Annotated in this window: 49 protein-coding genes, 1 tRNA gene and 2 riboswitches (2 of these 52 only partly in view); of the genes, 10 read left to right on the top strand and 40 right to left on the bottom strand. The window is 45.6% G+C overall.

Features of this window, described 5'->3' with window-relative positions; translation table 11 throughout:
- On the bottom strand, nt 1-338 hold the start of the coding sequence (gene pdxS / locus DESPCE1_RS0104740; protein ID WP_014792910.1) for a pyridoxal 5'-phosphate synthase lyase subunit PdxS. 538 nt of this gene lie to the left of the window's left edge; 338 of the gene's 876 nt are visible here — the first part of the coding sequence; the start codon lies at nt 336-338; the stop codon falls past the left edge of the window.
- Between the two features lie 114 nt (nt 339-452).
- Between pdxS and DESPCE1_RS0104735 the strand changes: the two genes are divergently transcribed.
- The 3 genes from DESPCE1_RS0104735 to DESPCE1_RS0104725 all read left to right on the top strand — a co-directional run bounded on the left by DESPCE1_RS0104735 (nt 453) and on the right by DESPCE1_RS0104725 (nt 7,449).
- On the top strand, nt 453-1,877 hold the full coding sequence (locus DESPCE1_RS0104735) for a PLP-dependent aminotransferase family protein (RefSeq protein WP_014792909.1): 1,425 nt from the start codon (nt 453-455) through the stop codon (nt 1,875-1,877).
- Nucleotides 1,878-2,063: 186 nt separating this feature from the next.
- A complete protein-coding gene (locus tag DESPCE1_RS0104730; protein WP_019849666.1) occupies nt 2,064-3,308 on the top strand; it encodes a KamA family radical SAM protein in 1,245 nt (414 codons plus the stop codon).
- Nucleotides 3,301-7,449 carry a YheC/YheD family protein gene (locus DESPCE1_RS0104725; protein ID WP_019849665.1) on the top strand — a complete coding sequence of 1,383 codons (4,149 nt, stop codon included), beginning with the start codon at nt 3,301-3,303 and terminating at the stop codon, nt 7,447-7,449. The genes DESPCE1_RS0104730 and DESPCE1_RS0104725 overlap by 8 nt, the downstream gene beginning before the upstream one ends.
- 233 nt (nt 7,450-7,682) lie before the next feature.
- Here DESPCE1_RS0104725 and speE read toward each other — a convergent pair whose 3' ends face one another.
- The 5 genes from speE to DESPCE1_RS0104695 all read right to left on the bottom strand — a co-directional run bounded on the left by speE (nt 7,683) and on the right by DESPCE1_RS0104695 (nt 9,958).
- Nucleotides 7,683-8,549 carry a polyamine aminopropyltransferase gene (gene speE, locus DESPCE1_RS0104720; RefSeq protein WP_019849664.1) on the bottom strand — a complete coding sequence of 289 codons (867 nt, stop codon included), beginning with the start codon at nt 8,547-8,549 and terminating at the stop codon, nt 7,683-7,685.
- Between the two features lie 93 nt (nt 8,550-8,642).
- Complete coding sequence (locus DESPCE1_RS0104715; protein WP_019849663.1) at nt 8,643-8,957, bottom strand: multidrug efflux SMR transporter; 315 nt, start codon at nt 8,955-8,957, stop codon at nt 8,643-8,645.
- Nucleotides 8,957-9,298 (bottom strand): multidrug efflux SMR transporter, encoded by a 342-nt coding sequence (locus DESPCE1_RS0104710; RefSeq protein WP_019849662.1) that lies wholly within the window; start codon nt 9,296-9,298, stop codon nt 8,957-8,959. The genes DESPCE1_RS0104715 and DESPCE1_RS0104710 overlap by 1 nt, the downstream gene beginning before the upstream one ends.
- A gap of 64 nt (nt 9,299-9,362) precedes the next feature.
- A riboswitch (guanidine-I (ykkC/yxkD leader) is annotated at nt 9,363-9,461 on the bottom strand.
- Nucleotides 9,462-9,497: 36 nt separating this feature from the next.
- Nucleotides 9,498-9,573: transfer RNA gene (locus DESPCE1_RS0104705), tRNA-Lys, on the bottom strand.
- A gap of 94 nt (nt 9,574-9,667) precedes the next feature.
- Nucleotides 9,668-9,958 (bottom strand): hypothetical protein, encoded by a 291-nt coding sequence (locus DESPCE1_RS0104695; protein WP_014792903.1) that lies wholly within the window; start codon nt 9,956-9,958, stop codon nt 9,668-9,670.
- Nucleotides 9,959-10,149: 191 nt separating this feature from the next.
- Here DESPCE1_RS0104695 and DESPCE1_RS0104690 point away from each other — a divergent pair, with 191 nt between their 5' ends.
- A complete protein-coding gene (locus tag DESPCE1_RS0104690; protein ID WP_014792902.1) occupies nt 10,150-10,347 on the top strand; it encodes a DUF1858 domain-containing protein in 198 nt (65 codons plus the stop codon).
- 247 nt (nt 10,348-10,594) lie between these two features.
- Entirely contained in the window at nt 10,595-11,770 is a 1,176-nt protein-coding gene (locus DESPCE1_RS0104685) for a S1C family serine protease (RefSeq protein ID WP_019849661.1), read from the top strand.
- A 54-nt stretch (nt 11,771-11,824) separates the two neighbouring features.
- On the opposite strand, the gene DESPCE1_RS0104680 is transcribed toward DESPCE1_RS0104685, so the two are convergent.
- The 13 genes from DESPCE1_RS0104680 to DESPCE1_RS0104620 all read right to left on the bottom strand — a co-directional run bounded on the left by DESPCE1_RS0104680 (nt 11,825) and on the right by DESPCE1_RS0104620 (nt 22,698).
- The gene (locus tag DESPCE1_RS0104680; RefSeq protein ID WP_014792900.1) at nt 11,825-12,163 is read right to left on the bottom strand and encodes a P-II family nitrogen regulator; all 339 of its coding nucleotides are present in this window, start codon (nt 12,161-12,163) and stop codon (nt 11,825-11,827) included.
- An 80-nt stretch (nt 12,164-12,243) separates the two neighbouring features.
- Nucleotides 12,244-13,569: an ammonium transporter gene (locus tag DESPCE1_RS0104675; RefSeq protein ID WP_019849660.1), complete on the bottom strand. Its 1,326-nt coding sequence runs from the start codon at nt 13,567-13,569 to the stop codon at nt 12,244-12,246.
- A 314-nt stretch (nt 13,570-13,883) separates the two neighbouring features.
- Nucleotides 13,884-14,531, bottom strand: coding sequence for an amino acid ABC transporter permease (locus tag DESPCE1_RS0104670; protein ID WP_019849659.1), 648 nt, complete (start codon nt 14,529-14,531; stop codon nt 13,884-13,886).
- Nucleotides 14,531-15,202, bottom strand: coding sequence for an amino acid ABC transporter permease (locus DESPCE1_RS0104665; protein WP_019849658.1), 672 nt, complete (start codon nt 15,200-15,202; stop codon nt 14,531-14,533). The genes DESPCE1_RS0104670 and DESPCE1_RS0104665 overlap by 1 nt, the downstream gene beginning before the upstream one ends.
- Nucleotides 15,203-15,204: 2 nt before the next feature.
- Nucleotides 15,205-16,014, bottom strand: coding sequence for a transporter substrate-binding domain-containing protein (locus DESPCE1_RS0104660; protein WP_014792896.1), 810 nt, complete (start codon nt 16,012-16,014; stop codon nt 15,205-15,207).
- A gap of 40 nt (nt 16,015-16,054) precedes the next feature.
- Nucleotides 16,055-16,780, bottom strand: a complete 726-nt coding sequence (locus DESPCE1_RS0104655; RefSeq protein ID WP_014792895.1) for an amino acid ABC transporter ATP-binding protein — start codon at nt 16,778-16,780, stop codon at nt 16,055-16,057.
- Between the two features lie 351 nt (nt 16,781-17,131).
- The gene (locus DESPCE1_RS0104650; protein ID WP_019849657.1) at nt 17,132-17,344 is read right to left on the bottom strand and encodes a hypothetical protein; all 213 of its coding nucleotides are present in this window, start codon (nt 17,342-17,344) and stop codon (nt 17,132-17,134) included.
- Nucleotides 17,320-17,595 carry a hypothetical protein gene (locus DESPCE1_RS0104645; RefSeq protein ID WP_019849656.1) on the bottom strand — a complete coding sequence of 92 codons (276 nt, stop codon included), beginning with the start codon at nt 17,593-17,595 and terminating at the stop codon, nt 17,320-17,322. The genes DESPCE1_RS0104650 and DESPCE1_RS0104645 overlap by 25 nt, the downstream gene beginning before the upstream one ends.
- Nucleotides 17,596-17,598: 3 nt before the next feature.
- Nucleotides 17,599-17,877: a hypothetical protein gene (locus tag DESPCE1_RS0104640; protein ID WP_019849655.1), complete on the bottom strand. Its 279-nt coding sequence runs from the start codon at nt 17,875-17,877 to the stop codon at nt 17,599-17,601.
- Between the two features lie 279 nt (nt 17,878-18,156).
- Nucleotides 18,157-19,305: an aminotransferase class V-fold PLP-dependent enzyme gene (locus DESPCE1_RS0104635; protein ID WP_019849654.1), complete on the bottom strand. Its 1,149-nt coding sequence runs from the start codon at nt 19,303-19,305 to the stop codon at nt 18,157-18,159.
- Between the two features lie 181 nt (nt 19,306-19,486).
- On the bottom strand, nt 19,487-21,217 hold the full coding sequence (locus tag DESPCE1_RS0104630; RefSeq protein WP_019849653.1) for a CotH kinase family protein: 1,731 nt from the start codon (nt 21,215-21,217) through the stop codon (nt 19,487-19,489).
- A 34-nt stretch (nt 21,218-21,251) separates the two neighbouring features.
- Nucleotides 21,252-21,947 carry a DUF4956 domain-containing protein gene (locus DESPCE1_RS0104625; RefSeq protein WP_019849652.1) on the bottom strand — a complete coding sequence of 232 codons (696 nt, stop codon included), beginning with the start codon at nt 21,945-21,947 and terminating at the stop codon, nt 21,252-21,254.
- 73 nt (nt 21,948-22,020) lie between these two features.
- The gene (locus tag DESPCE1_RS0104620; protein WP_019849651.1) at nt 22,021-22,698 is read right to left on the bottom strand and encodes a polyphosphate polymerase domain-containing protein; all 678 of its coding nucleotides are present in this window, start codon (nt 22,696-22,698) and stop codon (nt 22,021-22,023) included.
- A gap of 226 nt (nt 22,699-22,924) precedes the next feature.
- On the opposite strand from DESPCE1_RS0104620, the gene DESPCE1_RS0104615 reads away from it, so the two are divergent.
- Nucleotides 22,925-24,094 (top strand): DegT/DnrJ/EryC1/StrS aminotransferase family protein, encoded by a 1,170-nt coding sequence (locus DESPCE1_RS0104615; RefSeq protein WP_014792887.1) that lies wholly within the window; start codon nt 22,925-22,927, stop codon nt 24,092-24,094.
- 50 nt (nt 24,095-24,144) lie between these two features.
- On the opposite strand, the gene sfsA is transcribed toward DESPCE1_RS0104615, so the two are convergent.
- On the bottom strand, nt 24,145-24,837 hold the full coding sequence (gene sfsA / locus DESPCE1_RS0104610) for a DNA/RNA nuclease SfsA (RefSeq protein WP_019849650.1): 693 nt from the start codon (nt 24,835-24,837) through the stop codon (nt 24,145-24,147).
- Nucleotides 24,838-24,987: 150 nt separating this feature from the next.
- Between sfsA and DESPCE1_RS0104605 the strand changes: the two genes are divergently transcribed.
- Both DESPCE1_RS0104605 and DESPCE1_RS0104600 read left to right on the top strand, forming a co-directional pair.
- Nucleotides 24,988-25,527 (top strand): helix-turn-helix domain-containing protein, encoded by a 540-nt coding sequence (locus DESPCE1_RS0104605; RefSeq protein ID WP_014792885.1) that lies wholly within the window; start codon nt 24,988-24,990, stop codon nt 25,525-25,527.
- Between the two features lie 14 nt (nt 25,528-25,541).
- On the top strand, nt 25,542-26,087 hold the full coding sequence (locus DESPCE1_RS0104600) for a helix-turn-helix domain-containing protein (protein WP_019849649.1): 546 nt from the start codon (nt 25,542-25,544) through the stop codon (nt 26,085-26,087).
- Nucleotides 26,088-26,204: 117 nt separating this feature from the next.
- Here the strand turns inward: DESPCE1_RS0104600 and fdhD are convergent, their stop codons facing one another.
- From fdhD to DESPCE1_RS0104585, 3 genes are all read right to left on the bottom strand, one after another.
- The gene (gene fdhD, locus DESPCE1_RS0104595; RefSeq protein WP_014792883.1) at nt 26,205-27,005 is read right to left on the bottom strand and encodes a formate dehydrogenase accessory sulfurtransferase FdhD; all 801 of its coding nucleotides are present in this window, start codon (nt 27,003-27,005) and stop codon (nt 26,205-26,207) included.
- Between the two features lie 145 nt (nt 27,006-27,150).
- A complete protein-coding gene (gene amrB, locus DESPCE1_RS0104590; protein WP_019849648.1) occupies nt 27,151-28,074 on the bottom strand; it encodes an AmmeMemoRadiSam system protein B in 924 nt (307 codons plus the stop codon).
- 50 nt (nt 28,075-28,124) lie between these two features.
- Nucleotides 28,125-33,029: an Ig-like domain-containing alpha-2-macroglobulin family protein gene (locus tag DESPCE1_RS0104585; protein WP_019849647.1), complete on the bottom strand. Its 4,905-nt coding sequence runs from the start codon at nt 33,027-33,029 to the stop codon at nt 28,125-28,127.
- A gap of 197 nt (nt 33,030-33,226) precedes the next feature.
- Between DESPCE1_RS0104585 and DESPCE1_RS0104580 the strand changes: the two genes are divergently transcribed.
- Nucleotides 33,227-33,676, top strand: coding sequence for a CBS domain-containing protein (locus DESPCE1_RS0104580; protein ID WP_019849646.1), 450 nt, complete (start codon nt 33,227-33,229; stop codon nt 33,674-33,676).
- A 791-nt stretch (nt 33,677-34,467) separates the two neighbouring features.
- Here the strand turns inward: DESPCE1_RS0104580 and DESPCE1_RS0104575 are convergent.
- Nucleotides 34,468-35,439 carry an MBL fold metallo-hydrolase gene (locus DESPCE1_RS0104575; protein ID WP_019849645.1) on the bottom strand — a complete coding sequence of 324 codons (972 nt, stop codon included), beginning with the start codon at nt 35,437-35,439 and terminating at the stop codon, nt 34,468-34,470.
- Between the two features lie 208 nt (nt 35,440-35,647).
- Nucleotides 35,648-35,733, top strand: a riboswitch (cyclic di-GMP riboswitch).
- 130 nt (nt 35,734-35,863) lie between these two features.
- On the opposite strand from DESPCE1_RS0104575, the gene DESPCE1_RS0104570 reads away from it, so the two are divergent.
- A complete protein-coding gene (locus DESPCE1_RS0104570; RefSeq protein ID WP_014792878.1) occupies nt 35,864-36,925 on the top strand; it encodes an HD-GYP domain-containing protein in 1,062 nt (353 codons plus the stop codon).
- 99 nt (nt 36,926-37,024) lie between these two features.
- Here DESPCE1_RS0104570 and nrfD read toward each other — a convergent pair whose 3' ends face one another.
- The 16 genes from nrfD to DESPCE1_RS0104490 form a co-directional block, all read right to left on the bottom strand.
- A complete protein-coding gene (gene nrfD, locus DESPCE1_RS0104565; RefSeq protein ID WP_242835363.1) occupies nt 37,025-38,323 on the bottom strand; it encodes an NrfD/PsrC family molybdoenzyme membrane anchor subunit in 1,299 nt (432 codons plus the stop codon).
- A gap of 66 nt (nt 38,324-38,389) precedes the next feature.
- Nucleotides 38,390-39,076, bottom strand: a complete 687-nt coding sequence (locus DESPCE1_RS0104560) for a 4Fe-4S dicluster domain-containing protein (RefSeq protein WP_014792876.1) — start codon at nt 39,074-39,076, stop codon at nt 38,390-38,392.
- Nucleotides 39,076-41,658 carry a molybdopterin-dependent oxidoreductase gene (locus DESPCE1_RS0104555; RefSeq protein ID WP_028305460.1) on the bottom strand — a complete coding sequence of 861 codons (2,583 nt, stop codon included), beginning with the start codon at nt 41,656-41,658 and terminating at the stop codon, nt 39,076-39,078. Before DESPCE1_RS0104555 ends, DESPCE1_RS0104560 begins: the two co-directional genes overlap by 1 nt.
- A gap of 330 nt (nt 41,659-41,988) precedes the next feature.
- The gene (locus tag DESPCE1_RS0104550) at nt 41,989-42,276 is read right to left on the bottom strand and encodes a 4Fe-4S dicluster domain-containing protein (RefSeq protein ID WP_019849642.1); all 288 of its coding nucleotides are present in this window, start codon (nt 42,274-42,276) and stop codon (nt 41,989-41,991) included.
- Entirely contained in the window at nt 42,273-43,565 is a 1,293-nt protein-coding gene (locus DESPCE1_RS0104545; protein WP_014792873.1) for an FAD-dependent oxidoreductase, read from the bottom strand. The genes DESPCE1_RS0104550 and DESPCE1_RS0104545 overlap by 4 nt, the downstream gene beginning before the upstream one ends.
- Nucleotides 43,566-43,628: 63 nt before the next feature.
- Nucleotides 43,629-44,867: an L-carnitine CoA-transferase gene (gene caiB / locus DESPCE1_RS0104540; protein WP_172637583.1), complete on the bottom strand. Its 1,239-nt coding sequence runs from the start codon at nt 44,865-44,867 to the stop codon at nt 43,629-43,631.
- A gap of 45 nt (nt 44,868-44,912) precedes the next feature.
- Complete coding sequence (locus tag DESPCE1_RS0104535) at nt 44,913-46,481, bottom strand: class I adenylate-forming enzyme family protein (protein ID WP_019849640.1); 1,569 nt, start codon at nt 46,479-46,481, stop codon at nt 44,913-44,915.
- A 59-nt stretch (nt 46,482-46,540) separates the two neighbouring features.
- Nucleotides 46,541-47,320, bottom strand: coding sequence for a TIGR03084 family metal-binding protein (locus DESPCE1_RS0104530; protein ID WP_019849639.1), 780 nt, complete (start codon nt 47,318-47,320; stop codon nt 46,541-46,543).
- A 31-nt stretch (nt 47,321-47,351) separates the two neighbouring features.
- The gene (locus tag DESPCE1_RS0104525; protein ID WP_019849638.1) at nt 47,352-49,409 is read right to left on the bottom strand and encodes an FAD-dependent oxidoreductase; all 2,058 of its coding nucleotides are present in this window, start codon (nt 49,407-49,409) and stop codon (nt 47,352-47,354) included.
- Nucleotides 49,410-49,574: 165 nt separating this feature from the next.
- A complete protein-coding gene (locus DESPCE1_RS0104520; protein ID WP_014792868.1) occupies nt 49,575-50,816 on the bottom strand; it encodes a CynX/NimT family MFS transporter in 1,242 nt (413 codons plus the stop codon).
- Between the two features lie 162 nt (nt 50,817-50,978).
- Nucleotides 50,979-52,130, bottom strand: coding sequence for an acyl-CoA dehydrogenase (locus DESPCE1_RS0104515; RefSeq protein ID WP_014792867.1), 1,152 nt, complete (start codon nt 52,128-52,130; stop codon nt 50,979-50,981).
- Nucleotides 52,131-52,169: 39 nt separating this feature from the next.
- Nucleotides 52,170-53,117, bottom strand: a complete 948-nt coding sequence (locus DESPCE1_RS0104510; protein ID WP_019849637.1) for an electron transfer flavoprotein subunit alpha/FixB family protein — start codon at nt 53,115-53,117, stop codon at nt 52,170-52,172.
- Nucleotides 53,118-53,131: 14 nt separating this feature from the next.
- Entirely contained in the window at nt 53,132-53,902 is a 771-nt protein-coding gene (locus DESPCE1_RS0104505) for an electron transfer flavoprotein (RefSeq protein ID WP_019849636.1), read from the bottom strand.
- Nucleotides 53,903-53,949: 47 nt separating this feature from the next.
- A complete protein-coding gene (locus tag DESPCE1_RS0104500) occupies nt 53,950-55,164 on the bottom strand; it encodes a CoA transferase (RefSeq protein ID WP_019849635.1) in 1,215 nt (404 codons plus the stop codon).
- A 314-nt stretch (nt 55,165-55,478) separates the two neighbouring features.
- Nucleotides 55,479-57,056 carry an MFS transporter gene (locus tag DESPCE1_RS0104495; protein ID WP_019849634.1) on the bottom strand — a complete coding sequence of 526 codons (1,578 nt, stop codon included), beginning with the start codon at nt 57,054-57,056 and terminating at the stop codon, nt 55,479-55,481.
- A gap of 31 nt (nt 57,057-57,087) precedes the next feature.
- Nucleotides 57,088-57,671, bottom strand: the 3' portion of a protein-coding gene (locus DESPCE1_RS0104490; RefSeq protein ID WP_014792862.1) for an enoyl-CoA hydratase/isomerase family protein. 184 nt of this gene lie beyond the right edge of the window; 584 of the gene's 768 nt are visible here — the last part of the coding sequence; its start codon lies beyond the right edge, outside the window; it ends in the stop codon at nt 57,088-57,090.

The following is a 57,671-nucleotide window of genomic DNA, read 5'->3' as shown; positions in this document are numbered from 1 at the left end:
TATACATCATCTGCCGGGGAAAGAACTTCACTCTCATCAATATAATCGATTTCAATAGCCTCCAGAATCTGGGCCTCCACAAAATGACCAATACGGCATTTAGCCATCACGGGAATCGAGACAGCCTCCATGATTCCTTTAATCATTTTGGGATCGCTCATGCGGGAAACTCCGCCGACGGCCCGTATATCCGCCGGAATCCTCTCCAAGGCCATCACCGCACAGGCACCGGCAGCCTCCGCAATTTTAGCTTGCTCCGGGGTGGTCACATCCATAATCACGCCGCCCTTTAACATCTGAGCCAATTCTTTGTTCAATTCATATCGTTTATGATCCATTGAAAACCCTCGCTTTACAACTAAGATATCTTTGAGTATACTCAAAACTGGATATATTAAAATGTCCAATTTGAAAATAATTTATATAACCAATTCTATAGGGAGGGGCCAATTATGCTTACCTATTCCTTTGAAACGATAGGGTCAGAAAGCATGTATGAATATCTCTATCACTGTATCAAAACCGATATTCTGCAGAAGAAATTAAAGCCTGATGAAAAACTTCCCTCGAAACGTGTTTTTGCTAAGAATCTGGGGGTAAGTGTGATCACCGTGGAAAATGCCTACGCCCAGCTTGCAGCCGAGGGCTATATTTATACCCAGCCCAAACGGGGCTATTTCGTCGCTAATCTGGAAAAACAAACCCTCCAACCTACTCTGGAAAAATCACGGGACGGCCTCCAACCCAAAAAAGAGCCGGCCTATTATGCCGACTTCGTCAAAAATTCCGTAGCCCCGGACTCTTTCCCCTTTTCTGTCTGGGCGAAGCTGCTGCGGGATGTGATGGATACGGAGAACCAGACTTCCCTGCTTTCCGATACTTCTGTGGGCGGGGTCATGGAACTTAGGCAAGCCCTTGCCGAGCATCTTTACCAATTCCGAGGTCTATCGGTGGAGCCGGAGCAGATTATCGTCGGCGCCGGAACCCAGTATCTTTACAGCGTCATTATTCAACTCCTGGGCAGAAACCGTACCTACGGCGTGGAGGATCCCGGCTATACCCGGCTCTCTAAAATCTATGAAAGCAATGATGTGAAATGCTGTCATATCCTCATGGATGACTTCGGGGTCATCCCGGAATCCTTAAAAAGCTGCGGAACCGATATTCTTCACATTACTCCCTCTCATCACTTCCCCACCGGAATCGTCATGCCTGTCAGCCGGCGCTATGAGCTCTTAAGCTGGGCAGCCCAGGAAAAAGAACGCTATATCATTGAAGATGACTATGACTGTGAGTTTCGCCTCTTTGGCAAGCCCATCCCTACCCTGCAAAGTATCGACGTCATGGAAAAGGTCATCTACATCAACACCTTTTCCAAGAGCCTTGCCCCTACCTTCCGGATTAGCTACATGGTTCTCCCCAAACATCTGGTGAACCTTTTTTATCGTCAGTTAGGCTTTTATTCCTGTACCGTCTCCACCTTTGAGCAGTTCACCCTGGCAAGATTTATTTCGGAAGGCTATTTTGAAAAGCATATTAACCGCATGCGAACCTATTATCGCAAGCAGCGGGATGCCATCTTGAAAACCCTCCGTCAAAGTGAGCTAAACCCTTATATCACCATTCAGGAAGAGGACTCAGGACTGCACTTTTTGATGGAAGTCAATACCGATGTAGAAGATGCCAAACTAATTGCCGCAGCCAAAGATGTCGGAATCCGCATTTCCTGTGTCTCTCAGTATTATCATGGCAAGCCTGGTGATCAGACTCATAAAATCATCATCAATTACTCCGGATTGGAAACAGAAAAAATTGAAACAGCGATTGAACGGCTAAGTGAAAGCATTGTGAATGTAGTTCAACAGGATAAAAGCTAAGCATTTTTTGCTTAGCTTTTTTAATGAAAATTTTTCTCCCGTTTCCATGCCCAAAGGTGCTATGAGCTTTTTCAGGGACTTAATGGATTTTAAAAATTCTCTAGTGGGTTAACTAACCTCTCCATCATTCCTTTCATAACATATGTATTAAGCTAGCACGCCAAATCAGGGAAAAGGAGATTAAAGATGAATGAACAAAAGAATGATCAAGGGGCCGAACACGTTCAGAGATTGACGGAGTATATTAAACCTTATATCGAAAAAAAGAAACAATGGCAACCTGACCTCTCTCACTTGGATTTAAAAGCTACACTCTTAAAAAATCTAGGAGGGACTGAAAAGGATTGGACTTCGTGGCAATGGCAGATGGCTCATCGACTGACCACTATAGATCTTATCGCCGATCTTTTTAATCTTACAGAAGTCGAGAAAAAGGAAATAGAATCCGTTACTCTCCATCATCGCATGGCCCTTTCTCCCTTTCTTGCTGCCCATTTAGCATCAATGGAATCACCCTTAGCCAAACAGTTTCTCCCTTCTGTTCTTGAGCTTAAGCATTTTTGCGACGGAGAGCCGGATCCTATGAATGAAGGACACATGTCTCCTGTTCCCCATATCACACGACGTTATCCTGACAGAGTTATCCTAAAAGTTACTAATGTTTGCGGTTCCTACTGTAGATTTTGCCAAAGAAGGCGCGACCATGGCTCCACAGATCATCATATTCCCAAAAAAGAACTTGAGCCTGCCTTTGAATATATCGCCCAACATGAGGAGATTCGGGATGTCTTAATAACAGGCGGTGACCCTTTAACTTTAACCAATGAACATCTTGAATTTATATTTGAGAAATTGCGTCAGATATCTCACGTGGAGCTCATTCGTATTGGAACCCGTATGCCTGTCGTTATCCCTCAACGGGTAGATTCCGGATTGACTGAGCTAATCAAAAAATATGCACCCATTTATATTAACCTTCATGTTAACCACTACATGGAAATTAGTCCGGAAATGAAGAGTGCCTGCCATGAACTTCTAATGTCTGGAGCTGTACTGGGAAGTCAAAGCGTTTTGCTCCGAGGAATCAATGACTCTGATGATGTTCTAAGGTATCTTTTCCAATCCCTATTGGCTATAGGAATTAGGCCATATTATCTATTTCATGCCAAAGACATTTCAGGGACGGCCCACTTTCGAACCTCTGTTGCTAAAGGAGTGCAGCATATCAAGTCCCTTCGCGGATTTACCTCCGGACTGGCTATTCCGAGTTATGTGGTCAATATGCCCGGAGGTTTAGGAAAAGTTCCGTTATTACCTCAAACGTATCTTAGTAGCCTGGAGGATGATCCTATTCTTTTTCAAACCTGGGAAAATAAAACTGTCTCCTACCCTAATAAAACACTAAGTTCGGAGGTAATCACTGATGACTGACACTTCAGAAACTATCCTTATGTCAAAGGACTCGAGTGGGCGTTGGACTTTTACTGCCTCCCTAAAAAGTGAGCCAATGCTTACAATTCATCATGGTGTGAAATCCTGTAAAATGAAAATAAAAACCATAGGTCAAACCCATCACACCTATATCCTTGACCAGAAAATGTTCGAAGAGCTTAACGTGCCAATAACGTTAATGGAGTATCGTATTAAACAAGTCCATCCTGGAGAATGGATCCTGGGACCGTTTGTGGGGATTTTTACAAGCGAAAACCTACTGCAAAAACTTTTGTCCCAAGAGGATATCACTGTTTATGATGATTACTCGAAAATCCTGGAACGCAATCAGGGTTTGGCCGTTTTTTTCAGTCTGGAACGTATACTCTGGGATAAAGGTGAAGTCATGGGGGTTGTAAGAGATTCGTCCAAGTCTGCGCACGTCTGGAAAGAGCAAGTATTGCCCATTCCTAAAGTCATTTATGATCGTTGTTATGGTCCCGGATCCAGAAAGGAGGGTATGAAGTTAAGAAGTCAATGCGCCTCTTTCAACCAGGGCATAACAGTAATCAATGCCCTGCCTAGATTAGGGAAGATGGAAATATACCAGCTCTGTTCCCAAGATGACACTTTACGCCAACATCTTCCGCAATGGGCAATCTTCCAACCTGAAACCGCTGAATCACTTCTCAGTAAGTTCCCAGTTGCTTATATAAAGCCTAATAATTTGTCCAAGGGAGTGGGGGTTACAAAAGTAACTCATAATTCCAATGGCTTTCTCGCCGAACAACGACGGGGTTCCGAAAATTATCAGCACCAATGTGTGGATGCAGGAGAGCTTCTCAATGTTCTCAGTGACTACCTTAATGCACCTATGGTTATTCAAGAGGCTATTCCCCTTCGTCAATATGAAGGAAATCCTTTTGATTTTCGCCTGCTTCTACAAAAAAATGATACTGGACAATGGCAACAAACCGGGATAGTTGCTCGAGTATTTGGAAAAGAGAGTGTCATTTCGAGTCCGCGAAGCGGTGGAAGAGTAGCCACATATGATGAGGCGATGCAGGATCTGCCGAAGAGTGAGCGGAAAAGAATTGCCACTTCACTTTTAAATTTAGCCTTGAAAATAGCCCAAATGCTTGAGAAAGAGTTTGGCCTGTTTGCTGAATTAGGATTCGACCTGGGAGTTGACTTGAACGGTGATGTCTGGTTAATCGAGGTCAATGGCAAGCCCCTTAAAGTGAGCATCGAGAGATTGAACGATAAAGCGATGACGGCTGCAGCCTATGAACGTCCCCTTGAATATGCAAGGTATTTGGCTGGGTTTGATCGGGTAAGCCAATTTAAAGGGATGGCAAAAATAGATATCGAAAATGACGATACGTCAAAAATTATCAGGTCTGTGGAAATACGGAAAACCTCAACCCATGCAAATGCTTTAAAATTAGCCAAGAATTTACTCGATATCGACCTTAAAAGCAATAACTATCTCTTAAAAGCCGGGCTCCGACAGACCACTGCAGAGGTTCTCGTTCTTCCGAATGATGAAAATGTCAGTACTCTTTTCTTAACTGAAGAGGTTCTGATCGCCTTAGGTCTCCCTGACAGAACCAGACTTAACTTGAAGTGTGACGGTTCTAATCTTATTCTCGGTCCATTCGTGGGTGTATTTATAAGTCAGAACAAAGTTGAGCGCCTTAATTGTGGGAACTGGGACAGTGTTTATTGGCGGCTTCAAAACTGGGGAGCTGAAAATGGAGGGCTGGTTTATTTCTTTACTTTCTCCGATATTGACTGGGAACAGAGAAAAATCAAAGGCTATTACTGGGATAAAGACAAAGTCTGGACCCCGTGCACTTATCCTATGCCGGAAGTTATTTATGACCGCTGCTTCGGGACAAATAGCCGTGAGATTTCCCGGACATTGAGAGAGATGATCGTTAACAAGGGCTTATCAATAAGGGTATTCAATCAGGCTGTGAAAATAGCGAAAAGAGAAACTTACGAGCACTTAGTTAAGTATCCTGGTATAAAAAAACACATCCCACCCTTTATGCCCTATACTCCAGAGAATCTTACCCAAATGATTCATCAAGCAAAATCAATCTATATTAAGCCCGTTGATCTGTATAAAGGTAAAGGCATCGTTAAGGTAACAAAAAAGAATAGCAATTTTGTTATTGAATTTCAAGGGGAAGAATCAAACGAAAAAATAGTGTGCCCAAATTGGGAAAATCTCCTCAAAAAGCTAACTCAAATACTCTTACCCGATTATGAGTATGTACTACAGGAGAGTATCCAACTGGCCACTTTTCTGGGTAATCGTTTTGATGTACGGGTAATGTTACAAAAAAAGGATTCAGCTTGGATGGTCAGTGCTTTAAACGCTCGTATTGCTCCAGTGGAAAGTATCATCACCAGCCCTCGCAGCGGCGGCAAAGTTTTTAGGCTTAGGGACGTACTAGCCCTATCTTTTCCGCTAAAAGAGGATCAGATCCTTCAAGATATCAAGCGCCTTTCTGAGAGTATTGGCTACAAAATGGAGGATAAATACGGCTATCTTGGAGAATTAGGCATTGACCTGGGAATTGATGTTAATGGTAAGGTATGGGTTATTGAGGTTAATGGAAGACCTCTTAAGGTAAGCTTTAATTATATGAAAGACAAAGCAATTTCAAAAGTTATTCATAAAAACCCCATCTTGCTTGGCTTTTCCTTAAGTGGATTTAATATTATTCCTGAATCCAAGCCTTTGCCCTCTCATCTTCTCGGTAGCCTCTATGCCTTTCGGTTAGCTCCCCAGAACTGGTCGTCACTGATTCAGAACCCGTCCCCAAGAATCCTTTTTCTTAATCCACAGCAAATCCACGGGTTCAAGTTTAAGTCAGGACAGAGAATCCTCCTACAGGTAGGCTGTTCCTCTGTGGAAGTAGAAATCAAAGTCCAAAAAATGGACTTAAACCCAAATGCCATGTTCTTATCCGATAAAGCTTTAGCTGACCTTCCCTATTACCACGGTGAAAATATCAGTCTTATTTCGGTCTCAGATCGTCAGTTAATTTTACAGCCAACTGTCGGTATGACTCTTTCTCGTGAACCGAGCGCGTTTTACGATGAAAGTTATGAGATGCAGAAATCTCCTTTGCTGGCATTAGAAAAAGGAATTTTCTTTTACTATTTTTGCCTTGATCAAATTGACTGGGACAAAAAATTGGTTCTTGCCTACTATCTGGACCCTCTTAAAAAAGATTGGAATCAAAAATATCTTCCCTTCCCCCAAGTTCTTTATGATATGGCAACATTTCCGCTTGATTTAGATAAGCTGTTAGATGCAAAAGAGAGCAATCGAAGGTTACGTGCAGATCATGATCTGCAAGTTATTAATACTGCTCGTTATTTCGACAAGTGGCTAACCTGTGAAGCAGTATCCTTTTTCAAGGAAACAAGGGAGTATATTCCTGAAACAACTTTACTCTCACTTACGGATTTAGAAAAGTTTTTGAATAAATTTGAGTTTATCTTTGTTAAAAGTAATTATGGAAGCTATGGTTCACAAGTACTAAGGGTTGAACGTCAAGAAGATCACTATTTATGCCGCACAGGCGGATCCAGGCTAGACGAATGGCGATTCAATCGTATTACAGATCTCTATGAGTTTTTAGAGGATCAATTAGGCACCTATGCAATTTTACAAAATGGAATAAGTTTAGCTAAAATCAACCAGAGAATTTTTGATATGCGGGTATTATGCCAGAAAAACAGTGTGGGGCAATGGACTATTACGGCAGTTAATTACCGGATTGCACCTTTAGGAGGTATTGTTACGAATTATTCAGCCGGAGCCGACGAAGTTCTGGTCGTCCCGGAAAGTGTAATGCCCTATCCCAGCTTGTCCTGGGGACAGTTAACTAAGTTTACTAAGAAGGTATTATTTGCTCTCGAATCCTCCTTCGGACTTATGGGAGAAATAGGGCTGGATGTAGGCTTAGATGTATATGGGAAACTTTGGCTAATTGAAGCCAATAGTAAGCCTGATACCCATGGCTATCAGGAGTTAACTACAGAGGAAGTCTGCTCTCAAGTCTATGGCTACCCTTTAGATTATGCAAAGTTCCTCATACGACAAATTTCTCAAACATGAGAACAGGCAATAAAGCGGAGGTATCATTCCAGCAGCAATCGGCTTTATTTAACTCGAGACACTAAATCCAGACGTTCATTAAGCAGAGAGAAAACGAACGCTCGTAAAAGCCCTTAGAGGCCCTTTTACGAGCGTTTTATCAATCGTCATAATGTCCTTTGCATTGGATAATTTCTATCTGCCTGCTCCATGCTTTCATCAAATGCACGCATATTTTTTCAGAATAAAACGGGTCAACGAAAACTCAGCTGTTTAATCATGAATTCAGGAAGAGCAAAACAGCTCTCAAGGAGTTGCTCATTGATGTACAGTGTATCAAGTTCTCTAATCCTGACAGAATTCGGAGCAGTATATTTTTTTGACCCTAAGGTAAAGCTCCATAAACCGCCGGGATATGTAGGCACAACGGCCGTAAACATCTTTGTTTTTGGAAAAATATCATCAATCCGTGCAAAGATCTGTTCCATCGCTTCCCCATGGAAAATCGGCGATTGACTTTGACAGACCATCAGTCCATCCTCTTTCAGAGCATTGAATAGACTCCGATAAAATTTCTTTTCAATTAATACTTCGGCGGGTCCAATGGGATCCGATGAATCCACGATGATTACATCATATATGGCCGGCGAATTCTGTGCATAGTTTACTCCATCTTCAAAAATGAACCGAACCCGCGGATCAGACAACCCTCCAGAAACTTCCGGCAGATACTTTCGACAGGCCTCCACGACCACCTGATCGATTTCCACCACATCAATTTGCTGGACACTGGAGTATTGGCAGACTTCTTTGGCAACGCCGCAATCTCCACCGCCAATAATCAATACTTTCTTCGGGTTGGGATGAATGTTTAACGGTACATGGGAAATGGTTTCGTTATAAATATGACCATCTATGGAAGTGGTTTGGACGATTCCGTCCAACACCAACATGCGTCCAAAGCTATAAGAGTCAAGAATCATCACATGCTGAATCGGCGATTTTTCTTCAAAAATAATCTCTTTAATCCGATAATCAATCTTCAAATTTTCCCGTTCATCTTCCGTCATCCATAACCCATTCTCGTTTTCAGATAAAAACGTTGGCAATTTTCTAGTCATTTTTTCCTCCATTCAAAAGAAAATCTTATAACAGTCGCTTGTTATTTCATTTATTATACCATGAGACGGGGAAAAACTCGCCCTTTGGGCCATTTATGAGATAAGCTTTAAGCCGATGACCGAGCCTAAAATCATGGTTATAAACACTACTCTTCTCCAATCCTTTGATTCATGATAACGAATCATGCCAATGAGAGTACCGCCTACCACACCGATACCCGTCCAAATGGCATAAGCTGTCCCCATAGGGAGAAATCGTAATGAATAACCCAGTAGAACAAGGCTTGCTCCAAATCCCATAATTAGTAGACCGACAGTTTTCCAATTACGGCTTATCTGCAATTGATTAATCATAGCCACACCAAATGCTTCAAACAAACCTGCTAAAAATAAAGTAAACCAAGCCATCAGGAATCAACTCCTTCTTTGCTCTTATCCCCTGTAACCGCTTTTAAGCCAAACACTCCTGTTAATAGGAGTAAAATCAACAGGAGTTTTTCCCATTTGAACGATTCCCCAAAAAAGAAAATCTCGGAAATGACGGTGCCCGCTGTCCCTAATCCTACAAAAACAGAGTAGACCGTCCCTGCAGGGAGCACTTGCCCTGCCGTAATCATCAAATAATTGCTCACAATAAGTGCAATCACCGTTCCGATCCATGTCCACACATCGTAGGAATGAGCTAATCCAATCACCCAAAGCACTTCCAGGAAAGCAGCAATAAATACTCTATTCCAATGGTTATTCATTGAAGATCCTCCTCCACTATAGTTTTTCCCAAATTAAAAAGCCTGAGAGATACTGCTAATCAGTCTCTCCCAGGCTTTTATCCTTCCGTGACACAGCCAGGCTGTGAGTTTTCTCTCGGACCAGGCCAACAAAGATTGCTGCGGAACCCTAGAAAACATTTAATTTTCATTTTGCTACTGTGATCATGTTAATACTTATTGGTGCGCCACCGGGGATTCGAACCCAGGACCTGCCGATTAAGAGTCGGATGCTCTACCAGCTGAGCTAGTGGCGCAAGTACTTTATCATAATATACCCATCGGTATAGTTTTGCAAGAGAAAATCCATAAAAAAGTCGCGAAAAACTATTCCCCAGGCTCCCATTCCTATCATCTGCTTCCTTTACTGCGGCCCCGATATTCCATGATTAAAGCGGTTATTATGCCGAAAAAAGCAGCTGCAAAAAAGAAGATGGCCAGTATGAAATTCCCCAAATCTTCAAATCCTTCACCGGCTCGAACAACGCTAGCCAAATAATAATAGTACATGGATAAAAACAGGCATAAAACCCCCGGCAAATATTTCAGAAACTTAATTCTTGATACCCCTATTCCCAGAAGAACGGTTATCCCTATTGAAACCAAACCAAAAGCCAACACCATAAGTATTAATTGATCCATAGCAGAACCCTCTCTTTCGTTGTCCCTAGTTTATCCGCACTGATTTAAAAAAATAAGCCATCTCATGCTATCACGAATATATTAAAAAGACCGACCTTATTAAAAAATATTGAAAAATATTTGGGTTATATTTCATTAATAAGGTACAATATTAAAGGTAAACCCAATACGCGTTAAAAGGAGAGAAAACTATGCTTACTGGTGCTGAAAAAATTACCGATGTCGTAGAAAAATACCCGCAAACGGTAGAAGTCTTTCAAAAATACGGCATGCATTGCTTTGGCTGTATGGCGGCTCGTTTTGAAAATGTTGAACAAGGTGCCACAGCCCATGGAATTGATGTCCCCAGCCTTATTAAGGATTTAAATAAGGTTGTCGAAAACCAATAACATTTTAAAGCAGGGAAGCAACGGCTGACATGGTCTATCAGAACATGTTCAGCCGTTTTTTTAATTAATCATGGAAATGTTATACTATTAGTGGATGACTCTTTTATTGCAGTATGTTCATAAAATCATCATAAAATTTTCAGCTTTTTTTCAGTTTCTAATCAGGTATGACTCAGAGTCATGTCCTATACTTAGGTCATTAAGAAGAGTTTTACACAGCGACTCTATACACAAGGAGGTTCAATCTATGAGTGAGAAAAAAAATCGGCTGCTCCCTTTAGCTGCTTTATGTATTATCAGCGCTCTTCTTGGTGGAGTCTCATCCGTATCGATTCTCCAATATGTCTACCCGGAGACCCTCAGTGCCATCGAAGCGCAAGCCAGTCTAAATTCCGCGGACACCAATCGTCCCGTGACCCTTCTCGCCAATACCCAGACTGATGAATCCAATTCCCCTGTAGTTCAAGTGGCCAAGGAAGTAGGCCCCGCCGTGGTGGGAATCTCGAATTACCAAACTGTTTCCAATCTCCAAAGGTATGGATTTGGCTTAGGCTCCAGAAACAATACCCAGAGCTCCGAGTTAGTGGAAGCAGGAACCGGTTCCGGATTTATCATTGATGCTCAGAACGGCTATATCGTAACCAACAATCATGTTATTGAGGATGCCAAAAAAATCACAGTCAGCCTTAGTGATGGCCGAAACCTTGAAGCAAAGCTTATCGGCTCAGACTCTCGCACGGATTTAGCAGTCCTGCAGATCTCCGATACCAGCAATCTCACTGAAGTAAAACTCGGAGACTCTTCCAAAATCGAAGTGGGAGAATTTGTCGTTGCCATCGGGAATCCCGGAGGAAATGAGTTTGCCCGTTCTGTAACAGCAGGTGTTATCTCCGCCACCAATCGTACTCTTCAGATGTCCGGCGAATCCACCCTCTATAATATGCTGCAAACAGATGCCGCCATCAATCCTGGAAACAGCGGTGGCCCTCTGGTCAATTACTACGGAGAAATCATCGGCATTAACTCAGCCAAATACGCTGAGAATGGATTTGAAGGTATGGGCTTTGCCATTCCTATAAGTGAAGCCACTTCCATAATCACCCAACTTGTTGAAAATGGAGTAGCCAAACATCCGGCTCTTTTAGTCTCGGTCAGTGATCAATATCTTCTTTATGCAAAAGAGAAAAATCTGCCTCTTGGGGCCTATATCTATGAAGTCAATCCTGAAGGACCCGCCGGAAAAGCAGGAATCCAAGAGGGAGATGTGATTACACATATCAATGATGTCAAAGTGGAAAACTCCACCGAACTGATTGGGGAAATTTATAAGCACAATGTAGGCGACAAAGTGACACTGACCTTTATTCGCAATGGACAGACGAAAGCGGTACAAGTCACCCTTGGAGAAATAGCCTCACAATAATAAGAAAAGGTTGTCTTAATACGACAACCCCTTATGTCCGACCTTGCGTTCGAGCTATAGTACATCGTTGCCTTTCTCACCTGTGCGGATCCGAATCGCTTCCTCCACCGGGTAGATGAAGATTTTCCCATCCCCAATCTCACCTGTGCGGGCAGCTCCTATAATGATGGAAACCACTTGATCGACATCCTGATCCATGACAACCACTTCGATTTTTACCTTGGGAAGCAGATAAACCTTATACTCTACCCCTCGATAGACCTGAGTATGACCCTTTTGATTACCGCACCCTAGAACTTGGGTTACGGTCAAGCCACTGACACCAAAGTCATCCAGTGCCGATTGAACATCATCCAGCTTACCCGGGCGAACTATCGCTTCAATTTTCTTCACTAGGATTCCCTCCTTTTATGAATAAGGTATTCACTCCGTAAGCGCTAAAATCCTTCCCCAGCGCCCTTAAATGAGAATTTTTACAATAAATAACCGCTGCCAATAAAGTCGGGGTAAGCTTCTTCTCCATGCAGGGAGAGATCCAGTCCTATTTCTTCTTCCTCAGCAGTAACACGCAAAGGCGTAAATACACTTACCAGCTTCATAATTACGAATGTTGCAAGGACTGCCAGAACAATGGTTACTACAACACTGATGGCTTGAATCCCTACTTGAGCCCCATTCCCATACAAAAGGCCGTCAGTTCCTCCCACGGAGGCTGATGCAAAGATACCGGTTGCTAAAGCTCCCCAGATTCCACCGAGTCCATGGCAGCCGAAGGCATCAAGTGAATCATCATAGCCAAGTTTTGCTTTCAGTACACTAACACCGAAGTAACAAATCGCACCAGCAATGAGGCCAATAACTATAGCGGACATGGGAGTAACGAAACCTGCTCCTGGAGTGATCGCTACAAGTCCTGCGATAGCGCCACTGGCAGCACCCAGGATGGTTGGCTTGCCACGATGAATCCATTCAGTAGCCATCCAGGCTAATGCACCGGCGGCAGCGGAGGTATTGGTTGTAACCAGAGCCATGGCTGCTACCCCATTCGCACCCAAGGCACTACCGGCATTAAATCCAAACCAGCCAAACCAGAGAAGACCTGCACCTAAAACAGTCATAGGCAATTGGTGGGGAGCCATAGGCTCTTTTCCATGTCCTTTACGTTTGCCTAAGATTAAAGCGGCTGTTAAACCAGTAACCCCTGAGCTAATATGCACAACAGTTCCACCTGCAAAGTCCAGTGCTCCCATTTCACGCAAGAAACCACCGACACCCCATACCGAATGAGCCAGGGGATAATAAACAATAAGCAGCCAAAGAACCATAAAGCCCAGGAAAGCTGGGAACCGCATTCGTTCAGCAACGGAGCCCGAGATGATTGCCGGAGTAATGATTGTAAACATCATTTGGAAGGCCATAAACAATAGGAAGGGAATTGTTGACGAGTAATCTCCATTAGGCTCCATACCGACACCACTAAGACCGATCCACTCTAAACTTCCGATAATGCCACCATGATCTGTACCAAAAGCCAAACTAAAGCCGACTAACACCCAAAGCACTGAAGACACACCCAAGAGAATAAAACTATGCATCACCGTACTTAGAACATTCTTTTTACGAACCATGCCACCGTAAAACAAACCCAAACCAGGAGTCATAAGAAAGACAAGTGCTGCCGATAAAATAATAAAGCTCGTGTCCCCTGAATTCACCACAGTACCATCTGCCCCAAGAACTGCAACGGGGAGAACCAACATGCATATAATCGCTAACAATAATACCCATACTTTTTTCATTTGATATTCCTCCTTGATTCAATCCAGGTTTTCTTTCTTGCTCTCACACACTTATCCAATCCTAAACATGGCACCCTGCCCCCGCCGATAAGGCTTCTTGATAAGCAAACAGAAAAAGGCGCCGCTCCAAGTATCTATTACAGATTCTTGTCACGGCGCCATTGCCTTATGGATTTGATGTTTATAATTTATAGGAATCCAAAAGAAATAACAAGAGGTTTTTTCGAAGAACACTGTATACTTCTTCAGAAAATAATCAAGGCAATTCAGATGTTAATTAAGACAATTTATAATGGCACTATATACCTGAAAGCTTAATAACTCTGCATTGCCGACTTAGCCTGTTGATTACGGGCTATTACAGATAATGCATAGTTCAAGACAAAATAGGTCAAGGCAATCATCCCAAAGAGGGTAAAGACTTGGGGCGTAGATCCAAATTGACCCATGATGATCAAGCCTTTTCCGGTCAGTTCCTCAATCCCCACTGCCCAGACATAAGAGGTGTCTTTGACGACCGTAATGAACTGGGAGACCAGCGGCGGAATCATTTTCCGCAAAGCCTGGGGAAGAATAATATGGCGAAGAATCTGTACATAGGAGAGTCCCTGAGATTTGGCTGCTTCCCACTGACCCTTATCAATAGAGTTCAGGCCGCCCCGGACCACCTCGGCGATAATCGCTGAAGTGAATACCGTCATAGCCAGAATACCCGCATTGACAGGTTCCAGTCTTGTCATAAACCGGAACATGAGAATAAACAGCAGCAAAGGAATATTACGGACAACTTCAATATAGATTGCGGCAACAGGCGCCAGGATAACATTCTTCGAATAACGGGCGATTCCAAAAATCGTGCCGATGACGAAGCTAAGCACAATCGTCATGCCCGCAATATACAGAGTTGTCATTAGCCCTTCAGCCAGGAAACGAAAGACGTAAGGTTGAAAAATTTCTGCCATTATGCCGACACCTCCATCTTACGCTCCAGGTACTGTGCCAATTGAGCTAAGGGGAAGCACAGCAACAGGTAAAGTAATCCGGCGGTAACATAGGCGGGACCATAATAAATATTTCCTGCCGACCAGGAGTCAGCACGATACATCAGATCCCCACCGGCAATCATGGCCAATACGGAGGTGTTTTTGATCAGGCTCACCGCCTGATTGGTGAGAGGGGGCAATACGACCCGAGCGGCTTGGGGTAAAATGACATGCCGCATAGCACCCCAATATGAAAACCCTTGGGATAGTGCCGCCTCCATCTGCCCTCGATGAATCGCTTGAATACCGGCACGCACAACCTCAGCGATATAAGCACCGTGGTATATGCCAACACCCAATACCCCCACGCTAAAGACAGGCAGCATGAGCCCAATATGAGGCAATCCATTATACACAAAGAAAACCTGGATTACCAAAGGGGTATTTTGAATGAATTCCACATATACACGATTAATGGCTCGAAAAAGCTTCAGATGGGTACTCCCCAGGACCCCGAAAACTACTCCCAGAGCTAAAGCGAGGCATAATCCCAGGACAGAAACCATGACTGTAGTCAGGAATCCCTCGGCAAATATTGTCCAATCGCTGAATAGTGCTTGCCACTTAAACCAGGCAAATGGTCCCGTCACTGCTACAGACCCCACTTCTCAATTAGTTTCTGAAGTTCCCCATTACCTTGCATTTTATGAATCGTATCATTAACCAATTGGGCTAAGCCGTCATTTCCCAGCTTGCTGGCCACGCCATACTCCTGAGGACTGAATTTATCGTCCAAAAGCACAGTCGAGTCATCGATATAACCCAGGAGAATAGAACGGTCAACGGAGAAAGCGTCCACCCGGCCGGAATCAAGAGCTGCTTTAATCTCCGGATAGGTAGCAAACTCCTGGAACTTCACTTTGACGCCCAGCTTGTCGGCCTCATCTTGAAGGGCTGTTTTGCTGGTGGCACTTTGAGCGACGCCAATGTTCTTGCCATCCAGGTCTTTTAAGCTCTTATATCCGGGAGCTTTCTTGACCAACAGGCCTACGCTGTCTATATAATAGGGGTCGGAGAAATTATAGCTTTTTTTCCGATCTTCAGTGATGGTAAAGGTCGCAACGACCATATCCACATCCCCGCTGTCCAAAAGGGGCCCACGGGTTTTCGCCGTCACGGCTTGCAGCTTAATTTTATCGGGATCACCAAAAATTTCTTTGGCTAAAGCTTTTACGAGATCAATTTCAAATCCTTCAATGACATTGGTCTTGGGATCTTTGTACCCAAATTTGGGAACATCCACCTTAACCCCTGCGCTTAAGGCTCCACGATCTTTAATGGCCCGAATATCGGCCGGCAGATTGGGATCACTTCCTCCGGATTGAGCCGGACCGGAGCCGCAGCCTGCGAGTAAGCTTCCGACAAGGAAAAAACTCACCAAAAAGATACCTAATTTTTTCACAAAATTCCCTCCTACTTTTTTTATTTATTTTTGGGGAAAATTAACGTAAAATACGGCTGAGGAAAAGCTTCGTCCTCTCGTGAGTCGGGTCAGTAAAGAAATGTTCAGCAGTACCTGTCTCCAGAACTTCTCCTTCATCCATAAACAAGACCCGATCTGCCACCTGGCGTGCAAAGCCCATCTCGTGAGTTACAACGACCATGGTAATTCCTTCATGAGCTAAGTCCACCATGACGTCGAGAACCTCCTGAATCATTTCAGGATCCAAAGCCGACGTAGGTTCATCAAACAACATAATCTTCGGCTTCATATTCAAAGCTCTGGCGATAGCAACCCGTTGCTGCTGTCCCCCCGACAATTGAGCTGGATAAGCATTTGCCTTGGCCTTTAACCCTACACGTTCAAGAATAACCATTCCCGACGCTTCCGCCTCTTCTTTAGAGACTCCTTTAATCAAGGTTGGGGCAAGGGTTAAATTCTCCAGAACTGTCTTATGGGGATATAAATTAAACTGCTGGAACACCATGGCCACAGATTGCCGAACCTTCGCTACAGGCGCTTTATGGGCGGTGATCTCAACCCCGTCCACAATGACTTTACCTGAAGAAGGTTTCTCGAGAAGATTCATGCAACGAATCAAGGTGCTCTTACCCGATCCACTGGGCCCAATAACAACCAACTTCTCTCCAGTTTTAACTTGTAGATCAATCCCCTTTAGAACATGCAAATGCCCAAAGTGCTTATGTAGTCCTTCCAGTAGAATCACTTTATGTCCCCCTATATTTTTAATAACCTTCAAAGAGGAAATATTTATCTTGAAGATGGTTATACCATTAATTATAATATTTATAATAGTATCATTTAATTCAGAATAATGGCAATACTCGAAATATAATGTATTCTGTATACATACATTTCGGAAAACGCATAAAATCTTTTTTCGACTACTATTTATTACATAATCTTAAATAGCTGCTCATCCTCGTTCTTGTTTAATTGATACTCATTCATCCTAAGAATGAGAAGAAAGGACCACAAAGAGCCCTTAGGCTTCTTTGTGGTCCTCTTATGTCACTTACTATCTTTAGCATATCTTTTAAATATGATTAAGAGACTATTACAAAGCTTTTTTAATTATCGTGACAGCAAGATTAACCAGGCTCTCTCTCGATTTCCTGGAGTCGGCAGAAACCATTCCTGCCACAAAGCTGATGAGTGTACATTGTAAAAGATTATTGGTTATGATCTGTTTAGGTTGAAACTTTGCCACGGATTCTTTAAATTGTTGCTTTGCTTCGGCAACAGTTAAGCCATTGTTTTCTTTGCGCAAAGAACCAACCCCCCTCCCAGGATAATCGCCAACAAGGCCACTGTAAATGCAGCGAGGAAAGGTTTCATAAGCAAAGATAAACCAAGGAAAATACCGTACACAAACATGACGAAAGCGGTGATCGCCAATACCAAAGCGACGACGATTAATCCAATCGCAATCAGTATCTTAAACAATTTCCCCCGGAAATCTGCAAACTGTGCTTCAAGTAAGTCCAGGAATTTTACTACAATATCTGCTAGTGCTTCCATAGACTATTTCCTCTTCAGCAGTTTTACAACGAGGAAACCCAATCCAAAGGCAATCAGAAGGGTCGCTAACGGATGTTCCTTTGCTGCTCCTACCCCTTTTTCGACAACTTTTTTACCTTCTTCACAGGCCTTTTTAGCAACGTCCTCACCGGCTTCGATAGGCTTTTGGGCTACTTCCTTAATGACTTCGTATCCGAGGTCAACGGCCATCAGGAGCGCTGCTTTAACATCGGATAAATCAATTGGATTTGCTTGAGTAGTCGTCGTTTCATTGGATTGCATCTTTTTCTACCTCCTCTATTTTGCTTACCTAGGGCACTTTTTGAGTCAATCAGGATGGTTGTCCAAGTTTTGAGAAGGACTCACTACCTCTCAAGCCAACTAACTGTCAGACCGCTTATCCATCTGATTCATTCAAAAATCTTGCCCGTTTTAGCGAATGGAATCTCACAAACCGATATCTTCCTTGTCCGATACCTTCGCATGACATTATTTTAGCAAAAATTCATATTATTTTCTACACTATCTATAAATTCTATTTAGAATATATTGACAAAACTTTTATTTCTTGTTTGAAGAGCTAAGCCTGGCAACAGCATCCAGACACTTCTCCACCTCTTGGCTTGTATTAAAGTATCCTAAGCTTAAGCGAACTGTTCCTTGTTTGAAGGTACCAAGGGTTCGGTGGGCATCGGGGGCACAGTGCAAACCCGGTCTTGAAGCGATTCCATAAAGCTTATCCAAGAGGTAGGAAACCTCCGAGGGTTCTCTCCCCTCCAAGTTAATCGATATGACAGGTGCCCTTTCTACAGAAGGATTAGGGCCATAAAGAATTACGCCGGGAATTTCACTTAAGCCCAGCATCAGCTGCCGGGTGAGGCTTCTTTCCTTTTCCCGAATCTTCTCTATTCCCTCCTGCTTGATAAATTCTATCCCCGCCCCTAGACCTGCAATTCCCGGTGTATTGAGCGTTCCGCTCTCATAGCGTTCCGGACTCTCTTCCGGCTGGAAAGGTTCCTCTGAATTCGCTCCTGTTCCCCCTTCCTTAAGAGTGTCGAGCTGCAAATCCTCTCGAAGATATAAGCCACCTGTTCCTTGAGGACCCAATAATCCCTTATGTCCGGCAAAGACCAAAAGGTCGATGCCCATAGCCTGGACATCGATGGGAATGGAGCCTGCTGTCTGAGCTGAATCCACCATAAAAAGGACGCTCTTTTCCCTGGCAATCCTGCCGATCTCACCAATGGGGTGAATTAACCCCATCACATTGGAAGCATGGCTGAGTACAATAAGCTTTGTATTGTTTTGAATCGCTGCTTCCACTTGTTCAGGATGCAATCCTTCTTGCACAGAGGTCTGCAGCTTGGTTACTTCTACACCCTGACTGCGGAGTTTTTCCAACGGGCGAGTTACGGCATTATGTTCAAGTGAGCTGGTAATAACATGATCCCCCGGCTTCAATAACCCTTTCAGACCTAAATTAAGAGCTTCCGTGGCATTGGGGGTAAAAACCACTTGCAAAGGATCAGAGATATTAAAAAACTCGGCGATTTCCCCCCGGGCATTGAGGACAATCTGTCCGGCAAGCAATGCCATAAAATGGCCGGAGCGACTGGGGTTCGCCCCTTTGTTGCGCAGGCATTGATCCACTGCCTCATAAACACATTCCGGCTTTGGCCAGGTTGTGGCCGCATTATCAAAATAAATCATGCTATCTTCTACCACCTTTTCGGGTTCATTACATAACTTCAAACAGATATACTTTATTATATATAATAATACTTTTTCTTATAGAATGCACAGTTGATAACAAAACTCCAGGCAGCTTAATTAGAGGCCGCCTAGAGCTCTTTCATCTTATCTCATTGGGTAGTTTAATTTAACAAGTAATTCAAGAAGTATATTTAGTCTTTTTCTTAAGAATCAAAATCGTGAGAAGTGACAGGAGTCCCAGAAACGCCCCTATCACAGTAAGCTGTTCTGTACTCATAACACCTCTATCCACAGGCTTATTCTCCCCATTCCTGAAGGGTCCGCCTTGTACCCCTCCCTCAGGAAACTGCCCTTTGCCTTCACCCATAGCCATTCCCGGTTGAGGTCTTTCCCCGCCGGCTCCGCCATTAGGGGGCTGAAGGCCGTTGGGAAACTCCATTCCTCCTTCCCTTGGGAAAGCTGAATCAGATTCGGAACCTATACTGGGTATTTCTCCATTCAGTTGTTGAGCTACATTGAGGATACGCTCCCGGACAAACTTTTGAAGGCCGATGGTATTCTCTCCCATCATCATGTTCCCCCCGCGATTGTCCCCTGGCATACCGCCACGGTCTCCCCCAGGCAGCCTCTTATCGCCCTGATTCTCTCCGGGAATTCCACTCTCAATAATACTTCCTTCTTCTTGAGAACTCTCCAATAAAGAAGTCTCTTGAGCAGCCCCTTCTCCAATAGCTTCTTCAAATTGTTCCATGGTGTAAAACTTGGTAGGATCTTCTGCCAAGTGAGGACGAATCAGGTCGGCTACCCGCTTAATCTCCTTAGTCATGGTTTCAACTGAGAAAGAACCTTGAATAAAATCCCGGATATACTGGTGGTACAACTCCTTGTACTCTTCGACCTCCAAAAGCTTCCCAATCAAAGGCCGTTCCTCAAGGGTGGTTCCTGATACAGGCTCATCGATCGTCAGGGTTGTGGGTGAAGAACCCCCTCCCCGGCCCATACTGAAACCACCAAAGGACATATTATAATCCCAGGGCAAAATAGTGAATACTCCATCCTCTTCATAAAGATAATAGTTATGCTTCATGTTTCCCTGGTAGCTGTCCATGCTGACCAAGACGGTGTTCACCGCAAAGTACTTCAGGGTTTCCTCTACATTAATGACTTTTTCCAACTCCTGGCCTTCATTGAGGGTTTTGATCATCTTCAAAAGGGCGGCATCGGCACCTGATTTCTTGTGGACGGCAGCCTTAATACCGCTATAAGATTTGATGTTGTCATCAATGTATACCAAGTCGCTGCCCGTACCGTCCGGCTTATACAGATTCCCGTATCCGCTTCCATAATAGCGTTCGAGAAAGGGTTCCTCAATGCCCTCCACCGCCAGATAGAGTCCAACCTTTTCCTCATTCACATAGATGTTGGCATAAGCAAAACCGGGTGTGGCAACACCCATCTCCTTAAAAAGGGAGTAGGATAAGTATTCCCGCATATAAGAGGGATCGCTTATGGAATTATTCAAGTTTAGCTTGGTCAAACCCTTATATTTTTGTCCATCAATGTATTGATCAAAATCAAGCTTAAAACTATAACGATCCGAGTCGCTATTGGCCACCATAGTCAAGCTTGAGTTTCCCTTGACCCGAAAACCCACATTGTCTACCATTTCGCCGTCAATCTCCACTCTAGCTATTTTATACTCTTCTGCCATAGGGTTATTCAGCATATCCCTATAATCTTCTTCATCCAAAGTAACATGAATCTCCATGACACGATCCTTATCCAATACCGAATCCAAAACAGCCTCCGAACCCCTTGGTTCATTATAGTTCAGAGCTGTAAACCCTATAAAGATGAGCAGAGAGACCCCCAGCATTACCATAATTATCCCGACTAGATTTTTATTCATCGGTTCACCCCTCTTTTCCTATGGACGGGCTTCTCTAAACTGCGAGCTCACCGTTATAACTGACAAGGACCACATCCCCTATCCCTTCTAAAATTGCTAATTGATTGACAAAATCAGTGTCATCTTCTTTCAACCGCACCTCGACGGTCAGTTCAATTCCCTGACCGCTGCGGACAGCCTTGGAACGAATATTGTGCCGTTTAACATGGCGGCTTAACGTTTCCAGGAATCGTTTTTCCGCAGAATTATCCTGGCAATGGGCCACCACCATATAGGGGATCTCCGTACTGGATTTATAAGTGAAGAGAATCAGCATGACTCCCACAACGATCGAACCCAAAATACCTAAGAGATATTGCCCTGCTCCCGTGACAATTCCTGCTGCAATAGCCCAAAACAAATATACGATATCGATGGGATCTTTTACTGCTGTCCGAAAGCGAACAATACTTAAAGCACCCACCATCCCCAGAGATATGACAATGTTTGATGTAACTCCCATGATAATCAGCGTAGTGATCATAGCCATCGCCACCAGGGATATGTTGAAGTTCTTGGAATACATTACCCCGTTAAACGTTTTTTTATAGACGGCATAGATGAACAAACCTATGAGGAATGAAATCAAAAGACTCAAAGATACATCAACCGCGGAAAATTGACTGACTGCACTCTCCAGGACATTATTTTTAAAGAGATCGGAAAAGTTAAACGTATTCCCATTATTCATGATTTACCCCCTATACTTTCTATGATTTAACTTAAGACGAATAACCACGGCGAAGATGACCCGGTCAAGACCCTTAATCATAACACCTGCAAAGCACATACTTGGAGATGGCCGACTTATGCCGGCTGTCTAATTGAAGCAGTTGGCTAATGTGGCGGGGCAGGTATTCATCATATTTAATTTCCAGAATGACGGTGTTTCCATACCCCGCCGGCACCAGAGGTAAACTGGTATTGAAAAAATCCACGGAACCAAGCCCTGTACGCACATTACTATCAAAGGTAATGCGAATCCGCCCCGGCTCCCATATATAGGCTTCCCGGTCATATTCCACGATGGTCTTCGGTGAAAACAGACCCGTTCTTAATTTGATATAAAGCTGCCGGCATACCCGCTCAGACCGTTCCCGCAGAAAATGATACTCACCCTCCAAGAGGCGTTCACATTCGTCACGGGTCAACCTGGCGGTTTCTTTATAGCCAAGCTGATTGTCCTTGACCTTTTTCTCCAGGCGAATCAAGGAGGAGTCCCCATAGGTCCGGATTCTGAACTTTTCCCGATACTTCACACCCATAAGCTTATTGTGAAAAGCTGTATCACTTAGATCATCGAAATACAGACTGCGCACTTTATAAGAACCATCCTCTTCTCCATGTTTATCCCTTTGCATAATGCACGAAAGCCGGCTGGCCAAAACTCCCTTATCAAACTCATTAATTCCCATTTTAATTTCCTGCCGGTATTTGCTCACTCATGATCACCTTCTCTTCTTTCTAGCCTTGGCTCTTTCTTAACTATACCCTTTCTTACTGAAAGGCCCCTTAAGAAAAGCTGAAAATGACATGTGCATTTGCTGAATGTCTACTGAACATTACGTTATCGACTGACTAAACTTCAAATCTCTAAACAAAAAACATTCAGGGACGCTTGCTGAGGGAAAATTGTGTGGTATAGTAATTCTTGGAGGTTGATTTACAATGAATAATCGAGTGATTCCTTTTTCACCACCTGATATAACCGACCAAGAAATCAATGCTGTGGTCGAAGTCCTCAAATCCGGTTGGATTACCAGCGGCCCCAAGGTTCGTTTACTGGAGGAGAAGCTCCAGGAGTATTGCCGGGCAGATCATGCTGTTGCCCTTGCCAGCAATTCTCAAGGGCTGGATCTTATACTTAAAGTACTCAATATTTCGGGAGATGCCGAAATTTTAACAACCCCCTATACTTATGTGGCCACATCCAATGCCGCCCTTCATCAGGGAATTAAACCTACCTTTATCGATCTCAAGAAAGACAGCTTCTTTATGGATGAGGAAAAGCTCTATGATGCCATCACCGATAAGACCAAGGCTATACTCACCGTGGATATTGGCGGTGTTCCCATGGATTATGATGTGGTCAAGTCTATCTTAAAGGAAAAAAACCGGGAGGATATCCTGCTGATTTCCGACTCCGCCCACTCCATTGGTTCTACCTATAAAGGAGACCCGGTAGGAACTCAATTTGATTTCCATGTCTTCTCCTTCCACGCTGTTAAGAACTTGACCACTGCTGAAGGGGGAGCCATTACCTTCAATGGTGATCGGGACAACTTAGCTCAGGTCTTCAAGTACAGTTCCTTGAATGGGCAAACAAAAGATGCCCTATCCAAGATGAAGGCGGGTGCATGGCGTTACGATATCTTAATTGATGGAATGAAGTGCAATATGACTGATATCGGGGCTGCCATTGGCCTGGTTCAATTGGAACGCTATGATAAAATTCTTGGTCAACGAAAGAAACTCTCCCATATTTATCATTCCATACTCTCGGAAAAAGAGTGGGCACTCTTACCGTTATTGGAAAATGATATTATGGAAAGCTCTTACCATCTCTATCCTTTGCGGATCAAAGGATTCACTGAGGAGCAAAGAGATCAGGTGATTCAAGAGCTGGCAGACATGGGCATAGCTACCAATGTTCACTATATTCCCATCCCCATGTTTACTTATTATAAAGAGTTGGGCTACGATATTCAGGATTACCCCAATGCCTATGCCCAATATGCCAATGAAATCACCCTTCCCCTCTATTCCATCCTGACCTCCGGCGACTGTGAATACGTAGCCGAAAACGTCATAAAAACTGTTGAGAAGCATATAAAATAATAGTAAAGCCAGCAAATCTTTAATCGATCTGCTGGCTTTACTATTTTTGACTAACCATTAAGCTCAACTAATTTGACCTTTACAAAATCCCTGGCCTCTATAGAATCCTCCGTTACCTCGCAGTCCAAAGCGAGGATTTTTACTCCCCGCTTTTCAGCTTGAATCAATGCTTCCCCAAAGGCTTTATGGGTTTTGACATTAGGGGTGAAATAGTGGACATTTTTCATTTGAATGATGAACACCACATAGGCCTCATACCCTGCGTCAACAGCCTGACTCAATTCGTTAAGGTGCTTAACGCCCCGTTCTGTGGGAGCATCGGGAAAGAGCGCTACACCCTCTTCCTCTAAAGTTACTCCTTTCACTTCAACCAGGATTTTCTTCTCCCCTGCTTCCAGGTAAAAGTCAAAGCGTGAATTTTGAAAGGTGTGTTCCTGCTTAATACGCTGAAGCTCCTGAAAATACTCTTTTTCTAACCATTCACGAAACACCTTGTTCGGCACCTGACTGTCCATGTTGATGAGCCTATTCCCTTTACGAACTCCGATAAGGTCGTATTTTGTTTTCCTATGTTCAAAATCCGCTTCTTGAAGGAAAACCGTTACTCCCGGTATTAACAATTCTTTGCAGCGGCCTGTATTCTTAACATGACAGATTTCTTCTTTACCGTTGATTTCTACCTTAGCAATGAACCGATTGGGTCGAGAAAGAAATTTTCCTTCCCTAATATTTGTGTACTTCATACTACTCCCATTCCATATTATTTATGAATTTTTGAACTTTTTGTGAATATTCTTTATCTTTCTTCTATTCTATTACTTGTCTACTACAATATTTTCTCTAAATCAGTTATAATGTCCCTAATAATTTATATATCGGGGGAGGAATCTTTTTTGGCTGATTTAGGTTCGGCAATCCGTTTTATGCGCAAAAACCAGAAACTAAGTTTAAAAGATGTTGCTGAGAAGACAGAGCTAACAATAAGTCATTTGAGTCAAATTGAAAGAAACCTGGCTAGTCCCTCCCTAATCACTTTAGAGAAAATAGCCTCTGCCTTAGGATACCCCATTTCTTCTTTTTTCGTAAACCCTCAATTCACCTCAACTCATATCCCTGCCGAAACTCAGAGAACTATTCAAATTAATCCGGGAACGACCCTTCGTTTTTTAATCAATAATGTTGGCCAAAGGAATCAGCTTGGTGCCTATATCGCTGAGATCACGGATCCCGCTGGAGAAATTATGATTCACCATGGAGCAAAATTAATCTACATTTTAGAAGGAGAAATGCATTTCAATGTAGCTCAAAAAGACTTTCATCTTACTGAAGGAGATTCTCTCTTATTTAACGGCAATGTTCCGCACTGGATCAGCCACAAATCCAAGTCAAGACTTAAACTTTTCGTGGCCACAACTCCACCTGAAATTTTCTAAGGGGGCGGTAATTCTTGATTGAGGTCGGTGAATTTATTCGTGCCATACGAAAAAGGCGCAATCTTACAACCACCCAATTGGCGGATCAATTGGATTTGAGCAATGGCTACATCAGCTTGATTGAGAGGAACATCGTCAGCCCTTCCTTAGCTACTCTCAAGAGAATCGCCCAAGCACTTAATATCCCTCTCGAGTCCTTCTTTTTAGATCCTGATACTGAAATAATTTATAGTTATCTTAAGAGAGATGAGCAGCCACACCTTCCTGTTGAAGACAGGAATTGGCGTTTGCTTATCAATAATTCGAAGACCAATCTTATGGGGGCCTTCATTGTTGATTCAACAGCCGCGGATAAACACGTTTATTCCCACCAAGGGGTTGAATTAATCTATGTTCTGGAAGGCGAAACCTCGATCAGTATAAGCAAAGAGGACTATCACTTAAGGGCCGGAGATTCTTTATATTACGACGCCTCCATTATGCACTGGGATAACAAAGAACCCGAGGTTCCACTGAAGCTTATTGTAGTGGCCATCCCACCGGAAGACTTTCATTTTTAGCTCTCAACATTCGAAGCTATAAAAACATGAAGGCTCTAAAAGCATCACTGCGCTTTTAGAGCTTTTTCACCTTTACCTGTAGGAATATTCAGTTCAGCATGAACACAGGAAGGATCTTCAGCATACTATAATTCGCTCAGGATGAGTGTAGATATTCATACGGTTTTCCCGGGCAAATCCGAGAACAGTAATACCCAGTTCCTCCGCAAGCTCAAGGGCCAGATCTGTGGGGGCTGATACCCCGATGAGAATGGGGCAGCCCATCTTGGCCGCTTTAATGAGGATTTCCGAGGAAATCCGGCCGCTAAACACAATCACCTTTTGGGAGATGTCGGTTCCATTGAGAAAAGCATGTCCATACAATTTATCCAGGACATTGTGTCTGCCAATATCCATAGCACTATAATCCAAGGAACCTCCAGAAGCCAAGGCTCCCCCATGGACTCCTCCGGTAAGATGAAACAGTTCCGAGTTGTCTTCCAAGAGATTGATGTAATGACTGACTTCTTGCGAGGTAATGGTATGCTGGCTCTCTACTTTTTGGGCCAATCGGGCATCATTAGCAAAATAGAAAGTACTCTTCCCTTTACCACAGCAGGAAGTGAGATAACGTTTCAGAAAAAGGTCTTCACTGAGGGTTCGTTCCTCAGTGGTCTCCACCCACACAAGTCCCTCCCTTTTATCCTGGGTAATCTTCTTTATCTGATTAGGATCATTGATGATCCCTTCTGAACAGAGGAAGCCTATGACTAATTCCTTCTCCTGAGTAGGCGTACAGACCATAGTCGCAAATTCTTTACCATTGATAAAGACTGTGAGAGCCTTTTCGATGACAACCAGTTCCTTGACAGCTTCTTTATCTGTTCCTGTAATTTTGATGACCTGAGTCTCAATTGTATTGGCTGAAAGGCTGCTCATGTCATTCTCCCCCCTGCAAAAATCTTTCCATCCTCACTTAGGCCATCTTTATTTATATTATACGACCCGACGGACAACTTTACCTTTTTGCACCTTTATTCTTTTGATATAATTTTTTTACTACTCTGAAAAAGAGGAATGCTCATCATTTTTGAGTGAACATCAAGGTGAAATAACTGGTCGTTTCTATAGTATCGTTTTGCATGATAATGCCCGAATTGGTGTTATCAAGGATGGTAAACGTTCTGATACCCTCTTTTTCTGCTAAGCGAAAAGCCGTCGCCAAAGAAATAGGCGAATCCACATAATCGTTGTTCAGACGAAGAAGGGTGGCATAATCAAAATTTCTCATAACCTCCAGGGTCTCGAGATCCTTGGCCTGAGCCTCACTTCGAGTAAGATAATGAGAGAAATCCACAGAGGCAATTAGAACAACCTTTTCATCCATAAAGGGAGCTAAACCGCTCAAAAGAGCATCCACTTCCCGGATACTAACATCATGATGGAGAACCAGGGGAAGAAGTTTGCTCTCCGGCAAAAAATGCTTAATGAAAGGCACCAGAGCACCAATGGAATGCTCCTGAGCCAGGACTTCCTCATCTGCAACCGCCAGCCCCTTCTCTATAAGATGCTTGACCAGATTTTCTTCTGAATAGAGGATGCCCGCGGGGGTCTGCCAACTAGAAACCCCGGTAATGATCTTTCCTCCCTTATTAAAATGATTAGGTCCAACAACGACCACCAGACGGGGTTCTTGCTGAGCTAAGACTGCCATTGCATTAACGATGAGGCGATCGGCCACCAAATGATGAGGTATTACTACACTGATAATTCTCCCATCAATGAAGGTCGGATCTGTCGAGCCCTTAGCTAAAGCTGTACTCAATTCGTGTTGAGTAACAAAGCTGGGGTGGACAGTTACGCCTGGATTCTGGGTTCCCTGGTTCCGCACTGCCTCGGCCCAATTCTTCTCTGTCCGGAACTCTCCCCCTACTCCTGAATCCAGAAGCAGGAGGAAAGCTGCACAGACAATAACTAATAGGGATACAGCACCTTTTCCCTTTTCCATAAAACCTTCCTTTAATCTTATCTCAGCTAATCCATACTCTGATTTTCCTTTTATTCTATAAGGACTTTAGCTTCTTTCCCACTGGTGTAGATCCCGCTGTTTGTAATATGGCTTAAGACAGGGGCTTCAGCGGTAAACTCCCCGGGCGAAATCACCCGCGCTAAATAGGTTATCTGCTCTTGTTTTTTATCACATTGGAACACAAGCCTTTGCCCATTCACTTCTACCGGATAACTCCAACGGATACTCAAGTTGGAGGAATCCCCCCGATAATTATAGGGTCGGGGAATATAGGTGAGCCCCGCCGGCAAGACATCAATCATCTCATAGAGTCCGTCAGGCGCCTTTTCTCCTATATGATAAGTAATGACAACCTGAACCAGGTCGGAACGCTTGATGGTGATGGTTTCCTGACCGTCAACCAAAAACTTATGGCTAATGGACAAATCCTCCCCCTTTCCTGTCTCTCCGGCCTTTATGGGTTGGCTGTAGGTGGAGACTATCCCCACTTGCCCTTCAATCTCACTGAATTGGATGGTTTTCAATTCTTCCGGTTGAAGGGTGAGTTTAAATACCTCCTTGCCTTGCAGAGTTTTCTTCTCTTTTTTCCCATACAGCTCATAAGTGAAGCTCACCGGAGCTGATTGCATAAATTTCAGATTGTACTTAAGGATTTGAATCTGTTCCACCAGATTAAGAATATCCTTCCCTTGGTTCTCCAGCAGGTACTGGTAGAGCTTATTTTTTTCCGGTTGATTCAGTCGAGAGGCAAGGAGCGCCATCTGGGTCGTGGCCTGAATAATTTCATCCTGGTCCTGCCCTCCCTTGATCCTCATGGTGGCACCCAGATCTTCTCCGTAGGGTTTGATCAAATCCTGGTATACTTGCTCAGCATAGGCTCCATCCCCAATCTCCAACAGAGCTGAAGCCAGGTTGATCTTTACCTCAGGTGCTAAATCTTTCTTTTGATATTCCTCATTGATGAGCAGCAAAACAGGTTCCTTAAGTGCAGCTAAACCTAAGAGGGCCAGGCTTCGGTCTTTGCCTTCCTCCTGAACTGCCAGGATGCTATAGAAATAGCCCGCCAAAGCCCTTTCATCAACTATTCCCGAGGTTGTGGAGGCTACCTGAGCTGACAAAGCCAGTTCGCTTGCCCCATAGGGGAGAATGCTGATTCCTCCGTCCATTTGTTGATAGTTGAGGAGGGATTCCTGTTCTTCTCCCTCAGCAAAGAACTCTTCCTCAGGAAAGTACTCCTTGAGAAGTTTTCGCGCTTCCAGCCTGGCCAGCTTTTGCTCCAATCGACTGCCATGGGACCAAGCCATCCGGTATAGACCTTCGAGGTTCTGACTCTTCTCTGCATCGCTAAAAACCACTGTAGTAGGTTCCTTTACAGAACCTTTGATCTCAACCCCTTCGCTCAGGAGATTCTGGGATGTGACGGTTCTCGCCTGGAAGGAATCTTCGATTACAAACTCCTTCGTAAGAACATCCTTCAAGCCACCGCTTTCAGCGGCAACTGTCAGAGTATACCTCCCCGCATCTAAAGCTGGCAGCTTCCAGTCCAAAGCTTGGAAAGACTGGGTCCTTTCCGTCCAGCTCTTTTCTTCTCCCCGGCCTGAGATCAGGTTTATTTTGTAGTCTACTTTCTGATTGGCCTTGAGTTTCTCCCCGAAAGAACGGAGAATCACTACAGGAGAGTCTCCTGACAAAAAGAAGCTATTGACATTCATTTCGATAAAGAAGGGCAAACGAACCGGAATCTGGGTGGTACCGCTGCCGGCCTGAAGATGTTGGGTAAAAGCATGATAAGTTACCCGCCAAGACGTTAGATTATCCGGCAATTGGAACTGTGCCTTGGCCTTGCCCTGTTCATCCGTCACCACCGTGGTGAAAAGCACTGTATCACGGAAATCTTTCCGCTCCGAACCCCCTTCTCCTCCCTGCTCGGCCCCCCCTGGTAATTCAGGATGGTTGTGGGACTTCCGGGTAAGGAGGGAAAGATGGATTGTATCTCCATAAAGGGCATCGCGGAAATACACGTTTTGCTCACGTAGGCTAAAGAGAGCTTCGTCCACTAAATTTAGGTTAACCTGAGCTCCAGGAACGGGTTGATTCTTCGGATCAAGAACCTGAAGCTCAAGCATCACCGTATCCCCCGGCCGATACTCTTTCTGATCCGCCCCGATTTTCACCTCTAAGGCTTTGGTCTCTCTGGCAAAGGGAACCGTAAGCCAGGAGGCCTCATGGTATCTGTATCCATCAAAGTGAACCCCATATACCGTGAGATTAGGATTATGCCCCTGTTCAAAGGTGAAGCCGTATAAAGGATGGGCACTGACCTGATAATCCTCGATAAACTTTTGTCCTCTGAAGAAAAGGAGATTCTTCTCCTCAGTCGTAAATTCGTGGTCATTCATCATAAAGGTCACTTCGACTTCTTCTCCAGGCGCATACCCTTCTGCACCTCTATCCCCTTGAAGGTAATAATAGGGATGCTCCGGATTAAAGCTGCCGCTGTTCCCTATATAGATCCTTTTCTTGAAAGGGTGACCTTCACTATCCTCAGCAACAAGCTCCAGGTAATAGGAATTCCGGGGTTCCGGCAAATCACCGGTATAGCTTACCATTCCTTGGGCATCCGTTACCAAGTCGAAGTCTCCCTGATGCTTGACGGAATAGTCATAATAATAGTTTTTCACGACCTCTTTGTTGATAAAATCATAGCGCTGACCGGCTTCTACCTTTGTCCATACCTCCTGATAGAGGTGGCCTTTAACAGGCTGATTTGGGATGGACTCTTTGAGAAAATGCTCCTCACTAAAGTCTTTTCCCGCGTTGATACCCGTCAAATCCACAGCGGACAGCTGGGCTTTAAGAGTATATCCACTCTCATGACGCTTGGCTTCTCCTGTCAAATAGACCTTGCTTTTAAAGACATAAAGCCCACCGGATGAATAAATCTCCCCTACTTCAGGCAAGACGGCGTTCATCCCTAAGTAAAGATAGCGATAAGGGCTATAATCCTCTTCATTAAGTGCCGGGCTGAAAGATAGTGCAGCCTCTCCTTGGTCATCGGTTATGACTGACCCCTTCTTATCTTGGATCGTGTAAGCACATTGCAAGCCCGGAACGGGAGTTCCTTCAAAAAAGGCGCTTTTCACCTGGAAATTCATAGCCTCCCCCACAAAAACGGCCCTCTTATCCTGACTTAAAGACAGCTTATAGGCAGGCTTTTGGTAGGTAGCCACTTCAAAACCCCTGGTGAGCAGTACATTCCCTTCTGATTTAAGCTGCAGGTAATAATACCCCGGCTTGAGCACGGGCAGCTTGAGCTGTCCCTGATAGGTCATCTCCTGGATGGGAAGGGTCTGAGTCAAAATCGGCCCCCCATCATCCCCTTCATAATAAAAGGCATTGCTGGCAATCAGTTCTATACTTGCCTCTTTGACCGCCGGTACCTTTTGTCCCTGAAGACTGTCCTTGCCTCTGGGAGCAAGAACTCCCCAAAAATGGACCGTATCTTCAGGCTGGTAAATCTCCCTGTCCAAATAGAGATATTTCCAATAATGAATCGCTCTCTGCCTATCTTGGGTATACCACTGAGGCCAAGGTTCCAGGGGTATGAGAGTCTCTTTATTCCCACTTTTCACCAAGGCATAATCCTGCTCTGTCCCTACCAGACTTTCCTGTATCAAAACCGCTCCTGATTCATCTGCGGCTGTGGAAAGATTCCTGCTGTCAATTGTAACCTGAGCATGAGCTGCCGGGGCCTTCCTGTTTAGATCATTGGCCCAAAACAGAGTGTTCTCTTCCCCCCGAGCCAGGTATACCGCTAAATCGCTGACTTGAAACCATATTTGCCGGATGCTTTCTCCCGCTTTCAATTCAGCGACATAATAACCGGCTTCCAGCTCTTCGGGGAAAAGGACATAATGATTATAGTCGTCGATTCTAAGGAATTCCGTCTCGTATTCAGCCACTTTATACTGAGGGTTCATATCTCCTCGATACCGGTTCCAGGCAAAATAGGACCAACGAGGATTCCGATCCCTCTGACCTAAGGCTCCTTGGAAGACTTTATAATCCGGATAGCGATACAGGTCTATATGAAGGGGAGGAATGAACGAGTTAGAGAAATAAGCTGGAAAAGCAGGAACATCTGCTGTACTAAACTCAGTAAGTTCGGAGTTCACATCAAAGACAAATTGATCGGTGTTTTCACTTCCCGAACCCGTTTCGAAACTAAAGATATAGTCTTCCGCCAAGGTCTGATGGGTTTCCATTAAGGGGAAACCCTTTTTCAAGGCTACGGTATAGATGGTGGATGGTTCGAGTCCTTTAGGGACAAAAACCAAAGTCTTTTTGTGTTTTTCGAAAGTACCTTCCACATGAGGGGATATGCTAAAATAGTCTTTGAGGGTGTCGATTTCATAACTATCATGGGAAAAAGTTATCTCAATGCCCGTGCTGATTGGGACATGGGTACTCTCACGCCGGGGCAGAGCGTTGATGACCCGAAATTCCCCTTTGGTCTGGAAGGCCCAGCTCAGGTTCTCTTGCCCTGACCCGTTTGGGTCAAAGGTTAGGGTATAAATAGTATTGGCTGTTAACTGCTCTTGGGGGATAATCTTATATTCCAGTCCCCCGGTTTGCTTATCCAGGGTATAGGAAAATTGGGGGTTAATATGTAAGGCTGTGGTTATGGTCTTTTCGCTCAAAGGTTCCGAACTGGTTAAGACAAAAGGACTGTCAAGATCCACTCCCAGCTTATCGGTATGCAAGGCCTTAATGGTCACCTTAGAGGCATGTACATTAGGAGGGGTACCCAGTTCTCCCGCTCCCCAGAAAAAAGCTGCCAGCAAGAGAATTACAAGGCTCAAGCCGGCAGCGGCTTTCCAATTCTTTGGACCTCTGTACCCTTTTCCTTGTGATGGCTTCGGTTCATCCTTCATAGCACCCCATCCTTTCACCTTAAATATAGGCAGGAATTCGTAAAAGATGAGAAAAAATTCTTGTCTAAGAATTCTATGAAAGATTGTTATTTCCTTTTTTACCAGATTACCTCATTTGTTCTTGTCAAAATCGTGGTATACTAGTACTAAATTCAGACAAAATATGTCCCAAGGTAATTGTCAAGGGGGTATTAGCAATGAAGGTTCAGGATATTATGCAGACTAATGTTATTACAATTTCACCGAATACCGAGATTAGAGAAATCGCTAAGCTACTATGTGACCATCATATTTCCGGGGTTCCAGTCCTCGACTTTTTCGGCAATTTAATTGGTATTGTCAGCGAAGGCGACCTGCTTCATAAAGAAACCAACCCTCGGGTTCCTGAAGCGGTGGGATTCTTGGGTGCTCTGATCTATTACCGTGGAGTCAAGCAATATGAATCAGATCTAAAAAAATTAGTTGCCCTCAAAGCCTCGGAGATTATGACTCAAGAGGTTATAACCCTTAATAAAGACGCTACTATTGAGGAAGCCGCCTCTCTGATGATCAAGCATAATGTGAAACGATTGCCCATCATGGAGGACGGAAAAATGATCGGAATCATCAGTCGAAAAGATGTCATTAAGGTTCTTATTGAGGAGTAGACGGCTATGCCGCTGGCGCAGCACCAGCAGAGGACGAAAAAGCTTGCTTGGGTCGCATAGCTTTACGCACATCGCTCACTCCATAGCTCCGGGGCTGGTCAACTCGCTTTCTTAACAGCTACGCCAAACCTCTGGGTAATACCTGATGTGAACCGGCGGCTTCGCTACGTTAAGAAAGCGACATTGACCCGACCGCCCCTCCGCTAAATCCGTTCGCTTTTGTGCGTAAAGCTACGCTTGCGGGTCTTTTCGTGTCTTTTCTGGGGTCTTTTTCATCATCTGCCGGCCATGCCGCGGGGCGGCAGATGATGAAAACCTTTGCTCGGGTCTGGTAGCGTATCCTACAACGCGCCGCTCAAACCCGAAAGACAGCCCAAGGATTTTGCTTTACAAGAGTGAGCGAATTTAAGCGAGCGGAAACAAAACTTCGCGAAAGCACGCAGCGGAGAAAGGTTGGAAACAGGACGTTTCCAACCGGCCATTGAGAACAAGTGCGAAAGCAGTGCTTTCGAGGAGCGATTTGGCCACGAAACCCGGGCGAGGGTTTCGCCCAAGCCGCCTGCCACAGAGAAGACTTAGCGGCGCAGGTGTACCTTTCGGAGCGAAGAGCTTGAGCGTTAGTTTTGTCTGCGCAGCTTATCTAGCGACCAGTGTAAAGCAAAATCCTGGAGAATTAGCTTTCAGATTTTTTCTAAATACATAAAATGTGCACAACAAGCAGCCCGCCAATTCCCTTCGGGAACCGGCGGGCTAACTTTATCTATCTAAACCATCTGAAGTAATTCCCTTTATCACGGATTAACCAATTCATAATAATGCTTCCCATCGAAACTCACTCGCTGGGCCTCTTCTTTATACACCAGATGCTCCAGATGAGCCATGGCTTCGCCAGAGGCAAACCACTTTTGGGTTAGGGGAAAATCATTCCAGCTCTTATAGTTCAAATCCCAGCGCATTCTTGCAGCTGTCTCCATAACGGTTTTTTTACCATCACGCAGAATCCCGGTGATTTCCTCGAGTCGTTCCTGGTGATGAGCTATCAATTCGTCAATTCGTTGCCGGTGGTTTCGAATAAGGCTGCGATGAGCTGGAAACACCCAATCAATATCAAACTGGCGAATCTTGTTCAGGCTTTCAATAAAGTTTCCCAGACTATCGATTTTGTAGTGCCAAAAGGTAATATTGGGAGTTATCTCATTAAGAATATGATCCCCGCCGAAAAACAGCTTATGCTTTCTTTCGTACAGACCTATGTGCCCTGGGCTATGACCAGGAATATCGATAACTTCGAATTGATAGGGCCCCACCTCCAAACAGTCCCCTTCCTGCAGTGGAGTGTATTCAAAAGGCTCCTTAGGAGCTATATCGAAGGCTTCTATCTCCTTTATCCCGATTCCTTGTTTCAAATTAAGGCCCTCACTCAGATGGTTCAGCACAAGTTCAGGAGAAGTTCTGAAGTTATTCAGCAGGGTGCCATCTTTCTTCCCGATATAGACCTTACACCCTTGTTTCCATAGATAGTCGGCCAGTCCGGAATGGTCGATATGCATATGGGTCAGCACTAAATCTGTCCGTTTAAGATCAATGCCTGATGCAGCAATCCCTTCCATAAGAGCCTTTTTACACTCTTCCTTATTAAACCCCGTATCCAAAATCAGGGGACGGTCTTCGGAAAGGATAATATAGCTATTTAATGCCTTCAGTGGATTTTTCGGCAATGGAACTTCATTTAAATAAATTTGGGGATAAACTTCACGAATCATTTCTTTTCACCTCAACGCTTTAGAGATAAACTATTCTGACTATTCTAACATAGATATTCCGTGATTCATAGAGGATGTACCCTATTATTTAAAATTCCCCATTTGGGCGAGAAGATGTTGTGAAGCTAAAACTTAACATTTATAATAGGATGAGTGATAAAAAAACTTATACTTTAGATACATAAAATATGTATAGCCTGCACTTTAGTGTCGACAATAGCAAACTTGGCGAAAGCCAAGGACGCAAAGCTATGGGTCTTCCAGGACATGCCTGATGATTGCCAAGCCACCGAAGCCTTAAGCTTTAAACTACTTTGTCGCCAGTTCACATGGCGATTTTTAATTTTATATCCCTTTTTTATAAATTGATCCCCTCTTTATAAATTTGATCTATGAAGATAAGTTTGAAAGGAAGAACAATTCAATGCGTCAGTTAAGTATAAACAGGCTTCAAGAAGGAGATATCCTGGGGCGAACCATCTATACCAATGACGGTCGTGTACTCCTGGGAAGAGGAATGTCTCTGACCAAGTCTTATATAGAACGTTTGAAAACCCTTGGTATCAGCATTCTCTATATTGACGACGAGGAAAGTAAGGATATCGTGGTGGAGGATGTTATCTCCGAAGAACATCGGCGTGAGGCCATGGCGTCCCTGGATAATGCCGTACAAGCTGTGAAAGTAGGAAAAGACTTTGATGGCTTTAATGTAAAAAAGAACATTGACAACATCATTCAGGATGTCCTTTTCCAAAAGGATATCTTCATCGGATTAGCGGATATGAGGACCTATGACAATCAAATTTTTGCACATTCCGTCAATGTATGTGTTCTCTCCACTGTACTGGGTAAGGCCTTAGGCCTGGAGCGGGAAAGTCTGGAAGGATTAGCCATCGGTGCCTTATTTCATGATATCGGCACCGTGAAATTGCCCAAGAAGCTGTTAAATAAGCGAGAGCCCTTTACTCCTGAGGAAGCGGAGCTTTACCAAACTCACACCAATCACGGCTTCGATATACTCAGAACAAAACGGGAACTGAATTTATTGAGCGCCCATATTGCCTTCCAGCACCATGAGCGTCTCAATGGCAACGGCTATCCCCGTAAACTGGAGGGAGATGCCGTTCATCAGTGGGCACAGATTGTAGGCATTGCTAACTTCTATGATAATTTAGTGAATGACGGCCCAGGACATACCCGCATCCCGCCCCATGAAGCCTGTGAAATTCTTATGGGTAGCGCAGAGAAATTTTTCTCTAAGGATCTGGTGATCACGTTTCTTAAACATATTGCCGCATATCCCACGGGCTGTACCGTTAAACTGAGTACCGGAGAAACAGGTATCATCGTCGATCAAAATAAGAGTCTGCCCATGCGCCCCATCGTCAGGGTTTTAGTCGCCGACGACGAGCTTTCCAATGTCCAAGCGAAAGAATACAATCTCGTGGAGAAGCGCACTCTTTTTATCGAGTCCATTCTGGAGTAAGCTATTTAGACAGAGTTAAACAATTTACATTCTAGGAGTGCAAAATGAGAGCGCAGCGAATTTACCCGTTCGTTGCGCTCTTTTATGCACTAGGGATGCTTATTTCTTCGGAGAGCTGGGCAAGAAGGAATATAATCGAAAGGCTAAAGAAACGACAAACAGAACCACGCCAAAAGGAAAGAGTCCTAAAGCCATTTCGATCCCCGTGGGAAAATAGGGCCAGGAACTGGTAAAGGAAGATATCCCTTCTTGATATTCACCGATGGCTACAGGATATGCCCAGGCCTCGATACCGGTACCATGAATAGTGAAGCTTAACGGTATGGCATTAAACGACGGGAACATCAGCATCATACGGTGGGCAAAAACCCCTATAAAAAGCAGCACACAACCAAGAATTAGGGTTTGCCGCGTACTTTTGCCCTTTTGGGTAAAGAAAAACAGCATGGTAAAGGCCGGCAAAAGAAGCTCTATGCCGTAGATCATCCCATATTGGCCAAAGAGAAGGGTGAAAAGTTCATGACCTTCGGTCCCTCCCCACCAGCCATGAATCAGCAGATCTACAGCCACGAAGAAAAAATGAACCAGGAGTGAACCGGCTACGATGAGGGCTAACGTCTTAAAGGCATCCTGATATTCAGTAAACCCTTCTTTCCCTACATAAATGAGGGAAATTAAAAGCACTAGGGCCGTTCCCGAAGCCACCGCTACCGCAATAAAGTCCGGGGGTAGTATCGCCGTGTTCCACCAGCCCCGGGAGGCTTGGGTGGCAAAGATCAAAGCAGTGACCGTGTGAATCAGTACGGCAAAGGGCAAGCCAATGATCGCCACACGCTTCGACCACTTTTGGGAGAAACGTTCTATCTCCTCTTGGGAATAGTTCTTGGTCCAACCCTTAAAAAAACCATGTCCCTCCCTTTTCCAATCGGGAAGAAGCTGGACATACACACTTAAGAAGGTTACGACCATGTAAGCACTGATAACAACCATATCCCAAACAAGAGGAGAGTTCACATTGGGGTGGAGGAGTATATTATAGATCCGGTCGATGCGACCCATATCAGGCAGAATCATAGCCCCTGCTCCCAGGGTACAGGCAAAGGCCGACAAGGAAGCAATCCTCGTCAGGGGTTTTAGGTTCTCCAGGTTAAAAAGATAGACAGAGGAGGATACGATCAACCCACCTGCAGCGATGCCTACAAAAAAGGCAAAGGTGGCAATATAGAGTCCCCAGCTGAAGGAATTACGCATATTGGTGACAATAAGACCTTCCTTGAATTGAAATCCCCAGGCGCTCAAGCCTATCAGCAATAGGATTACCGCCAGCACAAGCATCCCATTGAAGGGTTTGCCGGCAGCAGGCACCGTTCGAGTGGTCACCACATTATTCTGTGCCAAAATTCTTTCACCCTTTCTATTCTCTTGATTATATTTTGTCATCACTCTTTTTATTTTCTATAATTTCTACCGGTTGAGCTTGCTGGCGGACAGATAATAAACTTTAGGTTGGGTCCCTAAATCCTCCCTGAGACGAAAGGCTTGACGTTCTCGGATTAAGCGGCTTACTTCCGAGTCCGGATCATCCAGATCGCCATAGATCCGCGCCCTGGAAGGACAAGATTGAACACAAGCCGGCTCTTCCCCTTGGGAGGTGTATTGGAAACAGAAGGTACATTTCTCCACAACCCCTACCGGACGGTTGGGCGTATACACTAACCTTCTATCCTTGTCCCTTACATCAACTGGATAGCCATATTCATAGTCCTCTTTATATCCAGCCCGCTCCTTGGCTTCTTTCGGATCTTCCCAATTAAATTGCCGAACATTATAGGGACAGGCAGCAATGCAATACCGACAGCCGATGCACCGTTCAAAATCAACCAAAACGACTCCCCGTTCATCCGTATAAGTAGCTCCTACAGGGCAGACCTTTTCACAGGGCGCATTGTCACACATCTGACAGGACACCGGCAGGAAGTTCATTTGCAGATTCCCCTCTTCACCGACAGCGCTTTGATGATAGGAACTCCCGAGAGTAAAGACCCGATTCCACCAAGTTCCGGGGGGCTGGGCATTATGGGACTTACAGGCAACTGTACAGGTACGACATCCGATGCATTTATCACTATCAATGACCATTCCCAATCTCATTAAGATTCACCACCCTTTTTAACATCACAGAGGCATTCATTCCATGCGGTATTGGGGGCCCACATCCCCGGTACAAAATAGGCTTCATGGGTGGGCTTAATAAAGGGATAGGTTAAGCTGTTATAGGAAGTCTCTTTAAGATAACGGCTCCACCAGCCCTGTTCAAACATGGCGACTTTCCGCCCCACTCCGGGATCAAGAACAGCATAGGCTTTGAGAATTCCCCGGGCATTATAGAGCTCCACTTCATCCCCTTCCCGAATTCCTTTTTCATCAGCATCCGTTGGATTGAGCCAAACCCTGGCTTTGCCTTCCTGCAGCTCGTTCATCCAGATATTATTGGAATGGGTGGAATGCACCCGGTAGATAGCGTTACGAGTAACAAAGTTGAAGGTATATTTCTCACGGGCCTCCGGGTGCAGAGCGTATTCACTTTCTACAAAGGGCGGCTTATGGACCGGCAGTTGTTCTCCCGATTCCAGGAAAATGTCCTCATCTTTGTAGAATTCAATCCGCCCGCTTTTGACGAATTGAGCCGTTTGCTCCAACTTAGCGGGGAGACTTTGAGGTGGAAAAGGCAGTTTTGAATGAACTTGCTCATAAAAGGGAATCTGCCGATCGCCGGGAACTTGTGATTTTAAGCGTACCGGTCCCTGCTTGAGCTGTTCCAGGCTAATCCCCGCCACCGCCGGCCCGCCGGTGCGGAGCATGAGTTTGATCGCCTCTTCGGCTGCCTGATCCGGTTCCAGTCCAGGGTAAAAATAGTTCTCAAATTCGGGATTCAAACGTTTTGCTAATTCTCTTATAATCCAGAGCTCGGGTTTCCCCTCATAAACAGGAGGGATGGCCGGCTGCTGCAGCTGGAGGTAAGGATGGACAGGAGTTGCTACCAGATCCGTTTTTTCGTACCAAGTGACTCCTGGAAGAACCACATGACTGTACTCACAGCTTGTGGTCATTTGGAAGTCCATCGTTGCCACGAATTCCAGTTCTCCGGATTGGACCCGTTCGCGAAGAATATTAGCCATATTGTGTTGATCAAAGGGGTTCCCCCAGCCGAAAATCAAGGCCTTGATTCCATGTTCCGGGTAGGCGGCTTTCATACGGGGTGTAGGCCCATTAAGGACATAGAGGAAGGGCAGCCAGTTCTGCTTGCGTCCTTCCGGAACCCACCATTCACCTACTTTTAAGCGGATTCGATATTGCCCGGCATAGGTTGAAATCCCTGCACCCGGTTGCCCGATATTCCCCGTTAGGACATTGATTAGAGCCAAGGCCCGACCCTTAAGATCCCCATGATACCATTGATAATTACTGGCCCCGTAGACGATATGAAGGGGTTTGGCAGCGGCCATTTCTCTGGCTATACGGACAAGGGTATCCGGCCCCATTCCCGATTCTTTTTCCACGGCTTCCGGGGTATAGTCATGCAGTTGTTCCCTAAGAAGCTGGAAAACAGTTTTAACCTTGACCTTCTCTCCGCTCTTAAGCGGGACCTCCGCTTCTCCTTCCAGAATAAGATCTTGAGGCAGATCCAGCTTCTCCGGATGAACTGCCAAAAGACCTCCATTAAAGGCTACATAGACCTCCCGGTAGGCTGGTGTATCTGTTGGTTTCGTCAGGCCTTCTACTTCATCTGCCTTAAGTCGTTTTCCATTATCTGTACGCACCAAGAGAGGCAGATCGGTGAAGGTTTTTATAAAGCTTTCATCATAAAGCCCCTCATCGAGAATGACTTTGCATATGCCTAAGGCTACCGCGGCATCACTACTCCCCTGGATGGGAATCCACTCATCGGCTTTGGCGGCCGTGGGACTATAACTGGGGTCGAAGACAACCACCTTCGTTCCCCGGTTTCTCGCCTCCACCAGGAAATGGGCGTCCGGAAGACGAGTCGCTAGAATATTAGAACCAAAGATAGCCATATATTTTGAGTTCAGCCATTCTTTCGGTTCAAGCTCCTCAGATTGAACACCGAAGGTCATGGGCCAGAACATGGGAAGATCTCCATTTTGGTCATAGGCATGATGAATATTCCATCCTGCTAAGGTGGCCAGCCGTGATACGGCTCCCTTGTGGACATAACTTGTCCCGCCGACTTGGAAAGCGACTCCAATGGATTCGGGACCGTACTTTTCAGCGATTCCCTTGAGTCTCTGGGCTGTATAATCAAGAGCCTCTTCCCATGTAGCCTGCTGCAACTCATCCACACCAGGTTGTCCTTTTTGAATTAAAGGAGTTTGCAAGCGGTCCGGACCATAAACCAGATTCATCATGGATAGACCTTTCAGGCATCCCCGAGGATTATAATCCTCATCCGGATAATCTGCGGCTTGGATGATAGCCTTGATTTGGTTATTTTCTACAATAGCATTCATTCCGCAAGCCCCGGTACAGTTGGGGGAACAAGTGGTCCGAATGGTTTTGAGATCAGGAGCATTTTCTCCCTCTCCAGAGACAACCTCCCCGGCGGCAGCCTTCCGGGCAATTCCAACAGCTCCCATGGTGCCTACCAATACTCCTGTTGCTGCTGTACCTTTTAGAAATTGGCGTCGCGAGAGTCTAGCCTTGCCTTTTTCCACTACATATCACTCCAATTCCAACCTTTTGTCTTGAATAAGCACTTTTTAAGGTTTTAAACTATAAGAAGTAGCAAGTTCTGTGCCAAGATTAAAAGAATTGAATTAGTAATTGAAAAATCCCATATTAGCAGGGTTCCGAAGCTTTTGAGAAAAAACTTTTTGACTCTCAATCTCGCAAATTCTCTAAGGAGACCTTCTAAAAAACAAGAAACCCTCTAGAAATCTAGAGGGTTAAAATCCCAGAAAAAGATCCTTTGCACATGCTCAGGAAAAATCCGCACTATGTCATTTTTTCCATTGATTTATTGCTTTCTTATATCCAACAAAACATTATCCATATCTAAATTCCACACCTAAGGTCCCCAGCGGAAACTCCCACTTTTCGAGGAGGGTTTTACCGCAAAGCACCCGGCAGGTGCCGCATTCCAGACACCCGGCGTAGTCGAACTGAATATTGCCGCTTTCATTGATTGTATATAGTCCTGCAGGGCAGGCTAGAACTAATTTACGATATTCCACCCGGTCCATATCTCCTTGTTTTAAGACAATATGGGCATTTTCTTCATCTACATGGAATTTATTGACCCCAAGCTTCTGATCGACGTTAACCTGACTCATAGCGAACGTACCCCCTTCCAGCCGTCTTTGGCAAGGTTTAGCAGTCCTATCTTGCTCACATGCTGCATAATGGTTTTTCTTAGAGGCTGTGCCGGTTCTCCTTTGACCACAAACAGATCAGCCAACAAATCGGTGGCCATTTTCGGATATCCATTGAAGATTCTCGGGGTGTCCTCCAAGAAATGGGGGAAATCCTTATAGTGTTTTAAGTCCTGCATGACAAAGCTTTGATCCAATAAGCCTTGGTAGCATTGAAGGTATCCCTCACTGAAATCTTGGGCTTCTTTGGCCTTAAGGACAGCTTTCGCTGCACATTCAGCCGATGCCACGGCAAAGTCCATCCCGCGTACCATATAACCTAAATTGATGCAGAATCCTGCCGCATCTCCGACGACTAAAACTCCATTCCCAACAATCTTTGGGATCATGGCTAAACCGGCTTCCGGTACAAGATGACCGGAATACTCGATCATCTTTCCATCCTTAATGAGCGGTTGGATAGACGGGTGTTGTTTAAAATCCTCCAACATTTGCGGTACTGTTTTGTTTCCCTTGATCACGTCGCTTAACGTCGTGACTACTCCCAGGGAAATGCTCGATTTATTCGTATACAGGAATCCACCGCCCACACGCCCGTCAGAGGGGGACCCGGCAAACAACCAGGCCGTTCCTTCATTGCCGTTGCAGTTAAAACGCTCTTCAATGACCCGAGACGGTAATTCAATAATTTCTTTCGCTCCCACGGCGACATGGTGCGTCGCTAACTCTCCCCGGAATCCTAATTTCTGAGCCAAGAGAGAATTGACACCATCGGCGAGAATTGTGATATCAGCCTCCAGTTCATCTTCCCCTGCAACCACACCGCAGACTTTCCCCTCACGAAGGATTAAATCATCGACCCGGATACCCGGTATAATTTGGACACCGGCTTCTTCAGCTTTTTCGGCCAGCCACTGGTCAAAGACCCCTCTCAAAACGGAATAAGAATCGCTGCCCTGCACTCCCAGCAGGGAAGAATAGAAATCCAGAGTAACATTGCTTTCTTCGGTCATTAAGCTGATTTTTTCTCTGGTAATTTTGCGTTCGACGGGAGCTTCCCGGGCAAAATACGGCATGATCTTTTCCAGGCTATGGCTATAGATCCGCCCCCCTGTCATATTTTTGCTGCCCGCATAATTGCCCCGTTCTACAAGGATGACTTCCAATCCTTCCTTAGCCAGCAAATAAGCAGCTACTGTTCCGGCGATCCCGCCTCCGACGACTATTGCATCGAATTTATCCTCTGACATTGCTTACACCCCTTTGCATCTGACTCATTGCCAATCACCGGCATCTTTTGATGCTTCTCTGCTTCAGATATTGTTTATATAATCTCTTTGGGTCAGGACTCCTTTGGCATATAATTCTTTAATCTGCTCTTCAGAGAGCCCCAGATCCGTCAGAATATCTTCGTTGTCCATGCCTATATTGGGAGCTCCCCGCCAGATTTTAGCAGGGTGGTTTTTAAATTTAGGAAAAATGTTGACTCCCCTTATAGGTTCCCCATTGGCTTTCTTCCACTGGGTAAACACTTCCCGGGCCACATACTGGGGGTCCTTAAGGCAATCGTTGTAATCCATAATTCTGGAACAAGGCACGCCATTGGCTAAGAAGGCTTTCTCGACCTCCTCTGCTGTATGGGACTGACAGAAAGCTTTAATCTTTTCCTCCAAAACTTGTCCTTCAGAGGAAGAAAGGTAGAGAAGATTTGTACTGGACGGGATTTTTTCCGTACCGAACTCGATACCCATAAAAGGCAGACCTCTTTTCAGCACTTCCGCACCTAAATAAAGCATATAGACTTCTTTTTCATCCAGACAGCTATAAGTCCCATAGCCGGCAAAATATGCACTATGGCTGCCCTCTTTAACAAAGGGAATCCCCTGTTCCAGAAAATCCATGGGATATCGGGACTGAGTGCGCATCAGGACTTCATATTGGGCTAAATCAATGCTTTCCCCCCGGCCTGTTTCCCTGCTTTTCATGACAGCCGCTACAGAGGTTCCGAAGGCGAACAAAGCGCTCATATAATCAGCAGTTAAAGGATTAGTGGGCATGGAAGGCATCCCTGGAAATCCATTCATAGCCATATAGCCGCCAAAAGCCTGAGCGATGGGATCATAACTGGGCCGGTTCATATAGTCCGGCAGCCCGGTTTGCCCAAAACCGGAAATCTTTACGATAACCAGGCGGGGATTTCGCTCCCAGAGCACTTCATCTCCCAGGCCCATTTTTTCGTACTGCCCGCCCCTGGCTGCTGAAATAAAAACATCCGTATCTTCCATCAGCTTCAGGAATATTTCTTTTCCCTCGGGAAGGGATATATCAATAGAAAGATTCCGCTGATTGCGGCGGTCCTGCTGCCAGGCATTGCCGGTGGCTACACGGCTCATACAGGGAACCTTGGCATTTTCGATCCAAATGACATCCGCCCCATATTCGGCATAGAGTTCCGCCGCAAAAGGGCCGGCAATAGAAACGGTATTGTGAACGACTTTTACACCGGATAACAGGCCAAACTGAGGGATTTCTGCTCTTGTTACCATGATCATAACCTCACTTTATTTAGCACTCTCTGATAAGCAATCCGCCCCGGCTCAGGATTCAATAAGATGTCCGTAGATTCCCCGGTATTTTTTTCTGAGTCTGAATTTCTGAATCTTGCCGGCACTATCCACGGGAAACTCATCGAGAAACTCCACATAGCGCGGCTTTTTATAGCTGGATAAATCCCTTTTGCAGTGTTCCTGAATGTCTTCCGCCGCTGCGGTGTATCCCGCCCTGAGTTTGATGACGGCCATGACGGCCTCCCCAAAGGTTTTGTCAGGCACCCCAATCACCGAGCAATCCAAAACCGCGGGGTGTTTGCGAATGACGGCTTCCACTTCCTGGGCGAAAACATTTTCGCCCCCGGTTTTTATCATGTCTTTTTTCCGATCCACCATATAATAGAGGCCTTCCTCATCCTGCCTCATCATATCCCCGGTACGTGTCCAGCCATCAGCGATGGTCTCGTCCGTTAACTCCGGTTGCTTGTAGTAGCCTGAAAAGATAGCCGGTCCTTTGGCAATCCCTTCTCCCACCTCACCTTGGGGAACATCTTTTCCTGCCTCATCCACAATTCTCAGTTGGAAAAAGGGCATCGGTCTTCCTACGCTTTGGGTCTTCTCCGGGTGATGCAAAGCCATTTCCCTGGTGATCCGGTGAACAGTCCCTGCTCCCGTCTCGGTTTGCCCCCAGCCGTAATACACTTCACAGTTGGGAAAGGCCTCAACCATCTTCTGTACAATGGCAGGAGAGGTACCTCCTGCAGAAGTATGCACAACTTTGACCGAGCTTACATCATAATCTCTAAAAACCGGCGTATCGATTAAGCGCAGATAGGTGCTCGGCGGCAACAGCAGCATATAGGTTACCCGTTCTTTCTGAATCTGCCTCAGGATCTCTACCGGATCAAATCCGTCGCAAATAACAAATTGCGCACCGGTAACCATAACGCAAAGCATCCAGGTTATCCCGCCCTGATGATGCAAGGGGGACTGGGTCAGCACCACCTCATCCGGACTGGCTCCCATTTTATTGGAGGTCATGACCCCAATCGTCTGGAAGAGGTCAGCCTCGTGGGTGCGCATAACTCCTTTGGAACGCCCTGTGGTCCCTCCGGTGAACTGAATTCGGAATAAATCCCGGCGGTCAACAGCAATATGCGGTTCACTGGTATTGTCATGCTCCAGCAGTTTCTCGAAGGAATATTCACCAGGGGCGGGCTCTCCCAGGCGAATAATATGCTTTACCGTCCTGAAGCTGCCCTTTACTTCGCTTACCGGCCCATCATACAACCGGCTGTAGACAAAAACATCACATTCCACTGAGTCCAGCAGGCATTTTATTTCTCTGGATACCAGCCGATGATTGAGGGGCACGGCAATGGCACCGATCTTGGCAATGGCAAAGAATAACTCGACAATTTCGATGGAGTTCGGAAAAAGATAGCCGATCTTATCCCCCTTGCCAATGCCGAGATCCAGGAATGCATGAGCCAGGGCGTTTACCCTGCAATTCAATTCTTGATACGTTAAGCGCTCGTCCTTGCAGACAAGAGCAATTTTGTCAGGGTATCTGGCTGAATTCAGGGTCAGAAAGTTCCCTACGTTCATCGGATACATGATTGATTCTCCTTTCCGACAAGGTAGTGTTGAATACTTCATCTCAGATGCGCAGGATCTTACCTTTGTCGTTTTGCTGCCGGTGCCGGGTCGGCCCATCCTGCATAAGTCTGAACGATTGAAGCATAGCGCTGGGCTTCTTCTCCCACGACTTCCAAATCCGTATCCATCCAGTTCCGGCGGCGAATGGCCACGAGAGCCCAGTCTTTGGCACTGCCCTTAATCCTGTTTTCTGCGCTTGGCTCTCCTTTGGCCCAGATCTCCCCGGAGGGAAGGATAAGCTCCAGATAAATGGGGGTAGCGGGCATTTCCAAATCATTGATCCGATAGGCATTAGGTCTGGCCTGCCAGGATAAGAACAGGGTACTGGTAATCCGCTCCCGAACCACCGGCTCCAGTCCCAAAGCGTCATAGATATCCACAGAGTGAGCCCACAGCTCCATTAAGCGGGCAGATGCCAGTGACTTGGCCGACATAGGCAGCCCTGGGGCCCAGGGTATCCTGTCTTTGGAGTTTTTCTCATAAAAAGAAGCTGCCATCCGTGTACGTTCTTCCCGCCACCAGCTTAGGACTTCAGCTCCGGTCAGGTGATGAAAGCTTGTCGCTCTGACATATTGATCCTGACCCGACTCAGCATCGGCCAGCTTCACCAGGTCTTCCGCTTCACCGCTCATCAGCTTGTTGGCTGCATAATCAAAGAATGCAATATGAATAATGGCATCTTTAATATTCCACATTTCTACGGGCAGGGGTTTCAGCCACTGTTCCTCACTTAAGTCAGACACCAAGGTATCCACCAGGGATTGTTCCGCTAATAAATCACTAAGAATTGCCTTCATGAGCCTTCCTCCTTGCTTCATCCGAATTATCTTAGATTTGGCAAGCCGCTTTGTAGCCTGCTTTGGTCGCATCAGCCATACGGGCAGGACTGCTGCAGTCTCCTACGGCATAGACTTCGGAAACTTTGCCCTTGAGAACTTCCGCCAGCTCCATGTTCTCTTCAAAGCCCAAAGTTACCGCCACTGTATTGGCCTGATGGAATGCCTCTGAGCCATCTTCATGAACGACCTTAACTCCTGCTCTGGTGATGGCCTTTACTTTTGTAAGGGTCTCCATCTCTACCCGGGGGGATTTCTTAAAGGCTGAAACAATATGGAAACGGTCACTGCCGCCCACATCATGACCAATTTTCTTTTTTTCTTCGATGATTACAAGATCCCGGTCATAATGCATCATTTCTTTGGCCAGCTCACAGCCCGGCAAACCGCCGCCAATGATGGCAATTTTCTTGCCCAGAGGCCAGGGGAATTTGCCCATGAAGGTACGGGCTAAATCCGGTGTATAGAAAAACTTCAAGAAAACAGAACCGCAGTTATACATAATTTTGTTCATTATCCCCGGTTTTTGGGGAGGCTTGCCATTGAGCAATTCCAGGAAGTCATGGGATTTGACCACATTCCCGCCTTCCGCTCCCGGTACCTTCAGATCAATCGGATGTCCCCCGATGGCCACAACGACTGCATCGGGTTTTTCACGGGCTGCCAGATCAGGGGTAACGGCAGTATTAAAATTGACTTTAATTTCAGGATGTTTCTTGAGCAGGGTTTTATAATAGGTGTTCAGGCGATCATAGGTCGGGCTGAAGATGGCACTCATGACCAAACAGCCTCCTAAACGGGGTCCCCGCTCGTAGATCGTCACTTTATGCCCTCTTTGGGCTGCAGTAACAGCTGCCGCCAGTCCCCCCGGCCCACTGCCGATGACCATGACCTTCTTGGTCTTATTCGCTTGGGCAAGAGGTTTTTCCAATTCCTCTCCCAAGCGGGGATTCACTCCGCAATAATTCAAAGGTTTTCCCTGGCTGATGACGTCATCCAGGCAGCGGCAGCAGCAGATGCATTTGTTAATGTCTTCCGGTCTGCCTTCCATGACTTTTTTGGCAAATTCAGGGTCGGCAATATTGTATCTCAGGCCTGCGATCACGTCAGCCTTATCCTTGGCTAGAATTTCTTCCATATTAAAAGGATCCGTATTTCTATAGGCGGTGGCCACCGGTACTTTGGCTACGGATTTGATTTTTTCGGAAACCCAGGACCAATGCCCTTCCGGCACATCCTTAATGGTTAAGGGTACGGAAGTTTCATGCCAGCCCGGAGCTAAGTTGTGCAAAACAGCGCCCGCCTTTTCCAGGATCTCCACAATCTGCAAAGACTCTTCCATGGTTAAGCTGCCTTTGATAAAATCCACCGGGGACCAGCGGACAATGATAGGATAATCATCCCCGCAGGCTTTTTTGATCTCTGCCATAACTTCAACCGTCAGTCTGCATCGGTTTTCCAAGCTGCCGCCGTATTCATCCGTCCGATCGTTGGTCGCCAGGGACATAAAGCGGTTCAAAATGCCACCGACACCTGCCATGACCTCCACCCCGTCCCAGCCGGCTTTTTGCAGCGTAACAGAGCATTGGACGATATTTTCCTTGAAAATCCGTATATGCTCTTTCGTCATGGGTTTGGGACTATGCTTGGAGATAGATAAGGTGGATGGGCCCCAGTATTCTTCCTTCTCTTCCGGCGCGGACTTCCAGTCATGCACGGCATAAGGCTGGCCAACGATCAGCCCCCCATGTTTATGCACAACCTCAGCCATCTTGCTCAGATGGGGAAGATGTTCCTCCGCATAGCCCAGGGGCAAAGGATGGAGATGATCCAACTGACTCTTAAGTCTGGGATAAAAGCAAACGGTTTGGCAAATTAAGGCCGTTCCGCCGGCAGCTCTTTCCTCCAGGTAATTATAAAATCTCAGAGTCGGCTGTCCTTCTTCATTGGTATAGTCATGGCCCGGGGACATGGATGTGGTTATCATGCGGTTTTTCAGAAGCATACTGCCTAATTTGATGGGAGAACTTAATAATGGAAATTGTGACATAAGCGTTCCTTCCTTTATCCTATGGGATTATTCTTTAGTGCATTGATGACTTCAAGGGGCTATTTAGAATGTAAACCTCAATCGAGACTGTCCATGATTGAGGTTTACATCATGCTTAGGATCTTTATTTCAGTTCAGGGGAGTTGGAATGGGAATCAGCCTAGCTTATACATGGACCAGCTTTTTGCCGACCTTAACGGCTCCGAAGAGCATCAGAATAGCAATGGCCAGGGTCACAATATTCATCTGCCAGGCAAAGACAAAGCTTTGAGTGATATCGAAGATTCTTCCATAGATAATTGCAGCTGAGGCGGCCATTAACTGCTGCACCAAGGTAACGTTGGCATAGATTTTTCCATAATCTTTTTCGCCAAAGATCCCTTTGACAATCAGAGGCAGCATAACGGTCAGTGAGGAAAAACAAATACCAAAGAAAACCAAACCGGCATAGAATACGCTGACATTGGAGCCCCCGGCCAAAATAATCAAGACCCCTGCTATGCCGCAGGACAGAGCCGCAACCATAGAGGGAAGGAAGCCTTTGCGGTCCGTTAACCAGCCCCAGAAGATTTTCCCGCCCATATTGGCAAGGTTCAGAATGGTCATGGCATAGGCCCCAAAAGCAGTCGCCAGCCCGATTGAACTAGCATATCCCGGAATCTGAGTGTTCATGGAGGAATACAAGACCACCGCACAAGCTATGAACATAACCATATATAGTGCAGGGGATTTCAGGGAATCAGCGGCAGATACCCCTTTCAGAGATACAGCGGCTTTCGTCTGCTGCCCTGAGGCTCCTTCTTCATAACCATAAGGTTTCAGACCAACATCGGCAGGTTTAAAATTAACAAATAAGAGAATACCGGGGATGGCAATGACCCAGGCCGCGATGGACATGGCGAGGCGGGCGGTTCTCCATCCATACTCCGTAATCAGCATTCCGGCAACAGGGTTGGCTATGGCTGAGCCCAGGGTTCCAATGGCCAGGGCGATACCTAAAACCATACCGGTCTTTTTGTTGAACCAGTTGCTGATGATGACCGGAAGGGTCAGGTACATAATGACAGAATAGCCCAGACCCATGAGAACACCGGAGATGTTCCAGGCCATGACGGTTTGGAACTGAGACGCAGCACCGGTAGCAGCACACACAAGGGTCATACTGACGAAGAGCAAAACTTTTGAATTCACTTTATAAAGAAGTCTGCTGGCAATGGGCTGGGTTAAAGCCATGGTCAGCATATAAATGGTCAAATACCAGGATGCATCGGTCCTGCTCCAACCCATTTCTTTGGAAACCGGAGTCAGATACAGACCATTGGTATTCCCAAGCATTCCCAACGCGGCAAAGAACAATAGGGCTAAAGATAGAAATACAAGCCATGGACGAGTCGATTGTTTACTCATGTCTTATCCCTTCCTTTTGAAAAATAAACTGATAAGTTCCTCGAATGATTATATTTGCTTTCCCCATCCGCCTAATTTCCTGACACCTCTTTTCCTTGGATTTGGGGAAATAAATAACTGGAAAAAGGATTGAGAAAACAGTGATAAGCTGTGCCCGGCGGTTTATTTATATTGCTTTAAAATGGCTCTTCCCGCTGCGTGAATCATGATCTCGTCCGTACCGCCACCAATCCTAAAGACCCGGGCATCCAGCCATAACCTGGAAATACGGGCATCCTTGGTGTAACCGATTCCGCCCATGATTTGCAGGGCATCGTCAATGACCTCATTGGCCGCTTGTGCACAATATAATTTGGCAATTGCCGAAGAGATTTGTACTGGAAGCCCGTTGTCCACTTCCCAAGCGCATTTGTAGACCATGTTTTTCATGTTTTCAATTTTGGCTTTCATAAAGGTGAGTTTTTCTTGAATCAGCTGGAAAGATCCAATCGTTTTACCAAACTGCACCCGTTGGTTGGCGTAACGGACGGCATCTTCAAAAGCGCACTCTGCCATGCCCAGTACTGAGGCCGCCATCAACAAGCGTTCCATCTCAAAGTTGTATAAGACTTGCATAAAGCCATTGCCTTCCACACCGACAAGATCTTTTTCTTCGACTTCCACATCTTCCAGGTAGACTTCACAAGTATCCTGCATATGCCAGCCGATCTTTTCCAGCTTTTCGATCTTAATGCCGGGAGCATTCATGGGAACCCACCACATACTAAAGGCGTTGCGTTTGTCGGCATTGCCGGCCTCTTCCGAATTGCGGGCCAGGCAGAGCATATAGGGTGCCCGCAGTGCCCCGCTCATGAAGGTTTTGTGGCCGTTGATATAGACCTTGCCGTTTTTGCGGGTATAAGTGGTCGCAGCGGCACTGCTGTCGGAACCAGCTTGAGGCTCTGTAAACCCTAAGACGAAGGCCACTCCGCCTCTTTGCACTTCAGCCATGGTATCGGCGATTTGCTCCTCGGAACCAAAGTGGAGCATATCGGCAATGGATAATGCTTGTCCGAATACAAAGTGAGGACCGCCGTTCTTGGTGATTTCCTCAGCAACCAGCATCATGGTCAGGTTATCCACCGGGGTGCCGCCGTGTTCTTCCGGAACTCCTAACATCCCAAAACCATTATCCATGAGTGCCTGGACGAACTTCATAGGATGCTCGCCTTTTTCGTAGCATTCTTTCATATAGTCTTCTGTACAATCCCTGGCCATAACTTCCCTAAGGCTTTCGAGCAGTAATTCTTGTTCTTCTGTCAGTCTAAAATCCATTAACTTTCCCTCCGATAAGTTCCTTATATTTGCCTTTGCCTATTTTTCTGCCTTAAACTTCTCAATTAAGGAAGGAAGAATCTTATAAAAATCTCCCACGATTCCATAATCGGCCTGGCTGAAAATCGGTGCTGCTTTATCCTTATTGATGGCTACGATGGCCTTGGCCTGATTGACTCCCACCATATGCTGAACCTGACCGGAAATACCTAAGGCCAGATAGAGATCGGGTTTGAGCATAGCACCGGATACACCGATATACCTCTCTTTGGGCAGCCAGTTCATTCCTTCGGCAACAGGTCGGGAACAGCCCACTTCAGCTTCCATCAAGCCGGCCAGTTCTTCAACCATCTTGAGGTCTTCCTGTTGAGCAAGGCCACGGCCAATACCTACAACCCGTTTGGCCGCATTCAGGTTGACTTCTGAACTTGCTTTGCTCTTTTTCTCCAGGAGCTTGATTTTAGCGGCGGGTTCTGAAAATTCCACCTTGATGATTGAGCCTTGACGTCCGGCATCTTCCGCAAGAGGAGTAAAAACCCCGGTTCCAACCGTAATGATCGCTGTTTGCGGCTGAATTCTCTCGGTGCGGAAAGCCGCTCCTCCATAGACCATGTGCTGGATTTGAACCTTATTTCCGTCCGTCAGGATCTCAACTGCATCAACCAGGGCAGATGTCTCCAGCCCTGCTGCCAAACGGCCGGCGATCAGTTTTCCTCTTTTGGTCGGCTGGACCAACAGAGCATCCGGTTTTTCTTCTTGGAGCAGCTTCAGAATAGTCTCCACATAATCTTCCCTAAGGGTCTCCAGCCTGAGAGTACCTAGCCAATAAACTTTATCCGCACCCATCTGAATGGCTTTGTCAGCCTCTTCCTTTTCTCCCCATAGAATTGCGGAGACTTCCTCTCCCAGCTGGCGTCCGCCTGCGCATAGCTGACCTAAGCCTATTTGTTTTTCTGCCAGTATCCAAACTTTTTTCAATATGCTCATCTCTTTCACCATCCTTAAAGAAGTTCTTTGCGAATATGCGCAAACAATTGCTGAATGACTTCTTCCGATTCGCCTTCCCAAATGATCTTCTTGCGATCCGCTTGTTCCGGTGCCAGAGTGCTCACCACTTCAGTGGGAATATCAATACCAGTCATACCAATGGCCGTAAGATCCCAAACTGTCGTCGGCTTCTTCCCGGCAGCCAGGATATTTTTCATGCTGGGAATCCGGGGCAGGTTAATATCCGTAGTTACCGAGATCACCGCAGGTAAGGGGATCTCCAGTACTTCAATCTCGTTCTCCAGGGTGCGCTCAGCAATCAATCGATCTCCATCTGGTGTCATTTTGCTGATCCCATTGATCGTCGCGACATTCAGCATCTGGCCCAGTTGGGCTCCCACCTGTTGTGCATATAAGTCCGAGGACCCTTCACCGCAGATAACCAAGTCAAAGGCGCCGATTTTACGGATGGCCGCAGCTAAGGTCTGGGCCGTTGTATAGCTGTCTGCATTCCCTAATTTCTCATCGACGACCAAATAAAGCTCCTCTGGGCCTCTGGAAAGAATCCCTTTCTTGAGTTTGGAGTTATCCAACTCCTTGCCGCCAATACTTAAGGCCATGACTTTGCCGCCTGCAGCTTCGGCAATTTCCACCCCGGCTTCCACGGCATTCAGGTCATATTGCCCGATTTTCCATTCGGCCCGGGCGAAAGACAAGCTGCGATCCTTCTCAACCACAATATCCTGTTCTTCCGGAACGATTTTGTAGCATGCAATAATGTTCATCAATTCCCACCTCATTTTTGTGTAAAAACGTTTTAGCACATAAAAGTCTATTTTTTCTTGATAACACCTTTCTCATAGAAAGCTTTGATCTCATTTTCGCTGTAGCCGAACTCACTTAGCACATCCTCGTTATCCATACCGTAGGTATGCCCGCTGCGGAAGATTTGGCTTGGGTTATTCCTGAACCTGGGAATGGGTGCTACCCCTTTAACCTTGCGGCCGCTGATCTCGTCATACCATTCCGTTATGGTCTCCCTGGCTTTGTACTGTGGGTTATCCAGCATTTTTTCATAAGTCATGACAATACTGCAGGGGATTTGATTTTCGTTCATAATGCGATCCACTTCTTCGGCAGTATGACTACGGCAAAATTCCACGGCGGCTTTCACGAATTTTTCAGCGCGGGGGCCATCCTCTTTGAAGATCACCGTATGAGGCTCCTGAAAGTCCGGATCACCGTCAAGACCCCAAAGCTTTTCAACTCTCCTTAATACTGCGCCTCCCCCTAAAGCCAACATAACGTAATTGCCATCTTTGCATTTCTGGACGTTTTCCAGGGCGGATTTCAAATCTTTATTGCCCATACGGGGCGGTTGTTTGCCGGAATTGACTCCTTCCAGGAGAAAATTTCCTTGAATACGGACCAGGCACTCGTACTGGGCGACATCGACACTTTCCCCCACCCCGGTTTGTTGGGTCCGGTAGAGTGCCGCCAAGGTGGCCCAGGTGGTATTCAACGCCGTCACATAATCCCCGGTAAAGGGTTTTGGTGCATAAGGAGGGGCCGGTTCCGGTTCTCCATTAATGGCCATATAGCCGCTGAAGGCCTGACCGATAGGGTCAAAAGATCCTCGTCTGATGTAGTCCGGATCGCCAGTCAGTCCAAAACCTGAAACATGAGTGATGACCAGTTTGGGATTGATCCCCCAGAGAAATTCGTCCGTAAGCCCCCACTTGGCCCAAGTACCTCCTTTGGAGGATTCAATCAGGATATCGCACCATTTGACAAGTTTGACTAATATTTCCCGGCCTTCGGGAGACTGAATATCCAAGGCCATGGTTCTCTCATTTCTATGCTCGCTTGACCAAACATCTCCAAACATACGAAACATATCGGGAACAGCCGTATTTTCCAGGTAAATAACCTCAGCACCCTGCTCTGCAAAGAGCGCCCCGGCAAATGGGCCTGCAATTGCCGACCCGGATGTAATGACCTTTAATCCCTGCAGGTTCCCAAATTTCGGAATCTCAGACTTTTTCATGCTTCACTTTCCCCTTTCAATCTGTCATGCACTGGTAGCTTCGATATCTATATAAAGCAAGAATGATGCCAACTCAAAGAAGGAAGAAAAATAATTCTCTTTGGCCTGATATTGCTGGGGAAATCCATTAGGAGACTTTTTCCATCCCCCAAAAACGAAACAAAGTGTTCAGTCAAAGTGTCTCATGCAAACACTTTCACAACAGAAAACATGTTTACTTTATACGTATTTCCTGAATGCCGAATAGCCGAGAAGCTGTGGTTTAAGGCACACAGCTTCTCGGATTAATCTTTTTAAATGGGTCTGTTTCTGTATTATTTGCTTCTATGGTCAAGGCCACTGGGACTTCCGTTGGTATTTGGCAAAGCAAATACAGCTACTATAAATGCTGCTACCGCTATAGCAATAATGATCGTACTCATCTGGTTGACCGCAATGACCATTCCATCAAAATTTGCTTTGGCATAGAGATCCTGAAAGCTAACCCCAATTTTGGCCAGATGATCTGCTAAGGTCGGGTCAATGACTTTGCCGGCTGTTTTTCCCGCTTCCACCACGGCAGGTATCATGTCTTCGCTTACTCCTGAATTCTGAGCCTCAGCAGCTATCTCTGTCGCCAGGGAGGAGGCAGAAATCGCTCCAAAGGCAGCCAGCATGGTCGTTTGTCCGGTGGGACTTCCCAAATCGCGAATCATAATATAAGTTCCTGAGCCGCTGCCAAGCTTTTCCGGCGGAACAGCGGACATGGACATTTTCATGCAGGCGGGGGCAATAAACAACAAAGAACCGGACATAAACACCAAAGTCAGTACAATATACCAAAACGGTGTATCCACTGTGTACTGGGAATAAAGCAACGTACCGGCGATAAAGGTTCCCATTCCTATCAGCAAGACCGTTTTAATTTTAAACGAATCAATCAACTTGCCGCTGAGCAGCGATGTTGCCGCTCCGGCAAGATAAATCGATCCCGTCATAATGCCTACATAGGCAGTGCCTAAGCCCGGTTTGGCTGTAACGAAGTAGGAGTTAGTAAATACGGAGCCCTGGGAGCAGAGAGCAATAAAGAAATAGAGCAGGATCGGTGCGGCAAAGTAGCGGTTTTTAAGGATGGATAAGTCCATAAAGGGGTGACTGGTTCTTTTCTCCACATTCCAGAAACTTATGGCAAAAACAATGGCTAAACCCAGCATACCCAGGGTATAGGGTGATACCCAGCCAAAATTGGCAACCAGTACGGAAAGGGATAACCAAGTTCCTATGGTAAGCAGAAGCAAGATCGAACCGATATAATCAAAGGGCTTTCTCTCCGAAGTGGGAGTCTCGGGAACCGTTATATGCACCAGCGCAATGCCCAGGACTGCTAAGACGCCGCTTATAATATAAAGAGATTGCCAGCCGAATTTCGCAATCAAAATCCCGCCTAAAAAACCACCCATCGCTGAAGCAAAGGTCCCGACGGCAGTATACACTCCAACCGCTATTCCCCGCTTGTTGGGCGGAAATAAATAGCTGGCATAGGAAAGGCCGGCAGGGAGAACAGCAGCCACGCCAATTCCCTGACACAATCTGGCCAATAAGAAAAAGGGATAGTTTGTGGCAAAAGCAGCCAAAAATTCACTTATAGCAAAAATAATCATACCGATCATGGCAATGCGTTTGCGGCCTATCTGATCGGCAATATTGCCAAAGACAGGGCCGCACACGGTAGCCGTCAGATAATAGCATAGACTGATCAAGGCTGCTGTGGCTACCGGGACTCCAAATTCCTTCGTCAGCACCGGCAAAGCGGGAATTTGAAAGGCCATTGCCTCGATCATGGTGAAAGTTCCCAATAATAACCCCAGATATGAAAACCACGGAGATTTCCGGCTCAGCTGTTCATTGGTCATATTGCTTCCTCCCAGCATGTATTACTTACTTCTATTTTTTCCGGTTTTTAAACGCTTCAATTAAAGCCTTATGCTCTTCTGTCTGGGTGCAGAAAGGAGTCGATTGCAGTTCCGCTTCCAGCACAGAGTTCAATAAATTAAACAGGGTTGAATTGGTAATTCGTTTGGTGATTCTCACCGGAAGAGCAGGCATTTGGGCTAAGTCTGTGGCAAAATCCCGGGTAGCGCTTTCAATTTCTTCCGAAGAACAGACCCGGTTAACAAATCCCAACTCCTTGGCTTCCGCCGCATCAATAACTCTTCCCGTAAACCATAATTCTTTTGCTCTTTGAGCACCCATCATCAAGGGCATCAAGAGCATAGCACCCATTTCCGGTGTAATCCCTACCTTGAGGAAATTAGAGCTGAATTTGGCGTCTTCCGACGCAAAAACAATATCGCAAGCCATGGCCAGACTCATGCCTCCACCTATGGCATAGCCTTTTACCATAGCAATGACAGGCTTTTCCATCTCTTGTATCTTTCTTACTGCAAAAACAAATTTTTGTAAGGCCGCTCTGGAATTTTCAACAGTGGGTTCACCGCCAACCCCTGCTTTTAAATCGCCGCCCGAAC

Source organism: Desulfitobacterium sp. PCE1, from assembly GCF_000384015.1.
Classification (GTDB): domain Bacteria; phylum Bacillota; class Desulfitobacteriia; order Desulfitobacteriales; family Desulfitobacteriaceae; genus Desulfitobacterium; species Desulfitobacterium dehalogenans.
Note: the sequence above shows the minus strand (reverse complement) of the source record. Positions and strands in the feature narration are given on the sequence as shown.

What these genes read in the sequence shown, in the direction of transcription:
- DESPCE1_RS0104690 (WP_014792902.1), top strand. Translation starts at nt 10,150, where the DNA reads ATGCTTACTGGTGCTGAAAAAATTACCGATGTCGTAGAAAAATACCCG.
- DESPCE1_RS0104515 (WP_014792867.1), bottom strand. Translation starts at nt 52,130, where the DNA reads ATGGATTTTAGACTGACAGAAGAACAAGAATTACTGCTCGAAAGCCTT.
- DESPCE1_RS0104500 (WP_019849635.1), bottom strand. Translation starts at nt 55,164, where the DNA reads ATGAAAAAGTCTGAGATTCCGAAATTTGGGAACCTGCAGGGATTAAAG.
- DESPCE1_RS0104710 (WP_019849662.1), bottom strand. Translation starts at nt 9,298, where the DNA reads ATGAATAACCATTGGAATAGAGTATTTATTGCTGCTTTCCTGGAAGTG.
- DESPCE1_RS0104675 (WP_019849660.1), bottom strand. Translation starts at nt 13,569, where the DNA reads ATGAAAAAAGTATGGGTATTATTGTTAGCGATTATATGCATGTTGGTT.
- speE (WP_019849664.1), bottom strand. Translation starts at nt 8,549, where the DNA reads ATGACTAGAAAATTGCCAACGTTTTTATCTGAAAACGAGAATGGGTTA.
- DESPCE1_RS0104695 (WP_014792903.1), bottom strand. Translation starts at nt 9,958, where the DNA reads ATGGATCAATTAATACTTATGGTGTTGGCTTTTGGTTTGGTTTCAATA.
- DESPCE1_RS0104615 (WP_014792887.1), top strand. Translation starts at nt 22,925, where the DNA reads ATGAATAATCGAGTGATTCCTTTTTCACCACCTGATATAACCGACCAA.
- DESPCE1_RS0104495 (WP_019849634.1), bottom strand. Translation starts at nt 57,056, where the DNA reads ATGACCAATGAACAGCTGAGCCGGAAATCTCCGTGGTTTTCATATCTG.
- DESPCE1_RS0104635 (WP_019849654.1), bottom strand. Translation starts at nt 19,305, where the DNA reads ATGATTTATTTTGATAATGCGGCCACAACCTGGCCAAAGCCGGAATGT.
- DESPCE1_RS0104645 (WP_019849656.1), bottom strand. Translation starts at nt 17,595, where the DNA reads ATGGAAGCACTAGCAGATATTGTAGTAAAATTCCTGGACTTACTTGAA.
- DESPCE1_RS0104670 (WP_019849659.1), bottom strand. Translation starts at nt 14,531, where the DNA reads ATGGCAGAAATTTTTCAACCTTACGTCTTTCGTTTCCTGGCTGAAGGG.
- amrB (WP_019849648.1), bottom strand. Translation starts at nt 28,074, where the DNA reads ATGGAAAAGGGAAAAGGTGCTGTATCCCTATTAGTTATTGTCTGTGCA.
- DESPCE1_RS0104580 (WP_019849646.1), top strand. Translation starts at nt 33,227, where the DNA reads ATGAAGGTTCAGGATATTATGCAGACTAATGTTATTACAATTTCACCG.
- DESPCE1_RS0104545 (WP_014792873.1), bottom strand. Translation starts at nt 43,565, where the DNA reads ATGTCAGAGGATAAATTCGATGCAATAGTCGTCGGAGGCGGGATCGCC.
- DESPCE1_RS0104630 (WP_019849653.1), bottom strand. Translation starts at nt 21,217, where the DNA reads ATGAATAAAAATCTAGTCGGGATAATTATGGTAATGCTGGGGGTCTCT.
- DESPCE1_RS0104520 (WP_014792868.1), bottom strand. Translation starts at nt 50,816, where the DNA reads ATGAGTAAACAATCGACTCGTCCATGGCTTGTATTTCTATCTTTAGCC.
- DESPCE1_RS0104735 (WP_014792909.1), top strand. Translation starts at nt 453, where the DNA reads ATGCTTACCTATTCCTTTGAAACGATAGGGTCAGAAAGCATGTATGAA.
- DESPCE1_RS0104510 (WP_019849637.1), bottom strand. Translation starts at nt 53,117, where the DNA reads ATGAGCATATTGAAAAAAGTTTGGATACTGGCAGAAAAACAAATAGGC.
- DESPCE1_RS0104730 (WP_019849666.1), top strand. Translation starts at nt 2,064, where the DNA reads ATGAATGAACAAAAGAATGATCAAGGGGCCGAACACGTTCAGAGATTG.
- DESPCE1_RS0104570 (WP_014792878.1), top strand. Translation starts at nt 35,864, where the DNA reads ATGCGTCAGTTAAGTATAAACAGGCTTCAAGAAGGAGATATCCTGGGG.
- DESPCE1_RS0104535 (WP_019849640.1), bottom strand. Translation starts at nt 46,481, where the DNA reads ATGTATCCGATGAACGTAGGGAACTTTCTGACCCTGAATTCAGCCAGA.
- DESPCE1_RS0104625 (WP_019849652.1), bottom strand. Translation starts at nt 21,947, where the DNA reads ATGAATAATGGGAATACGTTTAACTTTTCCGATCTCTTTAAAAATAAT.
- DESPCE1_RS0104505 (WP_019849636.1), bottom strand. Translation starts at nt 53,902, where the DNA reads ATGAACATTATTGCATGCTACAAAATCGTTCCGGAAGAACAGGATATT.
- DESPCE1_RS0104585 (WP_019849647.1), bottom strand. Translation starts at nt 33,029, where the DNA reads ATGAAGGATGAACCGAAGCCATCACAAGGAAAAGGGTACAGAGGTCCA.
- DESPCE1_RS0104560 (WP_014792876.1), bottom strand. Translation starts at nt 39,076, where the DNA reads ATGAGATTGGGAATGGTCATTGATAGTGATAAATGCATCGGATGTCGT.
- DESPCE1_RS0104550 (WP_019849642.1), bottom strand. Translation starts at nt 42,276, where the DNA reads ATGAGTCAGGTTAACGTCGATCAGAAGCTTGGGGTCAATAAATTCCAT.
- DESPCE1_RS0104525 (WP_019849638.1), bottom strand. Translation starts at nt 49,409, where the DNA reads ATGTCACAATTTCCATTATTAAGTTCTCCCATCAAATTAGGCAGTATG.
- caiB (WP_172637583.1), bottom strand. Translation starts at nt 44,867, where the DNA reads ATGATCATGGTAACAAGAGCAGAAATCCCTCAGTTTGGCCTGTTATCC.
- DESPCE1_RS0104715 (WP_019849663.1), bottom strand. Translation starts at nt 8,957, where the DNA reads ATGGCTTGGTTTACTTTATTTTTAGCAGGTTTGTTTGAAGCATTTGGT.
- DESPCE1_RS0104685 (WP_019849661.1), top strand. Translation starts at nt 10,595, where the DNA reads ATGAGTGAGAAAAAAAATCGGCTGCTCCCTTTAGCTGCTTTATGTATT.
- DESPCE1_RS0104725 (WP_019849665.1), top strand. Translation starts at nt 3,301, where the DNA reads ATGACTGACACTTCAGAAACTATCCTTATGTCAAAGGACTCGAGTGGG.
- sfsA (WP_019849650.1), bottom strand. Translation starts at nt 24,837, where the DNA reads ATGAAGTACACAAATATTAGGGAAGGAAAATTTCTTTCTCGACCCAAT.
- DESPCE1_RS0104640 (WP_019849655.1), bottom strand. Translation starts at nt 17,877, where the DNA reads ATGCAATCCAATGAAACGACGACTACTCAAGCAAATCCAATTGATTTA.
- fdhD (WP_014792883.1), bottom strand. Translation starts at nt 27,005, where the DNA reads ATGAGCAGCCTTTCAGCCAATACAATTGAGACTCAGGTCATCAAAATT.
- DESPCE1_RS0104530 (WP_019849639.1), bottom strand. Translation starts at nt 47,320, where the DNA reads ATGAAGGCAATTCTTAGTGATTTATTAGCGGAACAATCCCTGGTGGAT.
- DESPCE1_RS0104575 (WP_019849645.1), bottom strand. Translation starts at nt 35,439, where the DNA reads ATGATTCGTGAAGTTTATCCCCAAATTTATTTAAATGAAGTTCCATTG.